The organism is uncultured Acetobacterium sp. (assembly GCF_927416815.1).
GTDB lineage: Bacteria > Bacillota > Clostridia > Eubacteriales > Eubacteriaceae > Acetobacterium.
In genome coordinates this window covers 1-49127 of record NZ_CAKMJU010000027.1, presented here as the reverse complement: position 1 = coordinate 49127, position 49127 = coordinate 1, and the positions used below count along the sequence as shown (strand labels likewise).

At 44.1% G+C, this 49127-nt stretch carries 41 protein-coding genes; 27 read left to right on the top strand and 14 right to left on the bottom strand.

The features are described from left to right. Positions 1 to 104: 104 nt before the first annotated feature. On the bottom strand, positions 105 to 677 hold the full coding sequence (locus QZ998_RS04930) for a diguanylate cyclase (RefSeq protein ID WP_296558531.1): 573 nt from the start codon (positions 675 to 677) through the stop codon (positions 105 to 107). Between the two features lie 300 nt (positions 678 to 977). Here QZ998_RS04930 and QZ998_RS04925 point away from each other — a divergent pair, with 300 nt between their 5' ends. Beyond that, complete coding sequence (locus tag QZ998_RS04925; protein ID WP_296558529.1) at positions 978 to 1862, top strand: EFR1 family ferrodoxin; 885 nt, start codon at positions 978 to 980, stop codon at positions 1860 to 1862. 44 nt (positions 1863 to 1906) lie between these two features. Here QZ998_RS04925 and QZ998_RS04920 read toward each other — a convergent pair whose 3' ends face one another. Both QZ998_RS04920 and QZ998_RS04915 read right to left on the bottom strand, forming a co-directional pair. Further along, positions 1907 to 4039 (bottom strand): diguanylate cyclase, encoded by a 2133-nt coding sequence (locus tag QZ998_RS04920; RefSeq protein WP_296558527.1) that lies wholly within the window; start codon positions 4037 to 4039, stop codon positions 1907 to 1909. Positions 4040 to 4078: 39 nt separating this feature from the next. Further along, a complete protein-coding gene (locus QZ998_RS04915; protein ID WP_296558526.1) occupies positions 4079 to 4777 on the bottom strand; it encodes an MBL fold metallo-hydrolase in 699 nt (232 codons plus the stop codon). 237 nt (positions 4778 to 5014) lie between these two features. Here QZ998_RS04915 and QZ998_RS04910 point away from each other — a divergent pair, with 237 nt between their 5' ends. From QZ998_RS04910 to groL, 17 genes are all read left to right on the top strand, one after another. Continuing rightward, complete coding sequence (locus tag QZ998_RS04910; RefSeq protein ID WP_296558525.1) at positions 5015 to 8764, top strand: phosphoribosylformylglycinamidine synthase; 3750 nt, start codon at positions 5015 to 5017, stop codon at positions 8762 to 8764. A gap of 77 nt (positions 8765 to 8841) precedes the next feature. Beyond that, a complete protein-coding gene (gene purE / locus QZ998_RS04905; RefSeq protein ID WP_296558523.1) occupies positions 8842 to 9336 on the top strand; it encodes a 5-(carboxyamino)imidazole ribonucleotide mutase in 495 nt (164 codons plus the stop codon). Positions 9337 to 9411: 75 nt separating this feature from the next. Then, positions 9412 to 10119, top strand: coding sequence for a phosphoribosylaminoimidazolesuccinocarboxamide synthase (gene purC / locus QZ998_RS04900; protein ID WP_296558522.1), 708 nt, complete (start codon positions 9412 to 9414; stop codon positions 10117 to 10119). Between the two features lie 78 nt (positions 10120 to 10197). Further along, positions 10198 to 11586 carry an amidophosphoribosyltransferase gene (gene purF / locus QZ998_RS04895; protein WP_296558521.1) on the top strand — a complete coding sequence of 463 codons (1389 nt, stop codon included), beginning with the start codon at positions 10198 to 10200 and terminating at the stop codon, positions 11584 to 11586. Positions 11587 to 11638: 52 nt separating this feature from the next. After that, positions 11639 to 12685: a phosphoribosylformylglycinamidine cyclo-ligase gene (gene purM, locus QZ998_RS04890; RefSeq protein ID WP_296558520.1), complete on the top strand. Its 1047-nt coding sequence runs from the start codon at positions 11639 to 11641 to the stop codon at positions 12683 to 12685. Then, positions 12676 to 13308, top strand: coding sequence for a phosphoribosylglycinamide formyltransferase (gene purN / locus QZ998_RS04885; protein WP_296558519.1), 633 nt, complete (start codon positions 12676 to 12678; stop codon positions 13306 to 13308). The genes purM and purN overlap by 10 nt, the downstream gene beginning before the upstream one ends. Before the next feature lie 111 nt (positions 13309 to 13419). Beyond that, positions 13420 to 14949: a bifunctional phosphoribosylaminoimidazolecarboxamide formyltransferase/IMP cyclohydrolase gene (purH, locus tag QZ998_RS04880; RefSeq protein ID WP_296558518.1), complete on the top strand. Its 1530-nt coding sequence runs from the start codon at positions 13420 to 13422 to the stop codon at positions 14947 to 14949. A 267-nt stretch (positions 14950 to 15216) separates the two neighbouring features. After that, positions 15217 to 16482 carry a phosphoribosylamine--glycine ligase gene (gene purD / locus QZ998_RS04875; protein WP_296558516.1) on the top strand — a complete coding sequence of 422 codons (1266 nt, stop codon included), beginning with the start codon at positions 15217 to 15219 and terminating at the stop codon, positions 16480 to 16482. Between the two features lie 93 nt (positions 16483 to 16575). Continuing rightward, a complete protein-coding gene (rarD, locus tag QZ998_RS04870; protein ID WP_296558514.1) occupies positions 16576 to 17463 on the top strand; it encodes an EamA family transporter RarD in 888 nt (295 codons plus the stop codon). Between the two features lie 239 nt (positions 17464 to 17702). Further along, positions 17703 to 18518: a pyrroline-5-carboxylate reductase gene (proC, locus tag QZ998_RS04865; protein WP_296558510.1), complete on the top strand. Its 816-nt coding sequence runs from the start codon at positions 17703 to 17705 to the stop codon at positions 18516 to 18518. Between the two features lie 41 nt (positions 18519 to 18559). Further along, complete coding sequence (locus QZ998_RS04860; RefSeq protein ID WP_296558509.1) at positions 18560 to 21058, top strand: glycoside hydrolase family 3 C-terminal domain-containing protein; 2499 nt, start codon at positions 18560 to 18562, stop codon at positions 21056 to 21058. Positions 21059 to 21283: 225 nt separating this feature from the next. Continuing rightward, positions 21284 to 21970, top strand: a complete 687-nt coding sequence (tsaB, locus tag QZ998_RS04855) for a tRNA (adenosine(37)-N6)-threonylcarbamoyltransferase complex dimerization subunit type 1 TsaB (protein WP_296558508.1) — start codon at positions 21284 to 21286, stop codon at positions 21968 to 21970. Then, the gene (rimI, locus tag QZ998_RS04850) at positions 21967 to 22410 is read left to right on the top strand and encodes a ribosomal protein S18-alanine N-acetyltransferase (RefSeq protein WP_296558507.1); all 444 of its coding nucleotides are present in this window, start codon (positions 21967 to 21969) and stop codon (positions 22408 to 22410) included. Before tsaB ends, rimI begins: the two co-directional genes overlap by 4 nt. Then, positions 22403 to 23131, top strand: a complete 729-nt coding sequence (locus QZ998_RS04845) for a TIGR01906 family membrane protein (RefSeq protein ID WP_296558505.1) — start codon at positions 22403 to 22405, stop codon at positions 23129 to 23131. The genes rimI and QZ998_RS04845 overlap by 8 nt, the downstream gene beginning before the upstream one ends. Positions 23132 to 23155: 24 nt before the next feature. Beyond that, positions 23156 to 24169 (top strand): tRNA (adenosine(37)-N6)-threonylcarbamoyltransferase complex transferase subunit TsaD, encoded by a 1014-nt coding sequence (tsaD, locus tag QZ998_RS04840; protein ID WP_296558504.1) that lies wholly within the window; start codon positions 23156 to 23158, stop codon positions 24167 to 24169. A gap of 249 nt (positions 24170 to 24418) precedes the next feature. Then, positions 24419 to 24703: a co-chaperone GroES gene (gene groES / locus QZ998_RS04835; RefSeq protein WP_296558503.1), complete on the top strand. Its 285-nt coding sequence runs from the start codon at positions 24419 to 24421 to the stop codon at positions 24701 to 24703. Positions 24704 to 24733: 30 nt separating this feature from the next. Continuing rightward, positions 24734 to 26365, top strand: coding sequence for a chaperonin GroEL (gene groL / locus QZ998_RS04830; RefSeq protein WP_296558502.1), 1632 nt, complete (start codon positions 24734 to 24736; stop codon positions 26363 to 26365). 129 nt (positions 26366 to 26494) lie between these two features. On the opposite strand, the gene QZ998_RS04825 is transcribed toward groL, so the two are convergent. After that, on the bottom strand, positions 26495 to 26728 hold the full coding sequence (locus tag QZ998_RS04825) for a hypothetical protein (protein WP_296558501.1): 234 nt from the start codon (positions 26726 to 26728) through the stop codon (positions 26495 to 26497). A gap of 51 nt (positions 26729 to 26779) precedes the next feature. Continuing rightward, entirely contained in the window at positions 26780 to 28708 is a 1929-nt protein-coding gene (locus QZ998_RS04820; protein ID WP_296558500.1) for an ABC-F family ATP-binding cassette domain-containing protein, read from the bottom strand. Between the two features lie 148 nt (positions 28709 to 28856). Between QZ998_RS04820 and QZ998_RS04815 the strand changes: the two genes are divergently transcribed. Next, positions 28857 to 29486, top strand: a complete 630-nt coding sequence (locus tag QZ998_RS04815) for a redox-sensing transcriptional repressor Rex (RefSeq protein ID WP_296558499.1) — start codon at positions 28857 to 28859, stop codon at positions 29484 to 29486. 173 nt (positions 29487 to 29659) lie between these two features. Here the strand turns inward: QZ998_RS04815 and QZ998_RS04810 are convergent, their stop codons facing one another. The 4 genes from QZ998_RS04810 to QZ998_RS04795 all read right to left on the bottom strand — a co-directional run bounded on the left by QZ998_RS04810 (position 29660) and on the right by QZ998_RS04795 (position 33644). Further along, positions 29660 to 30040, bottom strand: a complete 381-nt coding sequence (locus QZ998_RS04810; protein WP_296558498.1) for a helix-turn-helix transcriptional regulator — start codon at positions 30038 to 30040, stop codon at positions 29660 to 29662. Between the two features lie 129 nt (positions 30041 to 30169). After that, positions 30170 to 30997 carry an FMN-binding protein gene (locus tag QZ998_RS04805; RefSeq protein WP_296558496.1) on the bottom strand — a complete coding sequence of 276 codons (828 nt, stop codon included), beginning with the start codon at positions 30995 to 30997 and terminating at the stop codon, positions 30170 to 30172. 70 nt (positions 30998 to 31067) lie between these two features. Next, the gene (locus QZ998_RS04800; protein ID WP_296558494.1) at positions 31068 to 32690 is read right to left on the bottom strand and encodes a putative manganese-dependent inorganic diphosphatase; all 1623 of its coding nucleotides are present in this window, start codon (positions 32688 to 32690) and stop codon (positions 31068 to 31070) included. A gap of 18 nt (positions 32691 to 32708) precedes the next feature. Continuing rightward, positions 32709 to 33644 (bottom strand): alpha/beta hydrolase, encoded by a 936-nt coding sequence (locus tag QZ998_RS04795; protein ID WP_296558493.1) that lies wholly within the window; start codon positions 33642 to 33644, stop codon positions 32709 to 32711. Positions 33645 to 33835: 191 nt separating this feature from the next. On the opposite strand from QZ998_RS04795, the gene QZ998_RS04790 reads away from it, so the two are divergent. Both QZ998_RS04790 and holA read left to right on the top strand, forming a co-directional pair. Continuing rightward, complete coding sequence (locus QZ998_RS04790; protein ID WP_296558492.1) at positions 33836 to 36247, top strand: DNA internalization-related competence protein ComEC/Rec2; 2412 nt, start codon at positions 33836 to 33838, stop codon at positions 36245 to 36247. A gap of 64 nt (positions 36248 to 36311) precedes the next feature. Then, the gene (holA, locus tag QZ998_RS04785; protein WP_296558490.1) at positions 36312 to 37328 is read left to right on the top strand and encodes a DNA polymerase III subunit delta; all 1017 of its coding nucleotides are present in this window, start codon (positions 36312 to 36314) and stop codon (positions 37326 to 37328) included. Positions 37329 to 37434: 106 nt separating this feature from the next. On the opposite strand, the gene rpsT is transcribed toward holA, so the two are convergent. Continuing rightward, on the bottom strand, positions 37435 to 37701 hold the full coding sequence (rpsT, locus tag QZ998_RS04780) for a 30S ribosomal protein S20 (RefSeq protein ID WP_296558489.1): 267 nt from the start codon (positions 37699 to 37701) through the stop codon (positions 37435 to 37437). A 181-nt stretch (positions 37702 to 37882) separates the two neighbouring features. Here rpsT and lepA point away from each other — a divergent pair, with 181 nt between their 5' ends. Continuing rightward, a complete protein-coding gene (gene lepA / locus QZ998_RS04775; protein ID WP_296558487.1) occupies positions 37883 to 39688 on the top strand; it encodes a translation elongation factor 4 in 1806 nt (601 codons plus the stop codon). A 115-nt stretch (positions 39689 to 39803) separates the two neighbouring features. On the opposite strand, the gene lsrF is transcribed toward lepA, so the two are convergent. Genes lsrF through QZ998_RS04755 form a run of 4 tightly spaced genes read right to left on the bottom strand, consistent with a single transcriptional unit; the run spans position 39804 to position 42713 of the window. Beyond that, complete coding sequence (lsrF, locus tag QZ998_RS04770; protein ID WP_296558485.1) at positions 39804 to 40682, bottom strand: 3-hydroxy-5-phosphonooxypentane-2,4-dione thiolase; 879 nt, start codon at positions 40680 to 40682, stop codon at positions 39804 to 39806. 2 nt (positions 40683 to 40684) lie between these two features. Beyond that, positions 40685 to 41683 carry a dihydroxyacetone kinase subunit DhaK gene (locus tag QZ998_RS04765; protein ID WP_296558483.1) on the bottom strand — a complete coding sequence of 333 codons (999 nt, stop codon included), beginning with the start codon at positions 41681 to 41683 and terminating at the stop codon, positions 40685 to 40687. 47 nt (positions 41684 to 41730) lie between these two features. Beyond that, complete coding sequence (locus tag QZ998_RS04760) at positions 41731 to 42051, bottom strand: hypothetical protein (protein WP_296558481.1); 321 nt, start codon at positions 42049 to 42051, stop codon at positions 41731 to 41733. 35 nt (positions 42052 to 42086) lie between these two features. Next, positions 42087 to 42713, bottom strand: a complete 627-nt coding sequence (locus QZ998_RS04755; protein ID WP_296558479.1) for a DAK2 domain-containing protein — start codon at positions 42711 to 42713, stop codon at positions 42087 to 42089. A gap of 204 nt (positions 42714 to 42917) precedes the next feature. Here QZ998_RS04755 and QZ998_RS04750 point away from each other — a divergent pair, with 204 nt between their 5' ends. The 5 genes from QZ998_RS04750 (at position 42918) to QZ998_RS04730 (ending at position 48832) form a co-directional block, all read left to right on the top strand. Beyond that, the gene (locus QZ998_RS04750) at positions 42918 to 43841 is read left to right on the top strand and encodes a sugar-binding domain-containing protein (protein WP_296558477.1); all 924 of its coding nucleotides are present in this window, start codon (positions 42918 to 42920) and stop codon (positions 43839 to 43841) included. A 180-nt stretch (positions 43842 to 44021) separates the two neighbouring features. Then, a complete protein-coding gene (locus QZ998_RS04745) occupies positions 44022 to 44789 on the top strand; it encodes a DeoR/GlpR family DNA-binding transcription regulator (protein ID WP_296558475.1) in 768 nt (255 codons plus the stop codon). Positions 44790 to 45361: 572 nt separating this feature from the next. Beyond that, positions 45362 to 46849 (top strand): glycerol kinase, encoded by a 1488-nt coding sequence (locus QZ998_RS04740; protein WP_296558474.1) that lies wholly within the window; start codon positions 45362 to 45364, stop codon positions 46847 to 46849. A 173-nt stretch (positions 46850 to 47022) separates the two neighbouring features. Next, positions 47023 to 48174, top strand: coding sequence for a uroporphyrinogen decarboxylase family protein (locus QZ998_RS04735; protein ID WP_296558472.1), 1152 nt, complete (start codon positions 47023 to 47025; stop codon positions 48172 to 48174). A 22-nt stretch (positions 48175 to 48196) separates the two neighbouring features. After that, the gene (locus tag QZ998_RS04730) at positions 48197 to 48832 is read left to right on the top strand and encodes a cobalamin-dependent protein (RefSeq protein WP_296558467.1); all 636 of its coding nucleotides are present in this window, start codon (positions 48197 to 48199) and stop codon (positions 48830 to 48832) included. Positions 48833 to 49127 lie beyond the last annotated feature (295 nt).

Genomic DNA, 49127 nt, shown 5'->3' with positions numbered 1-49127 from the left:
CCTTGAGACATTGATTGACCGGGCTGATAAGGCGCTTTATGAAGCAAAAATTAAGGGTCGCAATGGTGTCATCACCAAATAAAGAAGACCGGTTGAAACTGGATCTAATCTTGATTGATAAAGATTAGATTATGACCCATTTCTTTGGCTGTTGTTAAGGCCTGATCGGCTTTTTTTAAAAGTGAATCATAGGAAGTCTCATCAGTAAGAATCGAAGTTACCACACCAATCGAAACGGTGACGACTTTAGCAACTGGCGATGCAGCGTTGGGAATAGCTAAGTCGATCACTTTTTTTCTTATTTTTTCGGCCATTTTTGCAGCACCGGCGGGGTCCGTATCTGAGAGAATACAGGCAAATTTTTCACGATCCCAGCGGGCAGCCAAATCTCCAGATCGTTTCAAGGTATCTTTCAGAGTTGAAGCAAGCATACGAAGGCAGTCATCACTCGACAATAAGCCAGTGACGGTATTAAGTTTTTTGAAATAATCGATTTCAATCATCAGGATTGACAAATAGCTTACTGTCATTTTGGATTTATTAATCGCTTGGCTGAACATCAAATCAAATTTTCGGCGGTTGGCAATTTGGGTGAGGGCATCGAGAACACAGATTTTTTGTTCTGAGAGATCCTCTTTTATGTCATCTTTGCAGTATGGAGCGCTAAATCTATCCATCTTGATTGTTCCTTTCTTGTTTATGACAAGCACTTTTTTTACTAGTATTTTATACTTGAATTAGGCTAGTTGTAAAGATAATTATTAGATGCTAATTTTTAGAGCTTACGTTTAAATTTAATGAAAATGGGTAAAAAGGATAGGTATGAATTGATTGACAAAGGCATATAAATTTTTTAATAAAACTGTAATTGTAATGTAAGAAAGGCAATGTTTGCAGATCAGGCAGACAATGTTTTATTTTTTCGATAAGGGTGAGTCGCATTGAGAAATCAGGCAACAAAAGATAGCGAGGAAAAAATGGATTTTAAAAGCGTAAATCTGGTATATTTTACGGGTACGGGAGGGACTGCTCGGGTTGCCGATGCATTTGAACGATCGTTTCAAAAAAGAGCGATAAGCGTTTCGCGAACAGAGTTAAGGTGTCAGGAAAATCCCGTTGATTCAGGAGAATTATTAGTTTTGCTGTTCCCGGTTTACGCATTTAATGCCCCCAAACCGATCGTGGAGTGGCTCAATAAAATCCAACCCGTTATCAGCCGACCGGCAGTGGTGGTTTCAGTATCAGGTGGCGGGGAAGTATCGCCCAATACAGCTTGTCGTGAGGCTACGATTCGACAACTTGAAAAAAAAGGCTATCACGTAATATATGAGAAAATGATGGTCATGCCTTCTAATTTTATGATCGGTTACGATCAAAGCCTCAGCGCCATGCTACTCCATGCTGCCCCGGTGATTGTTGATCAGGTCGTTGAGGAACTGTTGGCAGGGAAGCGTCATCGCACGACAGCGTATGGGATTGATCGCATCGCATCAAGGTTGGGATATTTTGAAGTCTATGGCGGAAGGATATTTGGCCGACAACTCAAGGTTAACGACAAGTGTATCGATTGCGGTTGGTGCGAAAAGCAGTGTCCCCGGGATAATATTAAAATCGTGAATGGTAGGCATTTCTTTGGTAATGACTGTGTAATTTGTATGCGTTGTATTTATGGATGCCCCCAAAAGGCTATCGAACCAGGGATCGGAAAGTTTGCGGTAGTACCGGAAGGGTTTAATCTAAGCAAGGTCGAAAATCGAATGGATCATCTGACTGTTTATCCAAAAATCAGCCAGGCAACCAGGCATTTTTCGCTTCGTGGGGTGAGGCTTTATCTCATTGAGAGTAATTGTTTTGAACGATAAAAAGAACCCCTGAACCAATTTTGGAACAGGGGTTTTTCACTAAACTATTTTCGATACACAAAAATCCGGTTGCGACCGGTTTTTTTTGATTGGACCAGGGCGGCCTGAGCCTGTTCAATAAGGGTTTCATAGGAAATATCGTCCGACTTTTCACGAGCACCGATCACGGAAGCGACACCCAATGATAAGGTGACAAATTTTTCAATTGGCGAGGTCTGATGGGGAATCCTTAGATTAATCACCGCTTTTCTGATATTTTCGGCTACATGGGTGGCGCCCTTCAAATTGGTGTCAGGAAGCAAACAGGCAAATTCTTCACCTTCCCAGCGGGCAACCAGATCACCGGCACGTTTTAAGGTTTTCTTAATTACGAAGGCGATTTCCTGGAGGCAGTCGTCCCCTTCTAGATGGCCATAGGTATCATTAAAAGACTTGAAATAGTCAATATCAATTCTAATTACCGATAAAGGCGTGTTATTGCGCTTGGCTTTACGGATTTCAATCGCTAGCATTTCCATGAAACGGCGACGATTAGGGATTTGCGTTAAAGCGTCGGTATCGGCAGTTTTGCTGAGCATTTCCCGATAATGTTTAAGCGCCAGATGATTTTTTATTTTCTCCTCGGCTTTCGGGAAATCGAAAGGTTTAGAAATATAGTCAACAGCGCCAGATCGCAGATCAAAAGCTTCATTTTCTTGATCACTCAAGGTCGTCAGAAAAATAATTGGGATATCCCTGGTGCCTTTATCCAGCTTTATTTGTTTGCAGACTTCGTATCCGCTCATTTCTGGCATGATCAGATCGAGTAGAATAATGTCAGGAGTAGGCGACTGTTTGATAATACTTAAAGCGTCTGTGCCGCTGTTTGCTACGATGATTTCAAATTTTTCCACCAAAGCCTGGGTCAGTAGCTGGGTATTAGTCGGGGCATCATCGACAATTAGGATCCGTTGCCGGCTGTTACTAATGCTGTTGTTAGAGCTCTTATCCTGCTCACTTTTCAAGTGCTCAATGGCTTGAAGTTCTTCAGCTTTCAACCGGATATTCTGGTTATACATGGGTAGCACCCGGCTGATCCCATGGTTGTCTTTTTTCGAATTCTTCAGGTCTTCCCGAAGCAATAAAACGTGAAAAAGAAAGACATAATTGCCATCGCTGCCTTGGCTAGCCGACATCTTTCCATTCATCGTTTCAACGAGCATTTTAACAAGTTCAAGACTGAAATTCAAGCTGTTTTCAATGGCCTTACCATTGGTGTTATTGATGGAAGAAGGATCATCAGTGATATCCTTAAGCGCGCTAGTCCCTGAGGTTTTGACATTAAAATAAACCTTAAACACTGATTTTCCAGTATTTTCAGATGTTGCTTCGATGCTGATTTTGCCTCGCTCCAGGGATTTTATGGCGGTGAGTAGCAAATAGGAAACAATCTGTTTAAGTCGTTGGGGATCGCCGACAACTTGTTTCGGGAGTTTTGAGTCAATCGACAAATCGATGCTGATGCTATGGCGTTTGGCGCTGGCAATCAGCGGGATGATTGCATCTTCTACAGCAGTGTGAAAGTCAAAAGAACGGACATCATGACCGGCTTGATTGTGGTTAGTTGTCAGCATGCCGTTAATGAGATTGTCTAACAACTCTGAGGCGAGTCGGATGTTTTCCAGGCAGATTCCTTGATCAGTAGCAGACTTCGTCTTGCTAATTAATTCCAGGAACAGTGACAAGTTCTCGAGCGGCTCCTGTATTTCGTTGGATAAAATAGAAAGCAGCTGGTTTCTTGAGAAGTCTGCTGCTTCGGTACTTTTCTTTGCATGATAAAGTTCGGTCAAATCTTTACCAGCGCAGAAAATTAATCCACTCTTCCATTGAAACTGCCAGTTGATCATACGATAGTTACCGTCATGCGAACGCATTCGGGTAGAAAGTGACAAAATTTCGTTTTTATCAGGGAGTTTTTTGATAGCAAGAATCAGGCTTGCAGTATCATTGGGGTGGATAAAATTAATAATATTTTGTCTAATCAAGTCGGCAAGCAGATAACCCAGTTTCATTTCCCAAACGGGATTTGTCTTTAGAATTTCGCCCACTTCATCAGTAATGCATAGCAGCTCGGTGCTAACTGAGAAGATAACATCGAGTAGTTGTTGGTTGTTCGTCTTGGAAAGGTCGCCCTTCATGGCTATACCTCTTTCATCTTATTTGGAAGAACCAATTAATCAGCCCCCGTAAGACCAGGTGTTCTTAATCTTGACATTGCGCTCTTTAAATTCTGGAATAACGGTTTCAGTATTTCCGATTTTGTCCTTAAACTGTTTGATGATCGCAAAGTCATCCCGGAAATGCATCGGAATCATGACCTTGGGATGGAAGGTTTCAATAAAGTATTGGCCAGCTTTATAAAAGGATTCGCCGAGACGGGGATCCACAGGAATAAAGGCGAATTCCATCGGCAGGCTCTTCATTTTGTCCAGTTCGGATTTGAAATCACTTTCTTCCTGCGCCGGATCAATGTTCGGTTTTTCGTTGGTGTCCCAGTCCCACCAGTTCAGATCGCCAGCATGGAAAATGCGGTGAGAATTGGTGGCGATATAAAAAGAAAGACCTTGATCAGTGGATCCGAAGGTTTTGATATCCATTCCACCCAGCGACATGTGCTGGTAGGGGCTAAGGCAGTGAGTTTTGTGGCTTGAGGAATTGGGAATATCGTCACTTAATATATAGCTGGGATGATAAATCCGGTCGGTCGAAAAAATATCGGCGTTGTAGTGGTCTCCGTGGCCATGAGAGACAAAGAAAAAATGAGGAATCCCCTTACGCAGAAGACTAGTAGGGATATGGGTAAAACAATCAAAAATAAGGGTCTTATCCTCGAATTGAATTAAAAAGCCGCTATGATGCAAATGGAAAATTTTCATATATTACCTCTCGAGTATCTTAAATTTTCTAAATATATAGTTGGATAAAACTATATTACCCAATTACAGTTCAATTATACTCGATATCATACAATATTCGTGAAAAACTTATAAATTCGCGAATTAAACGCTAACATAGCTGGCTTATAAAAAAACAATCCGAACGTTTTAAAAAATGTTGATATTATTGTTCGGAAATAGTAAAATGAGTTTATCATTTAAAAAGGTGGAATAATTGTGATAAAACGAATTTTTGTAGAAAAAAAAGATAAATTTGAAGTAGAAGCCAAATCGCTGCGACAAACCTTTCAACGTATTTTAAAGATTCAAAAACTGGAATCGATGCGTATTCTATACCGTTATGATGTGGAAGGTGTCGCTGATGATTTGTTTAATCAAATTATTGGCACCATCTTGTCCGAACCCAATGTTGATCAGGTTTTTGAAGAAGTCCTTCAGATTAAAGATAATGAAAGAATTTTCGGAATTTCTTATCTACCCGGCCAATATGATCAGCACGGTGATTCTGCGATTCAGTGTATTCAGATCGTGTCCGGGGAACGGGCGCTGGTTAAGGTAGCAAAAATTGTTGTACTCACAGGTGAACTGACACAAAAGGAATTTGACAGTATCAAGCATTATATGATCAATCCAGTCGATTCTCAGGAAGCCAGCCTGGAACCTTTTATCACCCTGGTTGATGAGGTACGGGAGCCAGCAGATATCAAGCCATTGGATACTTTCATTACTCTGACTGCAGACCAATTGGAAGCGTTTCGAGTCGAGAATGGTTTCGCGATGACCACTGAGGATATTTTATTTGTACAAGATTATTTTAATAAAGATGAACAGCGAAATCCGACCATTACGGAATTAAAGGTAATTGACACCTATTGGTCGGATCATTGTCGTCATACGACCTTTTTGACTCAAATTGAGCAGGTACGTTTCCTGGGGAAGGATCCCATTTCACAGGCGATGAAGCAGGCCTATGATGACTACGGTCAGTCAAGAAATGAATTATATGGTGAAAATACTAAACGACCGATGAGCCTGATGGATCTGGCCGTGATTGGCACCAAGGCTCTTAAGAAACAGGGACGGATTCCAGATCTGGATGAATCGGAAGAAATCAACGCCTGTAGCATTAAGATGATCGTCGATCATGACGGTATCGATGAAGAATGGCTGCTGATGTTTAAAAATGAAACCCATAACCATCCCACTGAAATTGAACCCTTTGGGGGCGCCGCCACCTGTTTGGGTGGAGCCATTCGGGATCCGCTTTCAGGACGAAGCTACGTTTATCAGGCGATGCGGCTTACTGGAGCCTGGGATCCCCGGGCCGCCATTGAAGATACCTTGCCAGGAAAATTGCCGCAGCGTAAAATTTCGACTGAAGCCGCTCAAGGCTATAGTTCCTACGGCAATCAAATCGGCCTGGCAACCGGTCAGGTTACTGAAGTTTACGATCCTGGTTTTCTGGCCAAACGAATGGAAGTTGGTGCCGTAATAGCAGCGGCACCAAAAGAAAATGTCATCCGTGAACGCCCGACTCCCGGTGATGTCATTCTCTTAGTTGGCGGACGAACCGGACGGGATGGCTGTGGTGGAGCCACTGGCTCATCCAAGGCGCATACCGAAGAATCGATTTTAGAGAGTGGCGCCGAAGTTCAAAAAGGGAACCCAGTCGAAGAACGAAAAATCCAACGGTTATTCAGAAGCAAAGCACTGGCCAATTTAATCAAGCGCTGTAACGATTTTGGCGCCGGCGGGGTATCAGTGGCGATTGGCGAACTGGCCGATAGCCTGGAAATCGATTTGGACAAGGTGCCCAAGAAATATGAAGGCTTAGATGGCACTGAACTGGCCATTTCCGAATCCCAGGAACGCATGGCGGTGGTGGTTGATCCCAAAGATGTGGAGGCTTTTATCGCCATGGGACAGGCTGAAAACCTTGAGATTACCCCAGTTGCCACAGTTACCGATTCTGGCCGTCTGATTATGAAATGGCGGGGGGCAGAAGTTTTAAATATCTCCCGCGCATTTCTGGAAACCAACGGCGCCCCGCAATTTATTGATGTCTCGGTTGAACCGCCGACCCAAATAAAAAGCGATATCTTAACTGCCGATCAAGAACCGAATAAAGATGAGAACTTTAATTTTACTGAAAAGATCACAGAAACCCTGAGCGATCTGAATGTGGCCAGTCAGCGAGGGATGGTAGAGATGTTTGACGCCACCATTGGTGCCGGCACCGTGGTCATGCCCTACGGTGGCAAAAATGCGCTTTCACCAATGGATGGCATGGTCGCCAAGATCCCGATGATTCAAGGCGACACCACCACCTGTAGCATGATGACCTTTGGTTATAATCCGGCGATTGCTAAAAATAGTCCCTTTTTAGGCGGGATGATCGGAGTGCTTGAATCCCTGTCCAAACTGGTTGCCATTGGCGGGGATTACAAAAAAGCCCGCCTCAGTTTCCAGGAATATTTCGAACGACTGGGCAAAGATCCGGTTAAGTGGGGTCGACCTTTTGCGGCGCTCTTAGGCGCTAATCAAGTTCAGCTGGCGATGGGAACTCCAGCCATCGGCGGTAAGGACAGTATGTCGGGCACCTTTGGAGACCTGACCGTTCCACCAACTCTGATTTCCTTTGCGGTGGCGACATCCCATGTTGACGCGGTGATAACCTGCGAGCTCAAGTCAACCGAATCACTGCTGCAATTATTCGCCCTGCCAGTCGATCAACATGGGGTGCCAGAATTAACGGGGGTTAAAGCCGTTTATGATCGTATCTTCACAGCCAATCAGGCAGGTAAAATTTTAAGTGCCAAAGCCATCGGTTACGGCGGTCTGGCAGAAGCCGTGGCTAAAATGGCCTTTGGTAATGGTATCGGCGTAACGCTCAATGACCGGATTGATCCAGCATTTTTATTTAAGCCCTTGTATGGCAGTATTCTAATCGAAAGTTTTGAAATTCTGGAGGGATCAACTCCGATTGGAAAAACAAATGATAGCAGTAAAATTGTTTATGGCGACGATGCCATCGACATCGATGAACTTATCGAAATCTGGGAAGCGCCGCTACGGTCAGTATATCCTGAAAAAACGGAAACGACTGGTGCCGTTAAAACCTTAAGTTATAATGCTAAAGCGATTGTTTACCGTAAAGAAAAGCAGCTTAAACCGCAGGTCTTTATCCCGGTATTCCCGGGAACCAACTGCGAATACGACTCAGCTAAAGCTTTTGAAAACGCTGGCGCAAAACCGGTCACGACTATTTTTAGAAATCAGTCGACCCAGGATATAAGCCAGTCCATTGATGAAATGGTCACACAGATCAGAGCATCCCAGATGATTATGATTCCCGGAGGATTTAGTGCGGGGGATCAACCCAATGGGTCTGGAAAATTTATTGCCTCGGTCTTTAGAAATCCCAAAATGATGGATGCCGTCATGGATCTGCTCAATAATCGGGACGGTCTAATACTGGGAATCTGTAACGGCTTCCAGGCACTGATCAAGTTAGGACTAGTACCCAACGGCGAAATCTGTCCGATCACCGATGATATGCCGACCTTAACCTTTAATACCATTGGTCGGCATGTGTCGACCATCCCAATGACCCGGATCAGCTCAAATCTGTCACCCTGGCTAGCCAATACCAAGGTAGGAGACATTCATCGCATCCCCATGTCCCATGGCGAAGGCCGCTTCGTGGCCAGCGATGCAGTGCTGAAAAAACTCATCGAAAATGGCCAGATTGCCACCCAATATGTCAATTTTGAGGGTCAAGCCACGCTTTCGGGTCGCTTCAACCCCAATGGTTCGGTTTATGCAGTGGAAGGGATCACCAGTATAGACGGACGGGTGCTTGGCAAAATGGGTCACTCAGAGCGGATCGGTAAGAATCTTTACAAGAATATTCCGGGGAGTATCGATCAGCAGATCTTTAAAGCCGGGGTTAATTATTTTAAATAATTTAAATTAAGTAGCTGATTTAATTCAGACTTTATTATAGAAAATTAAGAAATTTCAAACCATAAGGAGAATTTACAATGAGTACACCAAAAGTTGCTGTTATTATGGGAAGTGATTCGGATTTTGAAGTTGTCAAAAAATGCTTGATTGCCCTGGAAAAGTTTGGCATTGATTATGACGTTCAGGTTATTTCGGCGCATCGAAATCCGCAGAAAATATTCGAATATGCTTCTACTGCCGAAGCTCGCGATATCGAGGTCTTTATTGCCGCCGCCGGAAAAGCTGCCCACCTGCCGGGAGTCATTGCCGGGATCACACCACTTCCGGTTATCGGCATTCCGATCCAAACATCCTTCCAGGGTGGCCTGGATTCGCTGTTATCGATTGTCCAGATGCCATCAGGGGTACCGGTTGCGACCGTCGCCGTCAACGGTGCCGAAAATGCCGGGATTCTAGCGGCTCAGATGCTGTCGATCAAATATCCGCAGATCCGCGAAAAAATGAAGGCCTTTAAAATTCAGCTAAATGACGAAGTTGTTGCGAAAAACCAGAAGGTTCAGGAAATTTTATAAATAATTGAAGCCCACATCAAAAATTCAATTCAAAGATTCGATTCAAAGATTCAATTAAAATTTAAGGAGATTAAGATGGAAAAGTTAGAACAATTGTACGAAGGCAAAGCAAAAAAAGTTTTTAAAACCGATAACCCCAACGAATTTATCATTGAATATAAGGATGACGCCACAGCCTTTAACGGCGAGAAAAAAGGCAGCATTGGTGGTAAAGGTGTGATCAACAACAAAATGACTGGTGTTGTTTTCACAATGCTCGAAGAAAAGGGCATTCCTACACATTTTATTAAAATTCTCTCTGAAAAGGAACAGTTAGTTAAGGCAGTGACGATCTTCCAGCTGGAAGTGATTATCCGCAACACCGCCGCTGGTTCTATTTGCAAGCGCCTAGGTCTGGAAGAAGGCTTGAAATTAAAGTCACCAATCTTTGAATTCTGCTATAAGAACGATGATTTTGGCGATCCGGTCATCAATGATTATCACGCCATCGCGATGGAACTAGCGACCGCTGAAGAAATTGCAGTGATCCGCGAAATGACCTTTAAGATCAATGATATTTTAAAAGCATATTTCCTTGATAAAGGCATCAACCTGGTCGACTTTAAAATCGAGTTTGGTAAAACCAATGACGGGCAAATCGTATTGGCCGATGAAATTTCACCCGATACCTGTCGCTTCTGGGATGTCGAAACCAATGAAAAATTGGACAAAGACCGTTTCCGAAGAAACCTCGGCCATATTGAAGAGGCCTACGAAGAGATGCTTAAACGGGTTCAATCATAGCATCCATCACTGTGCACAGTTGAAAAATTAAGAAATCAGGAAAATTAAAATCTAATACCTGGAGGGTACAACACACCAATGATAAATGACAAGTTTCGCGATGAATGTGGAATAATGGGGGCTTATCTCAAATCCAAAGAGACGAACTGTGCTTCCTATATCTATTATGGACTTTATGCGCTTCAACACCGAGGTCAGGAAAGCGCCGGCATATCGGTTAACAAAGACGGAAAAATCTTAACCCATAAAGAGACTGGCCTGGTCTGTGATGCCTTTAAAGGCAATGTATTAAAACAGCTCAAAGGAAATATCGGAATCGGTCACGTCCGTTACTCGACCTCAGGCGAAGATGGGGTAACCAACGCCCAACCCTTAACGGTCAATCACAGTGTCGGTCAAATTGCCTTAGCTCACAACGGAAATCTCATCAATGACAACGCGCTGCGAAACATGCTAGAGGATTCCGGGGTAGTCTTTCAAACTACCATTGATACTGAGGTGATGGTAAATATTTTGGCTAGAAGTTTGCGCCACGGTATGATTGAAGCGATTCAGCGGATGGTTGAGATTATTAAGGGCGCCTATGCCCTGGTCATCACCGTTGGTGATAAGTTAGTTGGTGTGCGAGACCCCTATGGTTTGCGTCCCCTGTGCATTGGCAAAAAAGACGAAGATTATTTTCTGGCTTCGGAAAGCTGTGCCCTGGATGCGATTGGGGCAGAACTGGTTCGTGATGTTGAGCCTGGCGAAATTGTCGTCATTGACGAAAACGGCTTAACCAGCTATGGCCAAAAAAACTGGGTAAAAAAGAAAGCCTGTATTTTTGAGTTGATTTATTTTGCCCGTCCGGATTCGGTCATGGATGAAACCTCAGTTTACGCAGCCCGGCATAAAGCTGGCGAAATTCTGGCTAAAGAGTCACCGGTCGAAGCTGACGTGGTCATTGGTGTGCCGGATTCAGGAATTGGTGCCGCGATTGGCTATGCCGAAGCATCGGGTATTCCTTATGGTGTCGGTTTAATTAAAAACAAATATATTGGCCGAACCTTTATTCAGCCGAATCAAAAGTTGAGAGAAGAAGGGGTGCGAATTAAGCTCAATCCTTTAAAAGAAACCATTAAAGATAAACGGGTCATTATTATTGACGACTCGATCGTTCGCGGAACCACCTCTAGACGTTTGGTTGAGATATTAAGACAGGCCGGCGCTAAAGAAGTTCATTTCCGGGTAACCAGTCCGCCGGTAGCGCATACCTGTCATTTTGGGATTGACACCCCGCGCCGAAAATACCTGATCGGTGCCAAGAAAACCGTGGAAGAAATCCGGGAAATTTTAGGAGCAGATTCGCTGGCCTATATTTCACTGGAAGGCTTAACCGAATCAGTCGGCGGAAAAACAACCTTCTGTCGCGCTTGCTTTGACGGCGAATACCCGATGGAAGTACCAATTTTAAATGCCAACGACTAAAATGCAAAAGAAACATAGCTAGCTGGAAGTTATAAAAACAGATGGAGGAAACATGTCAGAAAATCAGATAAAAACAGATGCATATCGACAGGCCGGAGTGGACGTGGAAGCGGGTTACGAATCGGTTAAATTGATGAAGGATGATGTCAAACGGACCTTTAATGATCGGGTGCTTTCTCACCTGGGAGGATTTGGAGGACTTTTTGAACTGCCGGAAGGCTATCAGAAACCCGTCCTGGTTTCCGGAACCGATGGAGTCGGGACTAAATTGCGATTGGCTTTTATGATGGATCGCCATGATACCATCGGCATTGATTGTGTCGCGATGTGCGTTAATGATATCTTATGTCAGGGTGCCCAACCGATGTTCTTTTTAGACTACATCGCCTGCGGCAAAAACTATCCCGAAAAAATCGCCACCATCGTTAAAGGAATTGCCGAAGGCTGTATCCAGGGAAATATGGCCTTAATTGGTGGAGAAACCGCTGAAATGCCGGATATGTACGGCCTCGATGAATATGACCTGGCTGGTTTTGCCGTCGGCATCGTCGAGAAAGACGATATTGTCACTGGCGCAGCGATTGCACAAGGTGATGTTCTGGTGGGACTGCCATCCTCGGGTGTTCACAGCAATGGCTTTTCGCTGGTGCGAAAGGTTTTATTTAAAGATCTGTCTCTGGATGTCAATACCTATGTCGACGATCTGGGGATGACCCTGGGTGAAGCCCTGCTGACACCAACCCGGATTTATGTTAAAGCCTTGGCTGATCTGATCAAACCCTGTAAAATCAAGGGCATGAGTCATATCACTGGCGGCGGTTTCTATGAAAATATTCCCCGGATGATTCCTGACGGTCTTTGCGCCAAGGTCGATCCCAGCGTAATCGAAACGCTACCAATTTTTAATTTTATTCAGGAAGCTGGAAAAATTCCCGCTGAAAGTATGTTCGCCACCTTTAATATGGGGATTGGTCTAGTGGCGGTTTTGCCAGTTGATCAGGTTGAGAATTTTATTTCCGGTTTAACAGCCAAGGGCGAAAAACCGGTTATTCTTGGTTCGATTGTTAAGGGAGAGGAAAAAATCGATTTATGTCTGTAAAAGCTTTAAAAAAAATCGGCGTGCTGGTTTCTGGCGGCGGAACCAATTTTCAGTCCCTGATTGATACCATTCACCAGCAAGATGGCGAAATTGTGGTAGTGATTTCCAATAACCGCCAGGCTTTTGGTTTGGAAAGGGGGCGAACTGCCGGGATTCCGGCAGTGGCCATCAATCCTAAAGGTTATCCTAGCAACGAAGCTTATGATGAAAAACTGGTCGAAATTTTAAAAGGCTATGAAGTCGATCTGGTGGTGCTGGCCGGCTATATGAAAATCATTACATCAGCCTTTGTAGAAGCCTATCCCAATGCCATTATCAACATTCATCCAGCCCTGATTCCAGCTTTTTGTGGACCCGGATTTTATGGCTTGCACGTTCATCAGGCGGTCATCGATTATGGCGTCAAGGTTACCGGGGCAACGGTTCATTTTGTGAACGAGGTTGCCGATGGCGGTCCGGTTATTTTTCAGGAAACCGTCGCGGTTGCAGACGATGATACGCCGGAATCGATCCAGCAGAAAGTTCTTAAAATCGAGCACGAGCTTTTGCCAAAGGCGGTGAAGGCTTTTTGTCGTGACCAGCTGTCGGTGGTAGGTCGACTGGTTAAAAATCGAAAAGAGTAGCATTGAAAATAGACGTTTCAAAAATATAGGTCAATAAAAATAGATCAAATTAAACAAATTTAGTTAATTAAAATCGGGGAACTTGTTAAGCAATAAATTTGGAGGAATAATATGAGAGCATTATTAAGTGTATCGGATAAACGTGGGATTGTCGAATTTGCATCAAAATTGGCAGCAATGGGATGGGAAATCCTATCCACCGGGGGAACTGCCAAAGCGCTGCGCGAAGCAGGACTGACGATTACTGGGGTTTCCGAAGTGACCGGCTTTCCGGAATGCCTGGACGGACGGGTCAAAACCCTGCATCCTAAAATTCATGGTGGGATTTTAGGAATTCGCAACAATCCGGATCATCAGAAACAGATGGCAGAGCTTGAGATTACCCCGATTGATTTACTGGTTATTAACCTCTACCCATTTAAAAACACCATCTTAAAAGAAGCGGTTGCCTTTGAGGATGCGGTCGAAAATATCGATATCGGCGGACCGACGATGCTGCGCTCGGCTGCCAAAAACTTTAATGATGTGACCGTCGTGGTCGATCCGGATGACTATGCTGTGGTCCTATCTGAGCTCGAAGCAAACGGAGCAACAAACTATCAAACCCGTTATAGCCTGGCCTTGAAAGTCTTTGAAACGACCGCCAACTATGACACGATGATCGCCGACTACTTAAGAAAACGAGTCGCTGGTGAAGTTTTACAAGACACCATCACGATGACCTTTGAAAAGGTTCAAGATCTCCGTTACGGTGAAAATCCCCACCAGAAAGCCGCTTTTTACGGCGAAGTGGTGCCAGTTAAAGGCGCCCTCACCGCAGCGAAACAAGTCCAGGGAAAAGAGCTTTCCTATAATAATATCAACGACACCAACGGCGCCTTGGAAATCTTAAAAGAATATGGCGACGAACCGACCATTGTCGCGGTTAAGCATGCTAATCCCTGTGGGATTGCCAGCGACGAAAAAATTGCGATGGCTTATAAGAAAGCCCATGACAGCGATCCGGTTTCTATTTTTGGTGGTATCATCGCGTCTAATCGGCTGATTGATCAAGCCGCCGCCAAAGAAATGGTCGCAACTTTCCTGGAAGTGATCGTCGCGCCGGGATTTACACCAGAAGCCTTGGCAGTGCTGGCAGCGAAGCCAAATCTGCGGTTATTAGAGCTGGCCGATATCACCCACAATGAACCGAGCTATGAAGTAAAAAAAGTCATCGGTGGGCTGCTGGTTCAGGAACGGGATACCAAGCTATATGATGAACTAAAAGTGGTCACCAAGCGTCAGCCCAGCGAGGCCGAAATGGAAGAATTGCTGTTTGCCTGGAAAGCGGTTAAAAACACTAAATCAAACGCCATCAGCCTGACTAAAAATAAATGTTTGATTGCCAACGGACCAGGCCAGGTCAATCGGGTCGGTGCTTTGGAAAACGCCATCCGCCAAGCCGGTCAAAAGGTTAAAGGGGCAGTGATGGCATCCGATGCCTTCTTCCCCTTTGACGACAGCGTCAAAGCCGCCGCTGCTGCCGGTATTACCGCGATCATCCAACCGGGTGGGGCTGGTAAGGATGAGGATTCAATCAAGGCTTGTGATGAGGCGGGAATTGTGATGGTATTTACGGGCATGCGTCACTTCAAACACTAGTTTTGCGTCGATAATTGCCCGACTTCAGCGTTGGAGTCAGTTTTGGCCTTGAATTCGAACAATTCTCTTAGCAAAACAGGTTGGTCACAGTTTTATTTTTTGGTTACGTATGTTAGATATGCTCCCGTCGGACAAAACTATTTCCGCCTGGTGCTAAAGCAATTCTGAAGAAAAAAATGGGTCAAAGTAAATGATTCTGAATTTGAACAATTCTCTTAGCAAAACAGGTATAAACCTGAAAAATTAAGCAAAAACGAGGAGCGATAAATGAAAGTATTAATGATAGGATCCGGTGGTCGGGAACATGTTTTAACTTGGAAGCTTGCCCAAAGCCCCCGGGTTGACAAAATATATGCCGCCCCGGGTAACGGTGGGATCGCCGATTTGGCCGAATGTGTCGATTTAGCGGTTGAAGATATTGCTGGCTGTTTGGCCTTTGCCAAAGACCATCAGATTGACCTGACCGTTGTCGGCCCCGAAGTTCCGCTAGTGATGGGGATGGTCGATGCATTTGAAGCCGCTGGTTTAAAAGTCTTTGGTCCCAACATGCATTGTGCCCAGTTTGAGGGCAGTAAGGCCTTTACCAAGGAATTTTTATTCCGTCACAAGATCCCCACGGCCGCCTATAAAGAATATACCGATTTTGATGAAATCATCAAAGATCTGGGCGTTTACGGCTATCCGATGGTGATCAAGGCGGATGGTCTGGCCGCCGGAAAAGGTGTGTTGATCCCCGAAAACGAAGCCGATGCCCGAGAAGGCATGGAAATGATCATGAAAAAACGGGAATTCGGCGAAGCCGGCGACAAGGTGGTTATCGAAGAATTTCTAACCGGCCAGGAAGCCTCGATGCTTTGTTTTGTCGATGGCAAAACGATTGTCCCGATGGAAAGTGCGCAGGATTACAAACGCGCCTATGACAATGATGAAGGCTTGAACACCGGCGGCATGGGAACCTATTCCCCTAACGTGTTGTTTGCCGATGAAGCCTTAAACCAGCGCATCAAAGCAGAAATTCTTGATCCGATTATAGGTGGTTTTATTGCCGATGGCATGGATTTTAAAGGCATTCTCTTTATCGGATTGATGATCGAAAACGGTGTCCCAAAGGTGCTGGAATTCAACGTCCGTTTCGGTGATCCCGAAGCCCAAAGCGTCCTGATGCGGATGGAATCGGATCTGGTCGACATCATGGAAGCCGTCATCGATGGCAAACTAGCTGACTGTGAAATCAAGTGGAGTAACAAAGAAGCAGTTTGCGTGGTGATCGCCTCCGGTGGCTACCCCGGCGACTACGAAAAAGGAAAGCTCATCACTGGCATTAAAGACGTAAAAGACTGCGTCGTCTTCCACGCCGGAACAAAACTGGTAAACGGTCAACTACAAACCAACGGCGGCCGGGTTCTCTGCGTCACCGCCCTGGGCGAAAACCGTGAAGCAGCCAGAAAAACCGTCTACGCCAACATCGACAAAATCCACTTCGAAGGTGCTCAATATCGAACCGATATTGCATCGTTTGAGAATATTGATTAACTGAGCCAAATTTTACTTCGGTTTTGTGTAAAAGAGATAAAGCAGTACCGACAATTGTGATATCGTGAAACTAATTTAATATGGAGGGCTACCATGCAAAAGAGTATTATCAGCGCCATGATGGCATATGTTTTATGGGGAATCCTCCCGATTTACTGGAAGGCACTCAAAGCAGTGTCGCCGCTTTACATCCTGTCTTCACGGATTTTCTGGTCCTTCATATTTTGTGTGATTTTTGTTACCATCATCAAAAAATGGCCAGAAATAAAAACGGTTATTTTAGACAAGAAAAGATTTATTTATTGCATTCTCAGTGGACTGATGGTGTCGCTTAACTGGTATACCTATATCTGGGCCGTGAATGCTAATTTTATTATTGATGCCAGTCTGGGCTATTATATCAACCCGCTGGTGGTGGTCTTATTCAGTGCCCTTTTCTTTGGAGAACGGTTTAACAAATGGGAAAGCCTGTCAGTCTTGCTGGCACTGGTCGGGGTTGTATTTATCACCCTGAAAATTGGTAAATTTCCGGTAGTGGCGATCATTTTGGCGCTCACCTTTGCCTTGTACGGCGTCTTTAAGAAGAAGCTCAATGCTAGCCCGATTGTCTCACTGATACTCGAAACTGCGGTGGTGGCACCCTTTGCTTTTGCTGCTATTATATATATCGAAGCTCAGGGTCAGGGAATCGTAGCTTTAGCTAATCCGTTAGTTTCCGCCCTGGCTGTTTTAGCAGGGGTAGTCACCGCGATCCCCTTGTTGCTTTATGCGAAAGGGGTTCAGGAAATATCTTTTTCATTATTAGGCTTTTTTCAATACATTACACCTACCATCATGCTGTTTCTCGGGGTATTTCTTTATGGTGAAGCCTTTACAATGGTAGATCTGATTGGGTTCGGATTTATTTGGATCGCACTAATTGTTTTCACCATGTCAAAAATACGTAGCGGAACCAAAGAAATCGTCGAGGCCGATTTATAAAAAAGATAAAAGCAAGTTGTTGATTAACCCATTAATTTAAGAATTAGTGGGTTTTTCCATTTTAGGTTTGCACTGGGTTGAATTAAAGTCTAAAATAGAGGGTATAAAGATTAAGAAAGATTAAACTAAAAATTAATCGGCCTAGCAGTGAATTGCGAAACCCATCAGTAACAAGAAATGATCGTAATACTTGGGGGCAGGTCTGTGAAAGCTGATTAACATAAGTAATGAGGAGTTAAATGAAAAATAATATTGGTTTTATCGGTTGTGGAAATATGGCAAAGGCGATGATTGGTGGTTTGGTAAAGGGGGAATTATTCAAGCCAGAAAATATTTTGTGTTATGATCCCTCTGAAGCGGCAAGAATTCAAGTAGCGGAAGATTATGGGGTCAATATTCTAAAATCAAATATCGCGGTGGCAAAACAAGTCGATTATCTAGTTTTAGCAGTGAAGCCTTTTTTGTATGCCAAGGTGCTTGAGGAAATTGCCTCGAGTATTAAACCGTCGGTGATTATTATTTCGATTGCGGTGGGCGTTGGATTTGAAGACATTAAAGAATTCTTGGGCAGGGATGTCAAGGTGATCAGAACCCAACCCAGCACTCCCGCTTTTGTCGGCGAATCCGATTCCACCCTTTGTCCCGATGGTCACATGACAGCCGAAGATACCCAGGATATCATCAAGATCTTCGAAAGTTTTGGAAAAGCTGAAATCATCAGCGAAAAGCTGATGGATGTAGTTCCCGGAATTGCCAGCTCAGCACCAGCGTATACGATGCTGCTGATTGAGGCGATGGCCGATGGCGGGGTACTCCATGGTTTTCCCCGCGATCAAGCCTATCGGTTATCAGCTCAGGCGGTTTATGGTGCCGCTAAACTGGTGCTGGAATCCGGCGAGCATCCGGGTAAACTTAAAGATCAGATCTGTACCCCCGGGGGAACCACGATCGAAGCCGTCCGGGTTTTAGAAGCCAAAGGTTTTCGAGATGCGGTAATCTCAGCGGTAGACGCCTGTGCTAAGAAATCTTTAGCGATGAGTAAAAAACAAATATAAATTTATTAAATTTGGTTAATCCACTAAGGAGATGATTAATCATGGATGTCGGATTAATTAAAAAAGTACGAAGAAATATGAGTCTCGAAGAAATGGTAGCCTTGTGCTCGGGTCGAACGGACTGGGAAACGGTAGGCTATTCCAAATATGGCATCGAGCCGGTGTTTATGGCCGACGGCCCCCATGGTATGCGGGTAATTGAAAATGAAGGAGCCCTGGGGATTCCCCAGGGTAAGCCGGCTACCTGTTTTCCCCCGGCAGTCCTCACCGCCTGTTCCTGGGACGAAGACCTGCTCGAGTTTGTGGCCAAAACCATCGCCCTTGAGGCTCGGGCGATGGGGGTCGATCTGATTCTAGGTCCAGGGATCAACATCAAGCGATCACCGCTTTGCGGGCGGAATTTTGAATATTTTTCGGAAGACCCGCTGCTGTCAGGGCGATTAGGAAAAAGTTTTATTCTGGGCGCTAAAGAGCATGGCGTGGGTACTACGGTTAAGCATTATCTGGCTAACAATCAGGAAACCCGACGGATGACCGTCGATGCCAAAATTGATATTCGGGCGCTGCGGGAGATTTATTTAAAGCCCTTTGAGATAGCCATAAAAGAAGGCCAGCCGATGGCCGTGATGTGTTCTTATAACAGCATCAATGGCAAATTTGTCTCTCAGAGCAATTATTTTCTGACCCAACTACTCAGGAATGAATGGGATTTTGATGGAATTGTCATGTCTGATTGGGGTGCCGTCTATGATCGCGTCAGAGGGGTGTTCGCTGGATTGGATCTGGAAATGCCGGGTAACGGTGGTGTCAATAACCGGAAGATATTTGATCGAGTCAAGGAAGGCAAACTTAAAGTTACCATTCTAAATGAAATGGCCGAACGGCTGATCCGGCTTGCTTTTCAGGCTCAAGAAAACCGCAGAAACCATGCCACACCGACAGAAATTGAGCCCCAGGGGCACCATAAAATTGCCCAGTTAGCGGCGGTTGAAAGTATGGTTTTACTGAAGAATGAAGATCAGATCCTGCCTATTGATGGGACAAGGGTAAAAAAACTGGCGATTATTGGCAGTATGGCTTTTGATCCCCGTTATCAGGGTAGTGGTAGTTCAAAAATCAACCCTTATCATATCGACTCGCCTTATGAACACATCAAAAGATTGGTTGGTTCTGATATTCAGCTGTTCCCCCATCAGGGTTATTTCTATGATGAAGTGGTGGAACAGAAAAACCTGGCCGATCAGGCGGCGGAGGTGGCAAAAAACTCAGATCTGGCGATCGTATTTGTCGGTTTGCCGGATCACGACGAATCGGAAGGGTATGATCGTAACCATTTAAATTTGCCCTCAAAACAGCTTGATCTGATCGATAAGATCTGCAAGGTTCAGCCCCAAACCGTGGTGATTGTTCAAAATGGCGGGGTTGTCGATATCAGCTGGGAAGACCAGCCCAAGGCGATTGTCGAGATGTTTTTAGGTGGTCAGGGTGGCGGCGATGCAATTGCCCGGCTTTTATTGGGAGAAAATAATTTTTCTGGCAAGTTGGCTGAAACTATTCCGATGCGTTTAGAAGATAGTCCGGCTTATATCAATTTTCCGGGAATTCATGATGAGGTGGTATATGGGGAGAGTATTTTTGTCGGGTACCGCTACTATGACTTCACAAAAAAGAAGGTGCGATTCCCCTTTGGCTTTGGACTTAGCTACACCGATTTCGACTATCAGCCGATCGAAGAAACAAAACTGATAATTGATGCCGAAAAAACAGTTACTGTTAAATGCCGGGTCGCCAATATCGGTGCTTTCAACGGCAAAGAAGTCATTCAACTTTACACCGGAAAACGCGATACAGCGATCCTTCGTCCAGTCCGCGAATTGCGAGGATTTAAAAAAGTGTTTATCCCCGCTGGACGTTTCACCGAGGTCAGTTTTGAGTTGGGACTCAGTGATTTTAGTTACTATAATCCCACTACCAAATCATGGGAGCATGAGTCTGGTAGCCACCAGATCTATATTGGTTCATCTAGTCGCGATTTACCGATCGTCTATCCGGTTCAGATTAACAAGGATTTGATTCATCCGATCAACCCCTTGTCCTATCTCAGCGATTTCGAGAAAACCGATCGCGGACAGATCATCTTAAAACTGTTGCTGTCTGGCTTTGAAGAGATCATGGGAAATGATCAAACCAGAGAAGATGACTTTTTTATGACGATGCTGGCCAACACGCCATTGCGCAAGCTAGTTGAATTCTCTAATGGCATCTTTACGGAAGAGTGTATTGATAAGATAATCGAACTGGTCAATTCAGAAGAAGCTCTAGAAGGGGTGACCTTTGAAAAGCTGGTTAATTGTACGGAAAAGAAAAAGGGCTTTTTTAAAAGTCTTTTCGGCGGTAATCAGGAAGAATACCTCTCTATCTATTCTAAAGTGCGTGAGCTGGTCGAGGATGAGGATGTCATGAAGATTCTTCGGAATTATTTTGGTGATGAAACCTTTGAAAGCGACTATCTGCAAATGGCTATCAAAATGGGAATTTGATTTGATAAGGCGCAGAAATTACTTCCCGATGATTTTTTCTCTGACGAAAAGCTTAGAAATATTGAACGCGACCTCAATGCATTGGCAAAACCTAAAAGGAAGTAAGGTAATTGATCAGAAAGTGTACCGATTCGTTTACAATCAATGATCGGTACCTTCTCTTTGTAAAGCTTAGGGATTATTTTTAATACCAAAGCAGAATATAATCAAGAAGGAAAGATAAAAATGAATACACTCACCATAGATACATCAAGCATTGTTGCATCGGTTGCAATACTAAATGAAGAAAAATTAGTAGGCGAAATAATTATCAATCATCAAAAAAAACATTCCGAAAAACTAATGACTGCCATCGATCATTTGCTCAGTGATGGCGGTCTTTCAATTGCGGATATCGATGTTTTCGGGATTGTCTCCGGTCCCGGTTCCTTTACCGGGCTGCGGATAGGGATGGCGACCGTTAAGGGCTTTGCCCAGGCGCTCAATAAGCCGGTGGTAGGGGTATCAACCCTGGAAGCCCTGGCAATGAATATTCCCTTTGCCAATGGCCTGATCTGCCCGGTTCTGGATGCTCAGCGCAACCAGACCTATACCGGTGTTTTTCATTTTGAAGAGGGACAGCTGGTAAGAGACATGGCCGATGCAGTGATGGAAATTGATGATCTCATTGCTTTTTTAAAAGCGAGAAGTGAGACCATCTATTTTTTAGGTGATGGCCTACCGCGATTTTCGCAAGTCTTGCTGGCCGCCTGCCCAGGAAGTCGGATTGTGCCTAATTATCTCAATATGAATCGGGCGTCATCAGCGGGAGCCTTGGTATTGGAACGGGCATTAAAAGGCGAGACCAGCCATTATCGGGAAGTAGAACCCTTTTACATCCGCCCTTCCTACGCCGAAGAGCATAAAAAATGATGATCAGCTATCGTTTAATGCAAGCCCGCGATGTTCCAGGCGTTTTTAAGGTTGATCAGGCCTGTTTTATTCATAATTGGAGCCAGGATTCCTACGAGGCGGAAACAAAAAATATCCTCTCTAATTATATTGTGGCCGAAGCCGATGGTGAAATTATTGGTTTTGGCGGCTTCTGGCAGGTGATTGATGAAGCGCATATTACCAATATCGCAGTACTAAAAGAGTATCGCCAGACCGGGGTGGGGCAAAAGATCATCAACGCGATGCTGGCGCTGGCGCTAGCAAAAGGCTGTGTCGGAATGACCCTAGAAGTAAGGGGAGATAATCAGCCGGCCATTAATTTTTATCTGAAAAATAAATTCACCCGACAAGGCCGGCGAAAAGACTATTATGGCGCGGGACTAGACGCGATTATTATGTGGAGGTATGGGCTTGAATAAAACCATCAAAATTTGTGCGGTGTTGCTGGGAATGCTGTTTCCGGTAATTATTTTTATCAGCGCCATCGAGGTGGCGGTATTTGACAAAGCTTTTTATACAGATCAGATGGCAAAAAATCAGGTTATTAAAAACACCGGGATTTATCCCCCGGATATGGATCTGGTAGTCGATGAAATGATCAGCTACTTAAAGGGAGACCGCCAGGATTTTGACATCAAAGCCCGTTTGGCTCCGGAAAATGCCAAAAACGTCGTCGATCGCGTCGCCATTTTCAATGACAAAGAAATTACCCATATGGATGATGTCAGAAACCTGCTGCTATTCTTTCTCGGCCTGCGGGACGCCGCTATGATTTTAGCGCTGATTAGCTTTCTGATGCTTTTGAAAGATCACCAGCAGGCCATCATCAAGGCGCTATTCTATGGATCGACCATTTTTATAGTGTTATTTCTGGTCATTGGTGCAAGCTTTGTTTTTAATTTTAATGACACCTTTATTCTGTTCCATCAGTTGTTTTTTACGAATGACTTATGGATTATGGATCCATCAACTGACCGACTGATCTGGATAGTGCCCGAGCCCTTCTTTTTCGCGATGATCAGCCGGATGGTCATCTACATCCTGGTACCCCTGGGGCTCACTACACTGGCATCAGGTTTGGTGTTGTTCAAGAACAAAGAAAAGAAAAAAATGCATAAAACAAAAATGCATGAACTATAAATAGTAATTTTAATCGAGGTAAATATGAAAATTCTTAGCATTGAGACATCCTGTGACGAAACTTCTGTGGCCATTGTCGAAGACGGCCGGAAAATATTGACCAATCGGATCTATTCCCAGATTGATATTCATCAGAAATACGGTGGCGTGGTACCGGAGATTGCCTCTCGCAATCATGTCACCAAACTGCCCTATATCATCGATGAAGCCCTGGAAGAAAGTGGGCTGACGCTAGCCGAAGTGGATGCGATTGCCGTGACTAATGGCCCAGGACTGGTAGGGGCACTGCTGATTGGCCTCTCGACGGCCAAAGCGATCGCTTACAGTTTGAGCAAACCGCTGATTGGGGTGCACCATATTGAAGGCCATATTGCCGCTAATTTTTTGCAATATCCAGAACTCGAACCACCTTTCTTAACGCTGGTGGTATCCGGCGGTCATAGTCATCTGGTTCTGGTGGAAGACTACCAGACCTTTAAGGTGCTAGGACGAACCATCGATGATGCTGCTGGCGAAGCCTTTGATAAAATCTCCCGGGTTTTGGGTCTAGGATATCCCGGCGGCCCGGCCATTGATGCAGCAGCAAAAAATGGCAACCCCGCTGCGATTGCTTTTCCACGAGTGATGCTGGATAAAAGCCAGTATGATTTTAGTTTCAGTGGCTTAAAATCAGCGGTGCTGAATTATCTCAACGGCAAAAAAATGAAAGAGGAAGAAGTCAACCCCAATGATGTAGCGGCCTCTTTTCAGCTGGCTGTCATCGAGGTGTTGGTCAGCAAAACCATTGCCTGCGCTAAAAGCATTGGCATGAAGACCATCTGTATGGCTGGTGGGGTATCCTGCAATTCGCTGTTACGAGATATGATGGGACAAGCAGCTGCCAAAGCGGGTATGACCTTGTACTTTCCTAATCCGATTCTCTGTACTGACAACGCTGCGATGATTGGTTCGATGGCCTACTATAATTATATCAACGGGGAAGAAAGCGACCTGAGTCTCAACGGCATCCCCGGCCTTAAAATTGGAAGCCGGCAATAAGCGTAGTCCGGGAATATCGGCTGATAATAAAAGCTGGCGTTAAAAGCGTAGACACATTTATATAAAGAGCTCTCTACCATCTTTAAAAATTAAAACAAACTTAAAAAAAATTAAGATGTTCAAAAAGGGAAAAAAAACTTGCAATCAACCTGCAAATCATTTAAAATACTATTAGCACTCAGGAAGAATGAGTGCTAATAAATGAAATAAAAGGTACAGCGTACCCAATATAATCAAATGGAGGAAAAAATGAGTTTAAGACCTTTAGGTGACAAAGTAGTAATTAAAGTTAAAGCTGAAGAAGTAAAAACTGCAGGTGGAATTGTTTTACCAGGATCAGCCCAGGAAAAACCGCAGCAGGGTAAAGTCGTTGCAGTTGGAACGGGAGAAGTTATCGATGGCAAAAAAGTGCCACTTGACGTTAAGGTAGATGATGAGGTTATCTATTCTAAATATTCCGGCAATGAAGTAAAAATTGGCGATGAAGAGTTTTTAATTATCCGTCAGGCTGATATTTTAGCAATCGTAGAATAATAAAATTTAGAAAAACAGGAGGAAAATAATATGGCTAAAGATATAAAATTTCGTGAAGAAGCTAGAGCATCACTGATCACTGGTGTTGATAAATTAGCAAATACCGTTAAGGTGACATTAGGACCAAAAGGAAGAAATGTTATTTTAGCTAAATCATACGGTTCACCAACCATCACCAATGATGGGGTAACCATTGCCAAAGAAATAGAGCTAGAAGATGCCTTTGAAAACATGGGTGCTCAGCTGGTTAAAGAAGTTGCTACCAAAACTAACGACGTCGCTGGTGATGGAACGACCACTGCAACCTTATTGGCGCAAGCCATTGTTCGTGAAGGTAACCGTAACGTTGTTGCCGGCGCTAACCCAATGGTACTCAAAAAAGGGATTGAAAAAGCCGTTACCGCGGTTGTTGAAGAATTAAAAGCAAACAGCAAGAAAATCGAAAGCAAAGAAGCAATCGCTCAGGTTGCCTCCATTTCTGCAGCTGATGCCGAAATTGGAAAACTGATTTCCGAAGCCATGGATAAAGTCGGCGATGACGGTGTTATCACTGTAGAAGAAGGTAAGGGAATGGGTACTGAACTGGAGTTTACCGAAGGGATGCAGTTTGACCGTGGATACTTATCCGCTTACATGGTAACTGATACTGAAAAAATGGTTGCTATCCTTGAAAATCCTTATATCTTAATTACTGACAAAAAAATTACAAATATTCAAGAAATCTTACCAGTTTTAGAACAAATCGTGCAATCTGGCAGCAAACTGTTAATTATTGCTGAAGACGTTGAAGGCGAAGCGTTGGCAACCTTGGTTGTTAATAAATTACGAGGAACCTTTAACTGTGTGGCTGTAAAAGCGCCAGGCTTTGGTGATCGACGTAAAGCGATGTTAGCTGATATTGCGGCATTAACCGGTGGTGAAGTGATCTCTGATGAATTAGGTTTAGAGTTAAAAACCACTACCATCGAACAATTAGGTCGTGCCCGTCAGGTTAAGGTTGATAAAGAAGATACCATTATTGTTGAAGGAAGCGGAAACAAAGACGCTGTTGCAGAACGCATTCGTCAGATCAAAGCCCAGATTCCTGAAACTTCTTCAGAATATGATAAAGAAAAATTACAGGAACGTTTGGCTAAATTATCTGGTGGCGTAGCCGTTATCCAGGTTGGTGCAGCCACCGAAACGGAACTGAAAGAAATCAAATACCGTATCGAAGATGCCTTAAATGCGACTCGCGCAGCCGTTGAAGAAGGCGTTGTATCCGGTGGTGGGACAGCTTATATCAACGCGATTCCAAAGGTTGATGCTTTAATTGAAACCCTTGAAGGCGACGAAAAAACTGGTGCCTACATTATCCGTCGAGCAATTGAAGAACCAATGCGACAAATTGCTGAAAATGCTGGTCATGAAGGTTCTGTGATCATTTCGCAAATGGCTGGTAAAGCAGTTGGCGTTGGTTATGACGCTGCTAAAGGCGAATTTGTTGATATGTTCCAGGCGGGAATTATTGACCCAACTAAGGTAACCCGTTCTGCGATTCAAAATGCAGCCAGTGTTTCGGCGATGTTCTTAACCACTGAAGTAGCGGTTGCTGATCTTCCAGCCGAAGATTCCGGTATGGGCGGCATGCCAGGCGGCATGGGCGGCATGCCAATGATGTAAGCCTCAGGCTACATTAACATATAAATTAGTATAAAAAATAGTAAAATAATTTAGTTCCCAATAAATAAAGTCAAATAAAAAGGCAGTCTCTTGCGAGGCTGCCTTTTGTTTGTCTGATTTTAGAACAGTTTAGTCAACATCATAAGGGATGCCAGCAAACAAAACTTCCATTTCTGCTTGTTCCAATTCGGCCAGTTTGATGATCAGACCGTTAAGCAGGGTGATCATCGCCTGGGCATCGGGCGATTCGTCATCGGTTGGTTTAGCTGCATATAGGGCAATTAGCATGGTATTGCGGGTAGTGCCGGTAACATCTTTAAACAGGGTATTTAAGACTCTTTTTTCATTGGTTGTCAGTTCCATAGTTTCCTCCAAATTATTGTTGAATTTTTTTATGTTTTTATTAAATTTAAGTTACTCCGTTTCCAGCGCCATTAAGGCGATCTCCCAGGAATCAGTGAGTTCGGCTAATTGCTGCTTGAGTTCCTCATAAGAAAGATTGATTTCAGACGCCAGGGTAAGGTTGTCGTAGAAATCCGGAGCACACATCGTCGCTTCGATCGATTCAATTTTTTGTTCGGTCACCAGAATCGTTTCCTCGATTTCTTTAACCTGCTTCTTTAAAAGCCGGATTCGAGCTTCCTCCTCCTTTTGTTTCTTGCGGTCGGTTTTCTGCTGGGTTTTAGTCACAATCGTTTTGTTTTCGGCAGCCAGAACAGCTTCCCGATCTGAGGCATCAGCCTTATGTTTTAAGTAATCGTCATAGTTGCCCAGATGGATTTCGATTCCGGCAGCTGAAAACTGATAGATCTGGCTTGCGATTCGGTTTAAAAAATAGCGGTCATGGGAGATAAACAGCAGGGTACCCTCATATTGGCTTAAGGCACTTTCGAGAATTTCTTTGGTATCCATATCGATATGATTGGTGGGTTCATCCATCAGCAGGAAATTAGACTGGGAAATCATCAACCGTGCCAGCAGCAACCGTGCTTTTTCACCGCCAGAAAGGGTGTTGATCGGCTTAAAGACATCATCGCCGACAAATAAAAAGGCTGCCAGGATATTACGCAATTCGCCTTCAGTCAGCTTGGAATCGACATCCCACAGGGCTTCGAGCAGGTTTTCGTTATAAAACTTCTTGAGCGCTTGATGTTCCTGATCGAAATAGCCGATATGAACCTTCTGGCCGAGCCGGATTTCGCCAGCATCAGCGGCCAGCTTGTGCTGTAAAATGCGAAAAAGGGTGGTCTTGCCGGCGCCATTGGGCCCGATGATACCGATTTTATCGCCGCGATGCATTTCAAAACTGATATTCTGGAAAAGCAGACGATCGTCAAAGGATTTTTTAATCCCCGTTACCGCCAAAACGTCATTGCCGCTTTTAACCCGGGGGACAAAGCTGAAATGACTATTATGGGCGGTTTCAACCTTGTCGAGCAACTCGATCTTACTGAGCGCTTTTTCGCGGCTAGAAGCCCGTTTTGAGCTTTTTATCGAGTTATAGGCGCGGAACCGGTTGATAACTTCCTGCTGATGCTTGATCTCTTTCATCTGCTGCTGATATTGATGATTCTGCTCGATCATATCCTGACGTTTTTTTATGGCGTATTGGGTATAATTGCCATGGTATTCTTTGACATTCTGCTGGCTTACCTCGATGATCGAGGTGCACACCTTGTCAATAAAATAGCGGTCATGGGAAACGATGATAAAGGTACCAGGGTAATTCTTTAGATATTGTTCAAGCCATTGCAGGGCATCAATATCGAGGTAGTTGGTTGGTTCATCCAATAGCAGCAGTTCCGGTTCCTGAAGTAGGATCTGACCCAGGGTAGCGCGGGTTTTTTCACCGCCGCTGAGCATGCAAAAAGCTTTGTCCTGATCTTCCGGTTTAAAACCGAGGCCATTGATGACCCCACGGATCCGGCTGGGATATTCATAGCCACGTTCTTCGGCAAAGCGTTCCTGTAGCTCGCCAAACTCCAGCATCAAATTATCCTGAGCCGCTGGCGGGGCCTGGGCAATGGCATCGCCGATTTGTTTGATCCGCTTTTCCATTTCAAGCAGCGGACTAAAAACATCAGTGAGCATTTCAAGCAGGCTGGTATTTTCGGCGATATTGGACTCCTGCGATAAATAGCTGATCGATAGTTCGCTTTTCTTGCTGATGCGTCCGGTGTCGGGAAGTAGCTCGCCGGTAATCAGTTTGAGCAGGGTTGATTTACCGGTACCGTTACGTCCGACCAGGCCAATCTGCTTTTTTTCATTAATGGATAGATTCAGATCATTAAAGACTTCATGGATGCCATAACTAAAATGTAATTTTTCTATATTGACTAGCATTATTTCACCTGTTTTCGTTTTTGTTCGATTATTCTTGTTTATTGCTACTATTCTATCAAAAAAAACCATAAATTAAAATGAATAATTTGACGTACTTGGTACATATTGATATAATTAACTGATTATCCGAAAGAAAGGAGAAGTTATCATGCATCGCTTCTCAAAAAAAGTATCGATGACCGTTGTTAAACGGTTGCCAAAGTATTACCAATATTTAAGTGATTTACAGCTCAATGATATCGAAAAAATATCATCCCGGGAATTAGCAAGTTTAATGGGACTGACAGCTTCTCAAATACGTCAGGATTTAAATTCTTTTGGAGGTTATGGCCAACAAGGTTATGGTTATAATGTAGGAGAATTAAAGGAGGCGATCAAGGAGATTCTTGGTCTTGATAGTGAATATAATTGCATTATTATCGGTGGCGGTAATATGGGTCATGCCATTGCTAACTATGAACGATTTAAGCGGGAAGGCGTTATTTTAAAAGGAGTCTTCGACATTGATCCACTGACAGTTGGCACGGTTGTTGGTAGCGTCGTTGTCAGACACATGGATGAGATTGATGAATTTATTAAGGCCAACGAAATAGACATTGCGATTCTATGTGTACCTCGGGAGGTTGGCCAGAAGGTGGCAACCCAGGTGACTGAATTAGGGGTGAAGGGGATCCTCAATTTCAGCCCTTTAGATTTGGATGTGCCCAGTGATGTTGTTGTCGAAAATGTAAACATAACCGATAGTTTGTTCACCTTGACCTATCTGTTGGGCGAGTAAAAGATAGCAAAGAAATAGCAAAGAAATAGCAAAGAAATAGGTAAGAGTTTGATTAGCGATCAGACTCTTTATATTTTTCTTCAAAATTAAAAAAACATTAAAAAAGAAACACGTTTTACGTGTTTCTTTTATTTATAACAAGTTATGTAAACATGATTTTCATCGTTTTTGATTTACTTTCCACTGGCGCTTTTGAAATTAATAAAATCCAGGACTTCCTGCTTATAGCTTTCCGGGAAAGAGAAATAGGAAGAAAAAGAATCAACTTCTTCGTTGGAAAACACATAAGATTTCAAAAATTCTTCACAGGACATCGGTTTGGGATTGCTTGGTAAAAGTTTGGGTTGGTCAGTTCTGCATAGTAAGTAGTCAACAGATACTTCAAAAAAATCAGCGATCTTGATCAGCAATTGATTTTCTGGTAAATTTTTGTCTTTCTCATACTTAGAAATAGAACTCTTATTAAGATAGAAAAGATTGGCAAAATTTTCCTGGGTGAGTCGTTTCGAAATTCGCAACGCCTTTAATCGCGTACCAAAAGTATTATTTTCCATTTTTTCACCTTCTTTCAGTTTAGAATTGTTGGCATAAATGCACTGCCTATTAACCCATTATAACACGACTTTAACATTTGTCAAGAATTTCAGTTGAATTTAAGTAAGGGATCTTAAATTTGCAAAGCATCAAAAGGGCGATCTTGCTTCCCTTAATAGCCGCAGGCACTCTTCATATTTAGCTTTCTCATGAGCTGCCTCATTGGCAGGAAATGGCGGTTCTAGGGATTGATTATTTACAGCCGTTTCTGTCATTGTGTCAAATAAAGCATTGAAATCCGCACTTTCCGGGGAATCAGTTGATTTACGTTTTGATTTTCCGTCTTCGCTTATAATTTCATCATAACTGAGGGAAGTCAAGGTTGATCCGATAAAAGTGGCTTCCAGAAGCCCCTGATAACCTTCAAGGTCTGGGGAACTGATGATCGCATAGGTATCGAGGGTATCAATTTTTATTGGTTCTTGATCACCTTTCTCTGCCTGAGTCAAAATTTCTCTTGCTAATTTGATATATCGCTCGGATGTTTGGGTCGCCCCTGAGACAGCATCTATTTCATCAGGTTTTTGCGAAAGCATCAGCTCATTGTTAAGCCGAAGATAGAGGGCGCCGATATTCGAAACAGCCAGGTTCTCCCATGTTTTATCATTACCCTCGACAGTCAGACGGTCGGCTTTGTTGCGATCGATTTCTTGAAAATTGACTCTGGTAATCAGGCCATTTTTAATAGCGATGCTTAACTGTTGGCCATATCCCCTGGCATCATAATAGTTTGTGGCAGCAGAATACTGACCGTCGATCAGAGGCTCTAAATATTCTGAAGGTAAAATTGAACCAGTTGCGGGATCATTAATCAATTCTTTTTCGGCACAGCCGGCAAATAAAAACGGTATCAAGGCAGTGACCAGGATATAGCAGAAAAACCGAAGAGGTGGATTCATAAATTTATTTTTTAACATCATTATCACCAATTTTCATCTATCTTTAGGCAGTGTTAACTAATCATTTAGTGCTTATTTCGTGCTTATATTAATAGGCGGAGGCATTCATCAGTGGTGGAACAATCTGTTTTTTTCGCGAAAAAACACCATTCATATACTTGCTGAATTCACCTGCCTGGAAACCAAACGCCAACTGAGCAAGGTTTTTTGCCTCTCCGGCGACAATCAGCTCGGTTCCTCCTAAAATGATGTCAGTGACCATTAAAATCGCCAGATCAAGGCTTTCTTCGGTACATAATCGCTCCATTTCCAGCAGCACACCATCAAGCTTGTCAAATATTCCCCGGAAATCGCCCGTGTTAATTTGCGAAACCGCAATTTTATAAGCCCCCATAGTGAACAATTTACGATCGGTAGAGATGATCTCGGAGGGCGGCATTTCTTTTAAATTACTGCCGGCGACCAGCATTTTTTCACCGTAACTCTTAATATCGAGATTTAGAATCTTAGCCAATTCCCGGGCAATGGTGCGATCTTCTTTGGTGCAGGTGGGCGAATTAAACAATAGTGTATCGGAGATGATCGCGCTGAGCATCAGACCAGCCATGTTTTTGGGAATCGCGATCTTGTTTTCATGATACATTTTAGCAACGATGGTGGCCGTACAGCCAACCGGCTCAATGCGTAGATAAAGAGGGGTAGCGGTTTGTATTTCGGCCACCCGGTGATGGTCGATAACTTCAACGATTTCGGCTTCTTCGACACCGATAATCGACTGATTCCGTTCATTGTGATCAACCAGAATGACTTTTTTTCGACTGAAGTCGATCAGGTTGCTGCGAGAAATGGTTGAAATGACCTTGCCATCTTCAGCCACTACCGGGAAACGGTCATGATCAGAGGTTAGAATATTCTTTTTTACATCATCAATGGTTTCATAGGTCATGAAGTATTCCAGATGGTTTTTCTGGTAATAATTTTTGATCGGAATTCCCTGACAGAGAAGCCGGATCACTTCGAAGGGACCAAAGGCCACAATCAGAACAGCGCCAGGGTAGTCATCAGGGATTTGAAAGACAATATCCGCTGAGGCATTGGCGACTATGATGATACCAGCGCCGGTAGCAAAAGCCTGATCCATATATCGACCCTGCTGAACCGTTATCAGAATATCCTGGCTGTCCAGGGTTTGACCCTCTTCAATTTCGGTAATGGTGTAGACATCGCCCTGAACCAGTTCTGATTGGATTAAACCATAAACCTGGGCTTCTAGTAAGTCGATGATGTTATCGAGTGGGGTGTCACTGTCGCGAAGCAGCGATTTTGAAAAAGCATCAGTATAGGCCGGGATTATGTCCGATAGCGAAACCATCCCGATCAGTTTTTTTTCATCACTGATTACTGGCAGCGAGCGGCCAGGGTGATCAATGATCTGTCCCATCGTTTTTGAAACCGAGTCATTTTCGTAGGCCATCGAAAAATCGGTCAGCACCAGATCCGAAACCTGGGGTTTGACGTCCTTGATCAGCTCAGGAATATCTGCTTGAAAGGTATCTAGAATAAATTGGGTCTCTTTATTGATTGGCCCCAAACGGGCTGGGAAGACCTGGGAATGTCCCAGGGCCTGTTTTAAATGGGCATAGGCAATGGCAGAACAGATCGAATCGGTATCTGGATTGCGATGTCCGAAGACATATATTTTCTGGGTCATCGAAGAACCTCCTTTTTTTTAAATAAGTGAATGCGTATCGAGAAATCGTAATACATCGCCATAGACAAGGTCACGTTTTTCTTCATTTAGAATTTCGTGCCGCATCAGCGGGTATAGTATCAGATCAACGTTGATAACACCAGCATGCTTTAATTGCTGGGTGATCTGGATCACTTCTTTGCCCATACTACCGACCGGATCGTCCCGGCCGGCTAAAAAAAGCAAGGGAAAATCTTGGGGGATCTTTTTTAGATTGGTCTGCTTTGTTGTGTAGTCCAGGCCATAAAACAAATCCCGATAAAAGCCGGCGCTGCAGGTAAAGCCACACAGGGTATCCTCGATGTAGGCATCGACATTGCTTTTGCTCATCGAGAGCCAATCATATTCGGTACGGTTGGGTTTAAACTTTTTATTGTAACTACCAAAGGAAAGATCAGACAGCAGTTTAGACGGCGTTTGCTCACCCTTTTTTCGGATCTCGCGGTGGGCAATCAGGCTGGCGGCTTGACGCATGAATTTGCTGATACCAAGGGTGGTGCCAATAATAATTGCCCCATTATAGAGTTCAGAATAATCAATGACAGCCGTTCGGGTTACCACCGAACCCATGCTGTGTCCGGCGATAAAGAGGGGTAGATCCGGATAGCTTTCTTTAAGCATGCAAGAGATTTCTCTGACATCTGAGACAACCCGTTTCCAGCCGTTGCCGCTTGAAAAAAAGCCCAGATCACCGGAGTCTTTACCGGTTTGACCATGGCCCCGCTGATCGTGGATCACAACCAGATAGTGATGTTGATACAAGAAATCCATAAACTCATGATAGCGGCGGGCATGCTCGGCCATCCCGTGAACGATCAGAACAACAGCCCTTGGGTTGGCTGGGCAGGGTGTTTCGTAATAAGTCAGCTTCGCCTCATCGGATGCATAAAAAGTATTGGTGGTTAAATCAATCATTGGCAGTCCCTTCTTTCATGTTGTCTTTAATCTATTTTCACATTATAACAAAATATCTTAAAAAAAACAGTGTTCACCGTACTAAAAAAACAATAATCAGTGTATAATTAAGATAAAAATCATTGGACTAAGGGGTAATCAAAATGAAAGCAATGGTACTTGGTAATAATAAACCCTCAAAATGTTTTTAAATGAAGCGACCGTTATTATGGGGATTTGTCACCCTGGGTCTTGGAATTGTTGGGGCTTTTTACCGCTTGCCAGTTTGGGCGATGCTTGGTTTTGTCGGCCTGCTGGCAGCGATGCCGTTTTTTATCAGAGCAATCAAAGTAGCCCAAATGGTATTTGTTCTTGGTTTGTTCGGGTTGGGTGTCTTCTTGGGCTACAGCGCATTTCCGGAAACAGACCGTCTCGAGGCCTTCTATCAAAAGGATGTTTCTCTTGTCGGGGTGGTTACTGATTATCCAATCCTGACAGAAAATCGTTTAACCTTCAATCTTGTCACTAAAGAAACGATTGCTGACGCGGATGAAAATAATCGTCTTGCGGACGCCATCGGGATCCGGGCGACCATCTATTACCCTTCAGATGAGAACACAGGTGGCGAGCATCAAGCGTCAAAGACTGATAAAGAGCGATTAGAGCTTCTTCCTGGCGATCTGCTATTATTACAGGGAAAACTGTCAAAGCCCCCCGGCAAAAGAAACCCCGGTGGTTTTGATTATGGACTGTATCTTAAATCCCAGTCGATTGACGGGCTGCTGGCTGTCACGAGTATTAAAGCTGTCGGTCATGAAAGGACTCTGCTTTATCAGATTCTGGGAGTAAAAAGAGCACTACAGAATCAATGCGAGACTAGTTTTTCAGAGGATGTCGCGGATTTACTGAAGGGGGTCGTATTTGGGGAAAAGAATATTAATGAAGATCTTGCCAAGCGCTTTCAGGATGCTGGTGTCACCCATGTTTTAGCGGTCTCTGGTCTTCATGTCGGGTATCTGTTCCTGGCACTTTCCGGCCTGCTGATCGCTGTTAAAATCAATAAGCGGTACTGGATCCTTTTTTTGACCCCGGCATTGTTATTTTACAGTGCGATCACCGGGTTTGCCCCGTCGGTGATCCGGGCGTCGATCATGCTTTTGTGTCTGACCTGGGGGCAGGGCATCCATCGCGAACAGGATGCCTTGAATCAGCTGTGCCTGGCCGGACTGGTGATCTTAGCGATTTGGCCGGCGCAGCTGTTTCAGGCGGGATTTCAACTATCGATGGGCGCAGTGCTGGCAATTATCCTGTTTTATAAGCCGCTACTGTACGCTTATGAAAAGCATCGGAATAACAAGCGGGTACACAATAAAATAAAACCAGGGCCAGTGGTTCAGGGTCTGCTTCTGACATTTTGCGCGACAGTCGGCACAGTGCCGACGCTATTGTATCATTTTAAAAGCTTTACACTGATGGGTTTCTTTTCCAATTTGCTGGTGGTGCCCCTGATCGGCGTGTTTCTGTTGGCCGGGATGGGATTTCTGGTGATTGTGGTCATCTTGCCTTTTTTAGCGCCGATTTTATCGCTACCGGTAGCATTTTTGGGCGAATCGATCATTGTCGTGCTCGATGGGATCAATGATCTGGGAAAGGGTATAAATTTTTTATGGATCAATCGGGGCGGACTGTCGCTGGCCGAAATGACGCTGTTTTTACTGCTGGTCTTTCTGATTTCAGGTTATTTTTATCTGCGACAAGCCTATGTCCGAAATACGGTGATCAGTTTGGGACTGGTACTGGTGGTGATTCTGATGGTAAACCCACTGTTTCCCAAAAATCTGGTGGTTACCGTTTTGGATGTCGGGCAGGGTGACAGTATTTTAATTGAGACCCCCGGTGGCCTGAACTATTTGGTCGATGGCGGCGGTTATCTTTTTGAGCGATCCAACCGGATCGCGGATCAGGTACTGTATCCGGCTCTGTATTCTAAAAACATCCGAGCCCTGGACGCCATCTTTTTAACCCATAACCATGTCGATCATAGTCAGGGTCTTGAGGAGCTGGTCTTTGATGGTTATCCGGTTAAAAATTTGTTTATGAGTATTCATACAAATAACCAAGAGCTCCTTAATCAAGAGCTGGTTCCAGTTTCGCTACTTAAAAAGGGATCGGTGATTGAAGGGAGTGACGGTGTGACCATTAAGGTGTATAATCCCGATGGACAGATCATTCCCAAAGAGGAAGACCACCAGAATAATGCCTCGCTGGTGATATCGGTATCCTATCAAAAAACTAATCTGCTTTTATGTGGGGATATCGAAGCTGAGGCAGAAGAACGGCTGACTGAAGAGTTACAAGCTTTAAGCAAGCAAAATGATTTTCAGATCATTAAAATTCCCCACCATGGCAGCAAAACCTCATCCAGTCAGGCCTTTATTCAAGCGATTGACCCGGAAACAGCGGTGATTTCGGTGGGGTCAAACAATTTCTATAATCATCCCAATGATGTAGTGATCGATCGTCTAAATGAGCAAGGCATCAAAATACTGAGAACCGATCATCAGGGTGCCGTCGAAATTACCAGCAATGGTGAGCTTATTCGCATCAAAAACTACCTGGATTAAGTAAAATGACCAAATAAATAGATAAAAAAATAGTAATACAAACCAAAATTAATGGAGAAACAACGTGAATTATAAAGAATTAAGTAAAAGTATCAAAAACCAGGAGATCAGCCCGGTCTATTTATTTACTGGATCGGAACATTATATCGGCCATATGATCGAAAAAACGTTAATTGCTAGCGAACTGGCAAAGGGTCTGGAACCCTTAAATCTGACCACCTACAATGATAAGAATCTCGATCTGTCAGAATTTTTGGCGACCTGTGAAACCCTGCCGATGATGAGCAATAAGCGAATCGTAATTGTCCGGGAAGAGGCGCAACTCGATAAAATCACCGATAAAAAAGATCTCGAGCGACTTGTTGCCTACCTGGAGAACCCTTGTCCATCGACACTGTTAATTATCTATTGGGAACAGCCCGACAAGCGCAAAAAGCTATATAAAAGTCTGACCAAAGCGGGTAGCCTGGTGGTATTTGACAAACTCGATGCCAGTGATCTACAAGCCTGGATTATCCGACGAGTTAAAAATGCCGGAAAAAAAATCAGCCATTCCGAAGTGGAACTATTTATCCAGCGATCGATGTACTTAATGAACGAGAAAAAAACCATGGAGATGGTCGACAATGAACTCAATAGCCTGATTGATTACGCCGGGGATTGCAATGAGATAAGTAAAGAAGATATCTTGCTGATCTTGCCGCAGTCGATTGAAGAAGGGATCTTTAAGCTGATCGACTACGCCATCAGCGGCCAAAAAGATCAGGCGCTGCTGATGCTTAATCATTTCTATCTGGAAGGGGAATCCCCCTTTGGGGTGTTCAGTCTGCTGCTGCGACAAATCCGGATGCTGCTAATGGTTAAGATTTACAGTGCGCGGGGACTGCCAGCTAAAACAGTTGCGACGGAAATGAAACTGGCTCCCTTTATTGTTAATAAGATTTTAAAAACTGGAAAGAATTATCCCATCGATAATTTATGGGAGGTTATGATCATCGGCGCAGATCTCGATGCCCAGATGAAACTGGGTGAAATCGATCAAAATTTTGCCCTGGAATTATTTTTAATAAAGCTTGGATAGCTGGCAGAGCGGGTCGTTGCCTTCACGCAAAAAAGATGTACCTGAGTAAGTACATCTTTGGATAGACCCTAGAGACACGGGTTTTGGGAATATATAAATGAGGTAATTAAGCAGTCATCTTGTTCATGATTTTAGCCAAAGTACTTTTTTTACGTGCTGCAGTGTTTTTATGTAAAACACCTTTTGTAACAGCCATATCAATTTTCTTTGTTGCTAAACGAAAAGCTTCCTGCACTGCTTCTACGTTACCTTCAGTAACTGCAAGATCAAATTTCTTTACAGAAGTCTTAAGATTAGTTTTTACCATCTTATTTCGTAGACGACTGATTTCATTTGTTTTAGCTCGTTTCATAGCCGATTTAATGTTAGCCATGGGTTCACCCCCCTCATTTATTTATAACATAGCAATTCTAACACATTTACAGAATATTATCAAGAAAAAACGTGACAAAAAAAATATTTCTTGATAGAATATTGATCTAGGTATAAAAAACCTGTGATTGATAGAAGATTCCCATCATTTATATAGATTTGAAAGTAGAGGATTTTAAAAATTGACAAATAAACAAGATCATACACGAAATTTTTCGATCATTGCCCATATTGATCATGGTAAGTCAACCCTGGCCGATCGACTGATTGAAGATACCGGGCTAATGAGCAAACGGGATATGGAAGAACAGTTTTTGGATAATATGGATATTGAGCGTGAGCGGGGCATTACCATCAAGCTTCAGGCTGTCCGTTTACTGTATACCGCCGATGACGGCGAAGAGTATATTCTAAACCTGATTGACACCCCCGGTCACGTCGATTTTACCTATGAGGTGTCCCGCAGTCTGGCCGCCTGTGAAGGGGCGCTGTTAATTGTCGATGGCTCCCAGGGAATTGAAGCCCAGACCATTGCCAATGTTTATCTGGCGCTGGAGAATAACCTGGAGGTTATTCCGGTAATCAATAAGATTGACCTGTTAAGTGCCGATCCCCAGCGGGTCAAGGATGAGATTGAACATGTCATCGGCATTGAAGCTCAGGATGCACCACTGATTTCGGCTAAAGCCGGTCTCAATATCCGTGAAGTGTTGGAGGCGATTGTCAAAAAAGTACCACCACCAAAAGGCGATGTCGAGGCACCACTACAAGCACTTATTTTTGATTCCTATTACGATCAGTATCTGGGCGTTATTGCCTCGGTGCGGGTAGTTCAGGGGAAAATCCGCAAGGGCATGAAAATTGACATGATGGCCGTCGGCAAAACCTTTGAAGTCAATGAGGTGGGGGTTTTTGGCAGAGGCTTGATTCCCATTGATGAGCTCTGTGCCGGAGACGTTGGCTATGTCAACGCCGGGATAAAAAATGTCCGCGATACCCGGGTTGGTGATACCATCACTGAGACCGGCAATCCGTCCGCCGAACCCTTGCCAGGCTACAAAAAAGTGACCTCGATGGTTTTCTGCGGGATTTATCCGGCTGACGGCTCGCGTTATGAAGATTTAAAAGAAGCCCTGGCCAAATTGCAGCTAAACGATGCCGCCCTGCTTTATGAGGCGGAAACATCGATGGCGCTTGGTTTTGGTTTCCGCTGCGGTTTTCTTGGTCTGCTTCATATGGAAATTATCCAGGAACGGCTGGAACGGGAATTCAATCTCGATCTGGTCACGACCGCCCCTAGCGTTATTTATAAGGTCATCAAGACCGATGGCAGCGAATTATGGGTCGATAATCCTGCCAACCTTCCGGGTCCGGTAGAGATTAAAACCATGGAAGAACCAATTGTCAATGCCGATATCATGGTGCCTTCGGAATATTTGGGTGCGATTATGGAATTGTGTCAGGAACGCCGCGGTGTTTATCTGACTATGGATTACGTTGAAGAAAACCGGGTTATCCTGAAATATGAATTACCCCTTAATGAGATTATCTATGATTTCTTTGATGCGCTTAAATCGCGGACTCGCGGTTATGCGTCCTTTGACTACGATATCAAGGAATATCGGCCATCGGATTTGGTTAAGCTGGATATTCTACTCAATGGCGAACTGGTCGATGCCTTATCCTTTATTGTTCATCGCGAAAAGGCCGCAAACCGGGGACGGTTGATTGCTAAAAAATTAAAAGAAGAAATCCCCCGGCAGATGTTTGAAATACCGGTTCAGGCTGCCATTGGCACCAAGGTGGTCGCCCGCGAAACGATCCGGGCGATGCGCAAAGATGTACTGGCTAAATGTTATGGTGGGGACATCAGTCGTAAACGAAAATTGCTGGAAAAACAAAAAGAGGGTAAGAAGCGGATGCGTCAGGTTGGTAATGTGGAAGTACCGCAAGAAGCATTTATGGCGGTGCTTAAGCTGGATTCCTGATTTAATAAAAAAATTAATAGTAAAAAATTAATAGCAAAAATTTAATAGTAAAAAGCTGTCCTGGATGAGATGTTCACCCAAGACAGCTTTTTTATCGTGATCAACATGTAAGTGACTAGCGGGAAGAAAGATCAGTGTAAAATTCAAAGGCTTCGGTGCCGGTGAATTTTTCGTGAACAACCTTACGAATGCTCTGGATCATCGCAACCGGGTTAGCGGCCTGGAAGACGTTGCGACCCATATCGACGCCGGCAGCGCCTTTTTGAATAGCCTGATAGGTGATTTCCAGGGCTTCCTGTTCCGGCACCTTTTTGCCACCGGCGATAACAATCGGCACCGGACAGGCGGCGGTGACCGCTTCAAAGTTATCGCAATAGTAGACCTTGACAATCTGAACCCCGAACTCAGCCAGCATTCGGGTAGCCAGCGAAAAGTATTTGGTGGTTCGTACCATATCCTTGCCAACCGCCACCACCCCAAGGGTGGGAATACCATAACGGTTGCCGGCATCGACGGTTCTGACAATATTCTCAATGCTCTGGCATTCGTTCTCAGATCCGATAAAGGCCTGAATTGCCATACAGGTGGAGTTCATCCGGATCGCCTCTTCGACATTGACGCCGATGATTTCCTTGCTCATATCCTCTTGTAAGACCGAACTTCCGGCCGAACAACGCAGCGCGATGGCTTTGCCGTGATCCGGTCGGATACAGGTTCGTAGTGCTCCGCGGGTAGCCATCAGGACATCGGCATAGTCCTGCAGCGGCGGGATCGCCAAATCGATCCGTTCCAATCCCTGGGTAGGCCCCATGATATAGCCGTGATCAAAGGCCAGCATGACAGTATGACCACTGGGGGGATCAAATATTTTTGATAGCCGGGTTTTCATGCCCCAATCCACATCATCCATCCCTTTGACATGAAAATTTCGTTTTTTCATGGGTTGGTCTAAGCCGAAGTGTTTCGGAATTTTGATTGCATCCTGATCGGCCATAACTATCGACTCAAATAAGGGGTCTTAGCTGGGGCTTCCCAATAAGCCAGTTTCTCCGAATCCATTCGGGCAAAGAAGAGTTGAAAGCCAGCCTGTTCCTGAACGGTTAAAACTTCTTCTACCCAACTGGCGACAATTTTGATGCCCTTTTCGCTGAGATACATGTGAACCCGACGGAAAACCAGCAGCATTTCCATAATCGTGGTAGCACCGGTACCGTTGACAATGACCATCACTGCTTCGCCGGATTTCAGATCCAGATCCTTGACTAGCGCATCCGCCATGATTACAGCAGTTTCGTCGGCCGTTGCCATTTTCCGGCGCCCGCCACCGCCTTCGCCATGCTGACCCATCCCAACTTCCATTTCATCTTCGCCGAGTTCGGCAAAGGAAGCGCCATTCTGGGGATGGGTCGCGGTTTTACAAGCGACCGCAATGGTCGCCATATTATCGGCAAAATCCTGGGCAAGGGCAGCCACTTCGGCCAACGATTTGCCCTGGGCGGCAGCGGCGCCACAGATCTTGTAGAGCGGCACACAGCCAACCAGACCACGGCGGTTGGCAGCGTCAGATCGGGGCGCATTGGCAATATCTTCCTGGGTGACCACCTTGATGACATTTAATCCCAGCTTTTCGACCTCTTTCATGGTTCGATCACCGGCTAACATATCTCCGGCATGGTTTAACACCACAAAAAGCACACCCTTGCCTTTATCGGCTAGCTTCAAGGCTTCTACGACGGCTTTGTAACCGGGAGCCGCAAAAATATCGCCAACCACTGAAATATCGATCATTCCTTCACCGACAAAACCTTCTAGCGCCGGTTCATGACCAGCTCCACCAATAGTGACGATGGTAACCCGATCAGCAGTGGCCAGACCCTTATTGATGATCAGATTGTGTTCCGTCACCTCAAGAATATTGGGATTTGCCAAGGCCAGACCTTCTAATAATTCAGCCGTAATGTTATCTGGATTGTTAATAAATTTTTTCATCGTCATTTTATGTTCTCCTTAAATTATTATTTTAAATAGATGAGTTGGAGTAATTATTTCATTTCCATTAATTCAATAACCGTGCCGTCAACTTTAACAAAGGCAATATCGAGGTGTTCATCTACTGTCATCCGTTCATTTAGAACAATCGCCTGGTGATCTTTAATAAAGCTATCGATATTAGGAACCTTGTAGGCAATGTGAGTAAAATTTACCACATCTGGGTGAAATGGGGTGCCTTCTTCAAATCTGAGATACTCAAATTTGAAAGGGTTGTTGTCCGGTCCTGAGATATGAACCTTTAATCCCTCAGCGTAAAACTCTTCCAATACCGGTTCCTTAACCGGAACACCAATGTGCATGATTTCGTACATTTTGTTCTCCCTTCAGATTATAAATTGAGAATTTTTTATGCTGAATACCCTTTGGCCAGGCCTTCGTAAAAATAGGCGAAGGTAACCGAGCCAGGATCCTGATGACCTAAACAGCGCTCGCCAATATAACGGGCGCGACCATATTTTGCCAACATCTCGGCGGTGTTGTCAGATCCAGCCCGGGCAGCCTGGGCGGCTTTTTGCAGGGTTGTTTTCATATCGGCGGTAGAAGTACGGATTACCTCGGTGGCTGGATAGATAGCATCCATCATGGTTTTGTCGCCAACAACTGCTTTGGAGGTTATAAAGAATTCGTCATAGGCACCGAGCAGGATGCTTTTAATAAAGGCGTCAGTACTTGGGGCATTGGGATCGGCGGCCGCTGCCATACCATAAATAAAAGCTCCAAACAAGGGTCCGGCTGAACCGCCGCTAACATCTTCGAGCCCGTCGTTGAGGGATTCAAGCCCTTCTTTCAGGTTGGTTGTTTGATCCCAGCTTTCTAGTTTGTCAAACATGACATTGGTCAGCTTTTTCATGGTTGTCCCATGATCGCCATCGCCCAGCGCGCAATCCAGATCTGTCAGAACATCAACATGAGCGGCAATTTCGCGGGCAGCAGCAAGCAGTAGATTTTTTACTTTCACTGGTTCTAGTGACATTAGATCACCTCCACAATCGTTTACATCTTTGTCACCAGTATAACAAGTGGCAAAGGGGAAGTCAAACAAAAATAGCATATGTTTAACATGAATAAAGAGAAATCCAATAATATACACTAAATAATGGATATACTTGACATATGTTAGGTATTGTTATATATTAGACAATAAGAAGATGACAACCAAAGAGATTGGAGTAGACAAATGAAAGCAAAAGAATTGTTGCGACTGATCGAAATTTCAAAATTATATTATGAAGAAAATAAGACCCAGGCAGAAATCGCCAGGATCATGGATATTTCCAGGCCTTCAGTAAGCAGTTTATTAAGCAAGGCCAGAAAGGAGGGGATTGTAAAAATTGATATCCTCGCCTATCAAGAATCCAACATGGGATTGTCTCAGGGCTTATCTCGCCGTTTTAATCTTAAAACCTGTCAGGTGGTGGAATCGGCAGAAGCTTTCCACCAGGAGTCAGCAACGGTTTTATTAAATTATCTTGATAAAACCAGGGTTTTGGGTTTGGGATGGGGCTATAATATTAATAAAATGATTGAAGCTATGCCTCAGAAAAATGACAACGAAACTGCCCAGGGGATTGTCTGCCCGATAATCGGCACGGCCACTGTCCCCCATCGCGGGTATCATCCCAATGAATTGGCCACCGATCTATCCCATAAAACCGGGTTTCAAGCGGAATATTTAATCAGCCCGGCCTTTCCAACCACCGAACAAGATCAGGATTTGTTCATGAACACCAATAATTATCTTGATATTCTAGAACGATGGCGGAAAATGGATACAGCGATTATCACGGTCGGCAGTTTTCCCTTGGTACCGGATCATGGAACCGCACTGCGGTTTGGCAAGAAATTGATTCAGGAAAAAGCAGTTGGCAGTCTGCTGTCCTATTTTTTTAATCTTCAGGGTGAGCAGATTTTGGGGGATGATGATTATGCCATCCAGATTCCCTTAAGGCTTTTGGCACGGATCAAAGATGTTATCGGCATTGTTCCGCCGGAATCCAATATTAATGCCGTTGTCAGTTGTTTGCAAAGCGGTTATATCCGACATCTGGTAATTACCGAACAGAATGCCAAGGATGTTCTTAAGCAAATTGAAAGCAATTGACACCGGTTCCAAAATTAGTGTGGTTAGGTAATACTTGCTTTAAGAGTGATTTGTCGGTACAATTTATAATAGTAGCGGTGTTAAACATGAGTTTTGCTAGGCCAGCAAAAAATGTCCCTGATGATCTAAGAAAAATACAGACCGGTTCAACAAATAAGGGCATTTAGTAAGGAGAAAAATATGTTACATATCGACCGTAGAAAAGAAATTTTAAATACAATTATGAGCAAAGGTTCGGTAAAAGTTGCCAGTCTTTCGGAAAAATATGATGTCGGTGAGGCTACCATCCGCCGGGATTTAAAATATCTGGCTGAAGAGTATGGGATTACCTTATCCTATGGCGGCGCTTACCGGAAAGAAAAGATCAACTATCAAACCACCTCGGAAATGGATATTTATAAAAAGCGCACCCAGAATATCGAAGAGAAACGCTTTATTGCCGAAAAAGCCGCCAAATTGATTGAGAATGGTGATACGATCGCTTTAAATGCGGGTAGCACCGTCGAACTGATGCTTGATTATCTTGACGATACAACCGAGATCAATTTAATTACGCTTTCACTTAATATCGCTTTAAAAGCATCCGCTATCCCTGGAATCACAGTCTACATGCCGGGCGGTAAGCTGCGCAATTTTTCCGGGGCATTTTATGGCAAAGAAGCCAATGCGTTTCTAAAGAGTTTCAATATCGACAAAGCGTTTATGGGGGTTATGGCGGTATCGATTGATAAAGGGATCACCCATGGTGCCTTTGAAGAAATTGAAATCAATCAAACGATTTATGAAATCAGCCGGAAATGTTACCTGATGGCCGATTATTCCAAGTTTGATAAGGTTTCGCTGACCAAAATGGTTGATTTGAATGTCTTTGACGGTTTTATTCTGGATGATAAGACTCCGGAGCTTTATCGGGAATACTGTAAAAGTAATAATATTGCGGTCATTTAAAAGCTAGTCGATCATTCCGGAATACAAAGACAAATTAAAAAAGAAATAATAACGACGCATCGAAGCTAACGATGCGTTTTTTTTAGTAAAGTTTTAGTGTGGCACTGATGATAGTGACGTGATTTTTGATGCAAAGATAAAAAAACATATAATCGGGGAAGAACAACTGATTCGTAAAATAATGGGTATAATTATTTCGAAAACGAACGGATTGCAAAAGAGTAAAAGCATAGACATTGAAAAAAATACAGAAGTGAACACAAACTCATTATAAAATCACTACAAAAACGACATAAAACGATTGACAACGATTAATTATCGTGATATATTCTAGCTAATAGATAGTAAATCGTGATATATTACGAAAATTGCTGTGATTCGGTTTTCCCTCGACGATAAAGAACTACGTGATTACAACTGCGTGAAGTGCTTCCTCCAAATAAATCAAATGATCCGCGTGTAAACTCAAAAATTCAGTCTGAATTGCTATGATGGCATTTCATAAATCAGACAGCTAAGAAAGATCAGGCCAGGAAATTCCCATATCCAAATAATTTTAAAGGAGTAGAAAAATGGAAAAGTATGTACTCGTTATTGATGAAGGGACCACCGGTACCAGAGCTTTGATTTTCAACCAAAAACTGCAAATAGTTGCTCAAAGCTATGATGAATTCACACAGTACACACCAGGGGAAGACAAGGTTGAGCATGATGCTTTAGAAATTTATGAAAAATGCGTTGCAATGTGCAAAAAGGCCATTGGCGAGGCGATGATTGCGCCAGAAGAAATTGCCTCGATCGGGATTACCAACCAACGGGCAACCTGTCTGGTTTGGGATAAGAATACCGGTGAGCCCCTGTACAACGCAATCGTTTGGCAGGATACCCGAACTGCCGCTTTTTGCCAGGAACTCAATGCTGGCGAGTGGGGAGAAAAAGCCAGAAAAACAACGGGTTGGACCTTAGCACCAGTTTATTCTTCGATGATGCTCAACTGGTATATCAACAATGTCCCCCTTATCAAAGAAAAGATTGAAGCAGGGGAAGCCCTCTTTGGTACCATTGACACCTGGCTGATCTGGAAATTAACCGGCGGAAAGAAACATGCGGTCAGTTACTCCAATGCCTCGGTTATGGGAAGTCTCGATTTAAAAACCGGTCAATGGTACGACGAATTCCTGAACTATCTTGGCATCGACACAAAAATATTCCCTGAAATAATTACTGATTCAGGAGACTATGGGGTCACGCTAAAAGATATTCTCGGCGCAGAAATTCCGATTAATGGCGTTATTGCAGATCAACATGCCGCCTTATTTGCCCAGGGTTGCCGAACCGCCGGAACCGGTAAGATTACCAATGGAACCGGCTCTTTCTTAGATATTAATGTCGGTACAGAATGTGTTATTTCGGATCAGGGGCTTAACACGGTTATTGCCTGGAAACTTGGTGACACAATGACCTATGCCCTGGAGGGCTATGAGTCGGTTACCGGTTCAGCAGTACAATGGCTCAGAGACGGTCTGGAAGTGATAACCGAGTCCAGCGAAACTGAAGCATTGGCACGATCAGTCGAAGACGCCAATGGTGTATACTTTGTCCCAGCTCTTGCCGGTTTAAGTGCCCCATATCATGATCCCTATGCTCGCGGTACGATTTTCGGGATTACCAGAGGGACAAAAAAAGCCCATCTGGTTAGAGCAACATTAGAAGGAATTGCTTTTCGGCTCAAAGATATTATGGATGTTGTCGGCAACGAAGCAGGGATTAAAATGAAAACCATTCGGATCGACGGTGGCGCCTCCAAAAATAATCTACTGGCTCAAATGATGGCTGATATGATGGATGTTCAGGTAGATCGTCCTTTCTCGGTTGAAGCGACCAGCTTAGGTGCGGCTGAAATGGCCGGTCTTTATATCGGGTTATGGAACGAAGCCGATTTTGATGCAGCACTGACCATCGATGCCAGTTTTAATCCCGAAATATCACAAGAAAAGCGCACGAAAGCCTACAAAGGCTGGCAAGAAGCGATCAAACGTTCAATGAACTGGAATGTTTGATTTAAAGTCAATCGCTAAATGAATCAATGCTGAGATGCGCAAAATAAAACAATTGTATGGCGATTATCAATTTCTCGGTTGATGAGATTGAACGTTTCAAGAAAATTAATCATTTTAATGACCGGCTGATCCTTGCTTCATTTGAATGAAATGATTGATACAAGGAGGAAAAAATGAATTCGCGAGAAAGAGTTATGACTGCAGCCAATCACCGGGAACCCGATCGGGTACCGGTGGATATGGTGTTAACCATCGATGTGTATCGGGATATGAAAAAGGTGCTAAATATGGAGCACCTGCCTGAATCTCCAAGAATGGGGCGGTGGACAGAAGTACAGATGCCCATCGAAATGATAAAAAAATTAGGAATAGACATGTATTATATTTCTCCGCGATCAGGCGTTTCGATTCATACCAAAAGTTTTGACGATGGCAGCTTTATTGACGAGTGGGGATGTTACTGGAAAAAAACCGCCATTGACGGCGGCCACTTCTATTTCGAACTGGTCAATCCGCCACTGGAAAATGCCACGATAGCAGATCTGGACAGCTATGACTGGCCAGATCCGGAAGACCCCAAACGTTATGCTGGTCTCAAGGAAGAAATGAAAGAGGTGCGTGAAACCACCGATTTGGCAATTCTAGCAAAATTTGCCGGAGCAGTTTTTGAACTGGCCACCTATATGAGAGGTCACGAACGGTGGTATCGCGATATTATCAACAACCAGGAATTTGCCCATGCCTTAATGGATAGAATCTGTCAGATTCAGAAGCGCACCAATGAGGTGATTATGGCTGAGGTGGGAGAATATGTTGACATCCTCAGGCTCAGCGGTGAAGATCTGGGGATGCAAGATCGGCCGCTGATTTCGCCTAAAACATTTAAGAAAGTCGTTAAGCCCCATTTGAAGGAGCTTTGGGAACATGCTAAAAAGACCCTGCATCAGTATAATCCTGAAGCCAAAATCATGTTGCATACCTGTGGAGCGGTACGTCCCTTTATTCCGGATTTGATTGAAAGCGGAGTCGACATCCTGGATCCGGTGCAGCCAGGCGCCAAGGACATGAATCGCTTTGAATTAAAAGCAGCCTTTGGTGATGCGATCGTTTTTCATGGCAATATTGACATTCAGAAGATTCTTCCTTTTGGTAGCAAAGAAGATATTACCAATGAGGTGCGCGAGGCAATCAAAGCACTAGCTCCCGGTGGTGGATTCTTGTTGGCACCGGCACATAATGTCCAGGGCGATGTGAGTGCCGAAAAATTAGTGCACATGGTTAATTGTGTCCATGAATTTGGAAATTATCCGATCCAATTGGACTAAATTAAATGACGGGAGAATAGAAATGGAAATTCTAAAAAAGATAACCGAAACCCTCTATGATGGCGATGAATTTGCCATGCCGGAACTTGTTAAGGAAGCCATAAAAGCAGGTGCAAGCCCGCAGCAGGTGCTCGATGCGATGATGGACGGCATGGCCATTGTCGGAGATGAGTTCAGCCGCGATGAGTTATACATACCAGAAGTGCTGTGCTCTTGTCACGCCATGATGGAAGGATCAAAAATTCTAAAGCCACTATTAACAGATAGCGATGCCAAAGCTCTGGGAACTGTTATTCTTGGCAGTGTTCAGGGCGATATGCATGACATTGGCAAGAATTTAGTCGGAATGATGTTAGAAGGCCGGGGCTTAAAAGTCATTGACATCGGTATTGATGTACCTGCTGAAAAATTTGTTGAAGCAGCTATAAAACACCAGGCCGATATTGTCGCCTGTTCAATTTTGCTCACCACCACCATGCCAGAGACACCCAAGGTGGTCAAGGCTTTTGTCGATGCCGGGATCCGCGATCAGGTAAAAATCATGATTGGTGGGGCGCCAATTACCCAGGAATTCTGTGACCGGATGGGCTGTGATGCTTATGCTAAGGATGCCGGAGCAGCTGCCGCAATGGCGGTAGCCCTGGTCAGTAAAGCATGAAATAGCATACCCATGAAATAGCGTGCTCTAAAATATCATAAACATTTATGATTAAAAAGACATGAACAGGTCAAACACCTTTAAGATCAATAATAAGAAGGCAGCTAATCGATTTCTGATTGGCTGCCTTATATTTTGGATAAAAGTATAGTTGTTAACCCGGATTTCGAGTAAAAGCATAGAAATTAAGCAATTTCAGCCAAATCAGTGCTCACAAACCGCATAAAACGGTAAAAATAATCCAAAATCACAAATGTAGTGACCGAAAATAGAATTAAATTCATTTTTGTGTTGA

Coding starts and splice junctions, on each gene's coding strand:
- QZ998_RS04930 (WP_296558531.1), bottom strand. CDS start 677: ATGGATAGATTTAGCGCTCCATACTGCAAAGATGACATAAAAGAGGAT.
- QZ998_RS04925 (WP_296558529.1), top strand. CDS start 978: ATGGATTTTAAAAGCGTAAATCTGGTATATTTTACGGGTACGGGAGGG.
- QZ998_RS04920 (WP_296558527.1), bottom strand. CDS start 4,039: ATGAAGGGCGACCTTTCCAAGACGAACAACCAACAACTACTCGATGTT.
- QZ998_RS04915 (WP_296558526.1), bottom strand. CDS start 4,777: ATGAAAATTTTCCATTTGCATCATAGCGGCTTTTTAATTCAATTCGAG.
- purE (WP_296558523.1), top strand. CDS start 8,842: ATGAGTACACCAAAAGTTGCTGTTATTATGGGAAGTGATTCGGATTTT.
- purC (WP_296558522.1), top strand. CDS start 9,412: ATGGAAAAGTTAGAACAATTGTACGAAGGCAAAGCAAAAAAAGTTTTT.
- purF (WP_296558521.1), top strand. CDS start 10,198: ATGATAAATGACAAGTTTCGCGATGAATGTGGAATAATGGGGGCTTAT.
- purM (WP_296558520.1), top strand. CDS start 11,639: ATGTCAGAAAATCAGATAAAAACAGATGCATATCGACAGGCCGGAGTG.
- purN (WP_296558519.1), top strand. CDS start 12,676: ATGTCTGTAAAAGCTTTAAAAAAAATCGGCGTGCTGGTTTCTGGCGGC.
- purH (WP_296558518.1), top strand. CDS start 13,420: ATGAGAGCATTATTAAGTGTATCGGATAAACGTGGGATTGTCGAATTT.
- purD (WP_296558516.1), top strand. CDS start 15,217: ATGAAAGTATTAATGATAGGATCCGGTGGTCGGGAACATGTTTTAACT.
- rarD (WP_296558514.1), top strand. CDS start 16,576: ATGCAAAAGAGTATTATCAGCGCCATGATGGCATATGTTTTATGGGGA.
- proC (WP_296558510.1), top strand. CDS start 17,703: ATGAAAAATAATATTGGTTTTATCGGTTGTGGAAATATGGCAAAGGCG.
- QZ998_RS04860 (WP_296558509.1), top strand. CDS start 18,560: ATGGATGTCGGATTAATTAAAAAAGTACGAAGAAATATGAGTCTCGAA.
- tsaB (WP_296558508.1), top strand. CDS start 21,284: ATGAATACACTCACCATAGATACATCAAGCATTGTTGCATCGGTTGCA.
- rimI (WP_296558507.1), top strand. CDS start 21,967: ATGATGATCAGCTATCGTTTAATGCAAGCCCGCGATGTTCCAGGCGTT.
- tsaD (WP_296558504.1), top strand. CDS start 23,156: ATGAAAATTCTTAGCATTGAGACATCCTGTGACGAAACTTCTGTGGCC.
- groES (WP_296558503.1), top strand. CDS start 24,419: ATGAGTTTAAGACCTTTAGGTGACAAAGTAGTAATTAAAGTTAAAGCT.
- groL (WP_296558502.1), top strand. CDS start 24,734: ATGGCTAAAGATATAAAATTTCGTGAAGAAGCTAGAGCATCACTGATC.
- QZ998_RS04825 (WP_296558501.1), bottom strand. CDS start 26,728: ATGGAACTGACAACCAATGAAAAAAGAGTCTTAAATACCCTGTTTAAA.
- QZ998_RS04820 (WP_296558500.1), bottom strand. CDS start 28,708: ATGCTAGTCAATATAGAAAAATTACATTTTAGTTATGGCATCCATGAA.
- QZ998_RS04815 (WP_296558499.1), top strand. CDS start 28,857: ATGCATCGCTTCTCAAAAAAAGTATCGATGACCGTTGTTAAACGGTTG.
- QZ998_RS04810 (WP_296558498.1), bottom strand. CDS start 30,040: ATGGAAAATAATACTTTTGGTACGCGATTAAAGGCGTTGCGAATTTCG.
- QZ998_RS04805 (WP_296558496.1), bottom strand. CDS start 30,997: ATGTTAAAAAATAAATTTATGAATCCACCTCTTCGGTTTTTCTGCTAT.
- QZ998_RS04800 (WP_296558494.1), bottom strand. CDS start 32,690: ATGACCCAGAAAATATATGTCTTCGGACATCGCAATCCAGATACCGAT.
- QZ998_RS04795 (WP_296558493.1), bottom strand. CDS start 33,644: ATGATTGATTTAACCACCAATACTTTTTATGCATCCGATGAGGCGAAG.
- QZ998_RS04790 (WP_296558492.1), top strand. CDS start 33,836: ATGAAGCGACCGTTATTATGGGGATTTGTCACCCTGGGTCTTGGAATT.
- rpsT (WP_296558489.1), bottom strand. CDS start 37,701: ATGGCTAACATTAAATCGGCTATGAAACGAGCTAAAACAAATGAAATC.
- lsrF (WP_296558485.1), bottom strand. CDS start 40,682: ATGGCCGATCAGGATGCAATCAAAATTCCGAAACACTTCGGCTTAGAC.
- QZ998_RS04765 (WP_296558483.1), bottom strand. CDS start 41,683: ATGACGATGAAAAAATTTATTAACAATCCAGATAACATTACGGCTGAA.
- QZ998_RS04760 (WP_296558481.1), bottom strand. CDS start 42,051: ATGTACGAAATCATGCACATTGGTGTTCCGGTTAAGGAACCGGTATTG.
- QZ998_RS04755 (WP_296558479.1), bottom strand. CDS start 42,713: ATGTCACTAGAACCAGTGAAAGTAAAAAATCTACTGCTTGCTGCTGCC.
- QZ998_RS04750 (WP_296558477.1), top strand. CDS start 42,918: ATGAAAGCAAAAGAATTGTTGCGACTGATCGAAATTTCAAAATTATAT.
- QZ998_RS04745 (WP_296558475.1), top strand. CDS start 44,022: ATGTTACATATCGACCGTAGAAAAGAAATTTTAAATACAATTATGAGC.
- QZ998_RS04740 (WP_296558474.1), top strand. CDS start 45,362: ATGGAAAAGTATGTACTCGTTATTGATGAAGGGACCACCGGTACCAGA.
- QZ998_RS04735 (WP_296558472.1), top strand. CDS start 47,023: ATGAATTCGCGAGAAAGAGTTATGACTGCAGCCAATCACCGGGAACCC.
- QZ998_RS04730 (WP_296558467.1), top strand. CDS start 48,197: ATGGAAATTCTAAAAAAGATAACCGAAACCCTCTATGATGGCGATGAA.